Annotated in this window: 47 protein-coding genes (2 of these 47 running past the window's edge); 24 read left to right on the top strand and 23 right to left on the bottom strand. The window is 65.8% G+C overall.

What is annotated here, in order from left to right; genetic code table 11:
• Positions 1–306: the beginning of a TIGR00374 family protein gene (locus tag JLZ96_RS11365; RefSeq protein WP_057474411.1), read on the bottom strand. The gene continues 828 nt to the left of window position 1, outside the view; the window shows 306 of its 1134 coding nt (coding positions 1–306); the start codon lies at positions 304–306; the stop codon falls past the left edge of the window.
• Positions 307–315: 9 nt separating this feature from the next.
• Positions 316–1791, bottom strand: coding sequence for an adenylate/guanylate cyclase domain-containing protein (locus tag JLZ96_RS11360; RefSeq protein ID WP_032367437.1), 1476 nt, complete (start codon positions 1789–1791; stop codon positions 316–318).
• Positions 1792–1864: 73 nt separating this feature from the next.
• Here JLZ96_RS11360 and JLZ96_RS11355 point away from each other — a divergent pair, with 73 nt between their 5' ends.
• Genes JLZ96_RS11355 through JLZ96_RS11340 form a run of 4 tightly spaced genes read left to right on the top strand, consistent with a single transcriptional unit; the run spans position 1865 to position 5186 of the window.
• A complete protein-coding gene (locus JLZ96_RS11355; protein WP_374758031.1) occupies positions 1865–3112 on the top strand; it encodes an AI-2E family transporter in 1248 nt (415 codons plus the stop codon).
• Entirely contained in the window at positions 3099–4268 is a 1170-nt protein-coding gene (gene macS / locus JLZ96_RS11350; protein WP_032367106.1) for a MacS family sensor histidine kinase, read from the top strand. Before JLZ96_RS11355 ends, macS begins: the two co-directional genes overlap by 14 nt.
• 35 nt (positions 4269–4303) lie before the next feature.
• Positions 4304–4930 (top strand): response regulator transcription factor, encoded by a 627-nt coding sequence (locus JLZ96_RS11345; protein WP_027495360.1) that lies wholly within the window; start codon positions 4304–4306, stop codon positions 4928–4930.
• A gap of 37 nt (positions 4931–4967) precedes the next feature.
• Complete coding sequence (locus JLZ96_RS11340; protein ID WP_027495361.1) at positions 4968–5186, top strand: hypothetical protein; 219 nt, start codon at positions 4968–4970, stop codon at positions 5184–5186.
• 3 nt (positions 5187–5189) lie between these two features.
• Here the strand turns inward: JLZ96_RS11340 and JLZ96_RS11335 are convergent, their stop codons facing one another.
• Positions 5190–5579 (bottom strand): hypothetical protein, encoded by a 390-nt coding sequence (locus JLZ96_RS11335; RefSeq protein ID WP_027495362.1) that lies wholly within the window; start codon positions 5577–5579, stop codon positions 5190–5192.
• Between the two features lie 110 nt (positions 5580–5689).
• Here JLZ96_RS11335 and JLZ96_RS11330 point away from each other — a divergent pair, with 110 nt between their 5' ends.
• From JLZ96_RS11330 to JLZ96_RS11320, 3 genes are all read left to right on the top strand, one after another.
• Positions 5690–6802 (top strand): glycosyltransferase, encoded by a 1113-nt coding sequence (locus JLZ96_RS11330; RefSeq protein ID WP_027495363.1) that lies wholly within the window; start codon positions 5690–5692, stop codon positions 6800–6802.
• A gap of 21 nt (positions 6803–6823) precedes the next feature.
• A complete protein-coding gene (locus tag JLZ96_RS11325; protein WP_032367103.1) occupies positions 6824–7474 on the top strand; it encodes a DUF1707 domain-containing protein in 651 nt (216 codons plus the stop codon).
• Positions 7475–7549: 75 nt separating this feature from the next.
• Entirely contained in the window at positions 7550–9463 is a 1914-nt protein-coding gene (locus tag JLZ96_RS11320) for a DUF2339 domain-containing protein (RefSeq protein WP_201010129.1), read from the top strand.
• A gap of 118 nt (positions 9464–9581) precedes the next feature.
• Here JLZ96_RS11320 and JLZ96_RS11315 read toward each other — a convergent pair whose 3' ends face one another.
• Genes JLZ96_RS11315 through trmB form a run of 3 tightly spaced genes read right to left on the bottom strand, consistent with a single transcriptional unit; the run spans position 9582 to position 14416 of the window.
• Positions 9582–12938, bottom strand: coding sequence for an MMPL family transporter (locus JLZ96_RS11315; RefSeq protein ID WP_201010128.1), 3357 nt, complete (start codon positions 12936–12938; stop codon positions 9582–9584).
• Positions 12939–13625: an NYN domain-containing protein gene (locus JLZ96_RS11310; protein WP_228139387.1), complete on the bottom strand. Its 687-nt coding sequence runs from the start codon at positions 13623–13625 to the stop codon at positions 12939–12941. It abuts the gene before it with no gap.
• Between the two features lie 14 nt (positions 13626–13639).
• Positions 13640–14416, bottom strand: a complete 777-nt coding sequence (trmB, locus tag JLZ96_RS11305) for a tRNA (guanosine(46)-N7)-methyltransferase TrmB (RefSeq protein ID WP_370878763.1) — start codon at positions 14414–14416, stop codon at positions 13640–13642.
• 226 nt (positions 14417–14642) lie between these two features.
• Between trmB and JLZ96_RS11300 the strand changes: the two genes are divergently transcribed.
• From JLZ96_RS11300 to JLZ96_RS11285, 4 genes are all read left to right on the top strand, one after another.
• Positions 14643–15728 (top strand): hypothetical protein, encoded by a 1086-nt coding sequence (locus JLZ96_RS11300; RefSeq protein WP_201010127.1) that lies wholly within the window; start codon positions 14643–14645, stop codon positions 15726–15728.
• Positions 15725–17275 (top strand): hypothetical protein, encoded by a 1551-nt coding sequence (locus JLZ96_RS11295; protein ID WP_201010126.1) that lies wholly within the window; start codon positions 15725–15727, stop codon positions 17273–17275. Before JLZ96_RS11300 ends, JLZ96_RS11295 begins: the two co-directional genes overlap by 4 nt.
• Before the next feature lie 58 nt (positions 17276–17333).
• A complete protein-coding gene (locus JLZ96_RS11290; protein WP_032369497.1) occupies positions 17334–17636 on the top strand; it encodes a DUF6802 family protein in 303 nt (100 codons plus the stop codon).
• A 308-nt stretch (positions 17637–17944) separates the two neighbouring features.
• Positions 17945–19774, top strand: coding sequence for a phosphoenolpyruvate carboxykinase (GTP) (locus JLZ96_RS11285; RefSeq protein WP_032392102.1), 1830 nt, complete (start codon positions 17945–17947; stop codon positions 19772–19774).
• Positions 19775–19840: 66 nt separating this feature from the next.
• On the opposite strand, the gene JLZ96_RS11280 is transcribed toward JLZ96_RS11285, so the two are convergent.
• Positions 19841–20719, bottom strand: coding sequence for an ROK family protein (locus JLZ96_RS11280; protein WP_201010125.1), 879 nt, complete (start codon positions 20717–20719; stop codon positions 19841–19843).
• 9 nt (positions 20720–20728) lie between these two features.
• Positions 20729–21535, bottom strand: a complete 807-nt coding sequence (locus JLZ96_RS11275) for a class I SAM-dependent methyltransferase (RefSeq protein WP_230591706.1) — start codon at positions 21533–21535, stop codon at positions 20729–20731.
• Positions 21536–21618: 83 nt separating this feature from the next.
• Here JLZ96_RS11275 and JLZ96_RS11270 point away from each other — a divergent pair, with 83 nt between their 5' ends.
• Positions 21619–22851, top strand: a complete 1233-nt coding sequence (locus tag JLZ96_RS11270) for a glycosyltransferase family 4 protein (protein ID WP_201010710.1) — start codon at positions 21619–21621, stop codon at positions 22849–22851.
• Here the strand turns inward: JLZ96_RS11270 and JLZ96_RS11265 are convergent.
• Positions 22786–24513 (bottom strand): hypothetical protein, encoded by a 1728-nt coding sequence (locus JLZ96_RS11265; RefSeq protein WP_201010124.1) that lies wholly within the window; start codon positions 24511–24513, stop codon positions 22786–22788. The two genes, JLZ96_RS11270 and JLZ96_RS11265, sit on opposite strands and share 66 nt — an antisense overlap.
• A gap of 25 nt (positions 24514–24538) precedes the next feature.
• Between JLZ96_RS11265 and JLZ96_RS11260 the strand changes: the two genes are divergently transcribed.
• Positions 24539–25765, top strand: a complete 1227-nt coding sequence (locus JLZ96_RS11260; RefSeq protein ID WP_201010123.1) for a polysaccharide biosynthesis protein — start codon at positions 24539–24541, stop codon at positions 25763–25765.
• Here the strand turns inward: JLZ96_RS11260 and JLZ96_RS11255 are convergent.
• Positions 25734–26810 carry a substrate-binding domain-containing protein gene (locus JLZ96_RS11255; RefSeq protein WP_032406056.1) on the bottom strand — a complete coding sequence of 359 codons (1077 nt, stop codon included), beginning with the start codon at positions 26808–26810 and terminating at the stop codon, positions 25734–25736. The genes JLZ96_RS11260 and JLZ96_RS11255 overlap by 32 nt on opposite strands.
• 103 nt (positions 26811–26913) lie before the next feature.
• Here JLZ96_RS11255 and JLZ96_RS11250 point away from each other — a divergent pair, with 103 nt between their 5' ends.
• The 3 genes from JLZ96_RS11250 (at position 26914) to JLZ96_RS11240 (ending at position 30678) form a co-directional block, all read left to right on the top strand.
• On the top strand, positions 26914–27351 hold the full coding sequence (locus tag JLZ96_RS11250) for a MarR family winged helix-turn-helix transcriptional regulator (RefSeq protein ID WP_032367431.1): 438 nt from the start codon (positions 26914–26916) through the stop codon (positions 27349–27351).
• Positions 27352–27520: 169 nt separating this feature from the next.
• A complete protein-coding gene (locus JLZ96_RS11245) occupies positions 27521–28963 on the top strand; it encodes a cytosine permease (RefSeq protein WP_236253899.1) in 1443 nt (480 codons plus the stop codon).
• Positions 28960–30678, top strand: a complete 1719-nt coding sequence (locus JLZ96_RS11240) for a nitrilase-related carbon-nitrogen hydrolase (RefSeq protein WP_201010122.1) — start codon at positions 28960–28962, stop codon at positions 30676–30678. The genes JLZ96_RS11245 and JLZ96_RS11240 overlap by 4 nt, the downstream gene beginning before the upstream one ends.
• A gap of 101 nt (positions 30679–30779) precedes the next feature.
• On the opposite strand, the gene JLZ96_RS11235 is transcribed toward JLZ96_RS11240, so the two are convergent.
• Positions 30780–31904 carry a DUF3068 domain-containing protein gene (locus JLZ96_RS11235; RefSeq protein WP_201010121.1) on the bottom strand — a complete coding sequence of 375 codons (1125 nt, stop codon included), beginning with the start codon at positions 31902–31904 and terminating at the stop codon, positions 30780–30782.
• 167 nt (positions 31905–32071) lie between these two features.
• Between JLZ96_RS11235 and JLZ96_RS11230 the strand changes: the two genes are divergently transcribed.
• A complete protein-coding gene (locus JLZ96_RS11230; RefSeq protein ID WP_080966193.1) occupies positions 32072–33217 on the top strand; it encodes an acyltransferase in 1146 nt (381 codons plus the stop codon).
• Here the strand turns inward: JLZ96_RS11230 and JLZ96_RS11225 are convergent.
• The 3 genes from JLZ96_RS11225 to JLZ96_RS11215 form a co-directional block, all read right to left on the bottom strand.
• Entirely contained in the window at positions 33195–37442 is a 4248-nt protein-coding gene (locus JLZ96_RS11225) for an alpha-(1->3)-arabinofuranosyltransferase (protein WP_201010120.1), read from the bottom strand. The genes JLZ96_RS11230 and JLZ96_RS11225 overlap by 23 nt on opposite strands.
• Before the next feature lie 22 nt (positions 37443–37464).
• Positions 37465–37635: a DUF2613 domain-containing protein gene (locus tag JLZ96_RS11220; RefSeq protein ID WP_072692026.1), complete on the bottom strand. Its 171-nt coding sequence runs from the start codon at positions 37633–37635 to the stop codon at positions 37465–37467.
• A 103-nt stretch (positions 37636–37738) separates the two neighbouring features.
• Positions 37739–38206 (bottom strand): universal stress protein, encoded by a 468-nt coding sequence (locus JLZ96_RS11215; protein ID WP_027495380.1) that lies wholly within the window; start codon positions 38204–38206, stop codon positions 37739–37741.
• A 154-nt stretch (positions 38207–38360) separates the two neighbouring features.
• Between JLZ96_RS11215 and JLZ96_RS11210 the strand changes: the two genes are divergently transcribed.
• Together JLZ96_RS11210 and JLZ96_RS11205 are read left to right on the top strand one after the other, a co-directional pair.
• The gene (locus JLZ96_RS11210) at positions 38361–39536 is read left to right on the top strand and encodes a glycoside hydrolase family 3 N-terminal domain-containing protein (RefSeq protein ID WP_027495381.1); all 1176 of its coding nucleotides are present in this window, start codon (positions 38361–38363) and stop codon (positions 39534–39536) included.
• A gap of 62 nt (positions 39537–39598) precedes the next feature.
• Positions 39599–40201 (top strand): TetR/AcrR family transcriptional regulator, encoded by a 603-nt coding sequence (locus JLZ96_RS11205; RefSeq protein WP_027495382.1) that lies wholly within the window; start codon positions 39599–39601, stop codon positions 40199–40201.
• An 83-nt stretch (positions 40202–40284) separates the two neighbouring features.
• On the opposite strand, the gene JLZ96_RS11200 is transcribed toward JLZ96_RS11205, so the two are convergent.
• Positions 40285–41142 (bottom strand): MaoC/PaaZ C-terminal domain-containing protein, encoded by an 858-nt coding sequence (locus JLZ96_RS11200; RefSeq protein WP_032369490.1) that lies wholly within the window; start codon positions 41140–41142, stop codon positions 40285–40287.
• Positions 41139–42485, bottom strand: coding sequence for a 3-oxoacyl-ACP reductase (locus JLZ96_RS11195; RefSeq protein ID WP_201010119.1), 1347 nt, complete (start codon positions 42483–42485; stop codon positions 41139–41141). Before JLZ96_RS11195 ends, JLZ96_RS11200 begins: the two co-directional genes overlap by 4 nt.
• A 139-nt stretch (positions 42486–42624) precedes the next feature.
• On the opposite strand from JLZ96_RS11195, the gene JLZ96_RS11190 reads away from it, so the two are divergent.
• Entirely contained in the window at positions 42625–43923 is a 1299-nt protein-coding gene (locus tag JLZ96_RS11190) for an acetyl-CoA C-acetyltransferase (protein ID WP_032374814.1), read from the top strand.
• Between the two features lie 149 nt (positions 43924–44072).
• On the opposite strand, the gene JLZ96_RS11185 is transcribed toward JLZ96_RS11190, so the two are convergent.
• Genes JLZ96_RS11185 through JLZ96_RS11165 form a run of 5 tightly spaced genes read right to left on the bottom strand, consistent with a single transcriptional unit; the run spans position 44073 to position 48836 of the window.
• Positions 44073–45392, bottom strand: coding sequence for an ABC transporter substrate-binding protein (locus JLZ96_RS11185; protein WP_201010118.1), 1320 nt, complete (start codon positions 45390–45392; stop codon positions 44073–44075).
• Positions 45389–46432 carry a branched-chain amino acid ABC transporter permease gene (locus JLZ96_RS11180; protein WP_201010117.1) on the bottom strand — a complete coding sequence of 348 codons (1044 nt, stop codon included), beginning with the start codon at positions 46430–46432 and terminating at the stop codon, positions 45389–45391. The genes JLZ96_RS11185 and JLZ96_RS11180 overlap by 4 nt, the downstream gene beginning before the upstream one ends.
• A gap of 1 nt (position 46433) precedes the next feature.
• Entirely contained in the window at positions 46434–47312 is an 879-nt protein-coding gene (locus JLZ96_RS11175) for a branched-chain amino acid ABC transporter permease (protein ID WP_032374817.1), read from the bottom strand.
• Positions 47313–47338: 26 nt separating this feature from the next.
• The gene (locus JLZ96_RS11170) at positions 47339–48061 is read right to left on the bottom strand and encodes an ABC transporter ATP-binding protein (protein ID WP_027495389.1); all 723 of its coding nucleotides are present in this window, start codon (positions 48059–48061) and stop codon (positions 47339–47341) included.
• A complete protein-coding gene (locus JLZ96_RS11165) occupies positions 48051–48836 on the bottom strand; it encodes an ABC transporter ATP-binding protein (RefSeq protein ID WP_052073988.1) in 786 nt (261 codons plus the stop codon). The genes JLZ96_RS11170 and JLZ96_RS11165 overlap by 11 nt, the downstream gene beginning before the upstream one ends.
• 184 nt (positions 48837–49020) lie before the next feature.
• On the opposite strand from JLZ96_RS11165, the gene JLZ96_RS11160 reads away from it, so the two are divergent.
• The 4 genes from JLZ96_RS11160 (at position 49021) to JLZ96_RS11145 (ending at position 55122) form a co-directional block, all read left to right on the top strand.
• Positions 49021–50325 carry a CdaR family transcriptional regulator gene (locus tag JLZ96_RS11160; protein WP_052053499.1) on the top strand — a complete coding sequence of 435 codons (1305 nt, stop codon included), beginning with the start codon at positions 49021–49023 and terminating at the stop codon, positions 50323–50325.
• Positions 50326–50553: 228 nt separating this feature from the next.
• A complete protein-coding gene (locus JLZ96_RS11155; RefSeq protein WP_201010116.1) occupies positions 50554–52809 on the top strand; it encodes a VanW family protein in 2256 nt (751 codons plus the stop codon).
• Between the two features lie 170 nt (positions 52810–52979).
• Positions 52980–53471, top strand: a complete 492-nt coding sequence (locus JLZ96_RS11150) for a flavin reductase family protein (RefSeq protein WP_027495391.1) — start codon at positions 52980–52982, stop codon at positions 53469–53471.
• Between the two features lie 664 nt (positions 53472–54135).
• The gene (locus tag JLZ96_RS11145; RefSeq protein WP_201010115.1) at positions 54136–55122 is read left to right on the top strand and encodes a hypothetical protein; all 987 of its coding nucleotides are present in this window, start codon (positions 54136–54138) and stop codon (positions 55120–55122) included.
• Positions 55123–55263: 141 nt separating this feature from the next.
• Here JLZ96_RS11145 and JLZ96_RS11140 read toward each other — a convergent pair whose 3' ends face one another.
• Both JLZ96_RS11140 and JLZ96_RS11135 read right to left on the bottom strand, forming a co-directional pair.
• Complete coding sequence (locus JLZ96_RS11140) at positions 55264–57099, bottom strand: acyl-CoA dehydrogenase (protein WP_027495393.1); 1836 nt, start codon at positions 57097–57099, stop codon at positions 55264–55266.
• 79 nt (positions 57100–57178) lie between these two features.
• Positions 57179–57671, bottom strand: partial view of a bifunctional 2-polyprenyl-6-hydroxyphenol methylase/3-demethylubiquinol 3-O-methyltransferase UbiG gene (locus tag JLZ96_RS11135; RefSeq protein ID WP_201010114.1) — the 3' portion only. 131 nt of this gene lie beyond the right edge of the window; 493 of the gene's 624 nt are visible here — the last part of the coding sequence; its start codon lies beyond the right edge, outside the window; the stop codon is at positions 57179–57181.

Here is a 57671-nt window from a genome sequence, read left to right as displayed (position 1 = left end):
GGTGCTGCCGTAGATGACGGCCACGGACTTGCGTTGCCGCACCTGTACGCCGCCCGCGTCGAGCAGCTGCTTCTGGACTCGGCCGAACGCGCTGAGCGACACGGCTTGGGCAAATACGCACGCAGCCAGCCAGCCCCAATGGATTTCTCGTACTGCTGTCCAGGATTCGTGCAGCCGTGGCCACAGGTAGATCGCCTCGCCCACCAGCAGAGCGACCAGGGCAATTGCGGCGATCCACTTGACCCATCTCAGCCGGTTTCGCGGGCGCCGCACTGCGGGTCCGCTGGTCGAGCTGGGGTCGGGCATCCTGTCAGACTAACCGTCACTCGAGGAGGAGTCGGGATACTCCACCGGCCAGGCCAGGTGGGTTGCCCGTCGTCGGCCACGCAGTTGCACCTGGTCGCCCAACTCCCACTGTTCCTGCTCCTCGTCGTCGGCGAAGTACAGGGCCGAGGTGGATGCCAGAACGCGTCCGGGCCGCAGTTTCGCCAGTTCGGTGAGCCGCGACGCCTCGTTGACCGGGTCTCCGATGACCGTGTACTCGAAGCGCTCGGACGCGCCGATGTTGCCGGCGACGGCCAGTCCCGCCGACACCCCGATGCCGATGTCGAGTCCGGTGATCTCGTCCAGAGCGAAACGCAGTTCACGCGCCGCGGCCAAGGCCGCAGTGGGAGCGTCGGGACGGTCGAGCGGTGCCCCGAAGATCGCCAGCGCCGCGTCGCCCATGAATTTGTTGACGAAGCCGTGGTGGCGTCCGACGACGTCGACGACCACCCGGAAGAACTCGTTGAGCAACACCACGACCTCACTCGGCGGGCGTTCCGACGCGGTGGCGGTGGATCCGACCATGTCGACGAACAGCACGGCGACGAATCGTGTCTCGCCGCCCAGTTCGGTACCGAACTGCAGTGCTCGACGCGCCACGTCCTCGCCGACGTGCTGGCCGAACAGCTGACGCAGGACGCGTCGCTCGGCGGATTCCTCCATCATGCGGTTGAAGCCGACCTGGAGGCGACCGATCTCGCTGCCGTCGAACACGTCGACCTCGACGTCGGTCTCGCCGCGCTGCACGCGTTCGATGGCGTTGTGCAGTTGGCTGATCGGGTCGGAGATCTGGCTCGCCGTGAGCATCGACAGGACGAAGGCCTGCACGATGGCCAGCACGCTGAGCAGGATGATGGCCACGGCCAGTGCGTTCGGCGAGAACACCAGGTCGGTCGTCAACTGGGTGGCACACAGCAAGATGATGCCGATGACGGGCATCAACGTGCCCAGTCCCCACGTCATGGCCATGCGGGTACCGACGCCGGGCGTCATCGTGCGGTCGAAGCGGCCTTCGCTCAGTGCCAGTGCTGCGACCGGGCGCAGGATGCGTTCGCCGAGCATGTAGGTGAAACCGAAGGTGACGGTGGCGGCCATGCCGACGGTGACGATGACGGCGATGGACAGCGACGGCATCTCCGCGATGGTCAGCAGCACGAAGATGATGCCGCCGATGATCCACAGAATCAGGTGCACGATGGCCTGACGCAGCGGCGCGTGCAGCGTCGTCATCTGTTCCTTGCGGGTGGGCGGGCCGCCGCGGAGCTGCCACCTGATGACCGAGCGCAGCAGTGTGTACGCGTAGATCAGGCTGACCACCAGGGCAACGCCCAGATACGCACCGAAGATGTACACGTTGCGGACGCGGTCGGCGACGATCGATTGCGACTCCGGAATGGGCAGACCGTAGCGAACGAAGGCGAAGACCAGAACTGCGCCGAAGACGTTGGCGATGAGCATCGAGAGCATATAGAGCGGCCAGCGACTCTTCAGGGTGAGCGAGACCGCTCGGAAAGATGCCAGCACAGGTTAAATTTAGCGGGTGAGCACCGACGAGTTGCGGGCGCAAGGTACGGGGGCGTCCCCGCGCCTCACTTCGGCCGCAGATTCGGTACACCCGCTGGTACGGGTTGGGGCGGAATGGACGTGGCGACTGCTTGTCCTGTTTGCCGGATTCATCACTTTTGCCTATGCGATTGCGAAATTGAGCACGGTGGTCATCCCGCTGGGTCTGGCGCTGCTGGCGGCCGCTCTGCTGGTGCCGATCGTCGACTGGATGCAGCGCCGAGGAGTGCCGCGTGTCGCCGCGGTGATCATCGTGATCATCGCCAGCATCGGCGTCGTCGCCGGAATCATGACGTTCATCGTCGAGCAGTTCATCGAGGGGCTGCCGCAGGTGGGCGATCAGTTCACCCAATCGATCAACAGCGTCGAGGAGTGGCTCAGCAACGGGCCGCTGCACATCAGCGAAGACCAGATTCGGCAAGCGACCGACAATCTGGTCAAGGTCATCCAGGACAACCAGGAGGCCGTCACCAGTGGGGCGTTGACCACGGCGACGGTCATCGGCGAAATTCTGACCGGGGCGCTGCTGACGCTGTTCACGCTGATCTTCTTCCTGTACGGCGGTGATCAGATCTGGCAGTTCGTCACCCGGCTCGCACCGACGAAGGCGCGCAAGAAGATTCGCACAGCCGGCATCCAAGGTTTCGGGTCGCTCGTGGGATACGTCCGCGCGACGGTGGCCGTCGCCGCAGCCGACGCGGTGGGCATCGGAGCCGGACTAGCCATTCTCGGTGTACCGCTGGCACTTCCGTTGGCCTCGCTGGTGTTCATCGGCGCATTCATTCCGATCATCGGTGCCGTGCTGACCGGATTCGTCGCAGTGTTCATCGCCCTGGTGACGAAGGGGCTCATCACCGCCGTCATCACCCTGGGCATCGTGATAGCGGTCATGCAGCTCGAAGGCCATGTGTTGCAGCCACTTCTGCTCGGCCGCGCCGTTCGGCTGCACCCACTGGCCGTCGTGCTGTCCATCACCGTCGGCATTCTGCTCGCGGGCATCGTGGGCGGCTTGCTGGCGGTCCCGATCGTCGCGGTGCTCAACACCGCCGTCCGGTCGCTGCTCGCCGACGACCCCGACGAGGTGTACGAGGAACTCGATGTCAGCGACACGCTGTACTCGGCCGAACCCAGCGACCCGGACACCCCTCCCGGTTCGTCCGAGCCCGATCGACTTGCCAAGGGGGAGCTGAACACTGCAGACCCGAAGACCGATGCGGACGACTGACCGAGTGCGGCCGACGCTGAATTCGGCCGATCCCGACAGCCCGCTGTGGCGGGCCTCGCAGGCCTTCCGTCTGGTCACTCTCGTGTACGCCGTCAGTTATCAGGCCGCGACCGTCGACAACTACACCAACCCGCGGCTGAGTTGGGCGTTGGTCGCCCTGATGGCCGTATGGTCCGGGGCTTCGGCACTCCTGCTCTCGCGGGCCACCCTGCCGCGCTGGCAGGTGGTGCTCGCAGATCAGATCATCGTGATCGCCCTGATGGCGTCGACGCGGTTGGTGGCCGACTACGACTGGTACAGCACCCGCCAGACCCTGCCCACCACCCTGTGGGCCACCAACGCCGTCATCTCCGCCGCAATTCTGTTGGGGCCCAAGGGCGGTATCGCCTCGGGTGTGGTGATGTCGTTGGTCAGTGCCCTGGTACGAGACCGGTTCGACACCGACCTGTGGTCGGACGCCACCGCCCCGGTGCTGCTGTCGGCCGGGCTCGCGTTGGGATTGGCGTCGAACACAGCCCGGCGCGCCCACGAGGAATTGCGCAGTGCGGCACGGTTGGCCGCGATCACCGAGGAGCGTGAGCGACTGGCCCGACAGGTGCACGACGGGGTTCTGCAGGTGCTGGCCCTCGTCCGCCGTCGAGGTCTCGAAATAGGCGGGCCGGCAGCCGAACTCGCCGAGCTCGCCGGCGAGCAGGAAGTCGCTCTGCGCGTGCTGATCTCCGAACAGTCGGCTCCGCGCGACGATCACACCGGATCGATCGTCGACGTGCGCGCCCTGCTTCGTACTCAGGCCGGCACGTCGATCTCGGTGTCGACTCCCGCCGACCCGGTGCTCGTCGAATCCGACGTCGCCGAGGAACTCGCTGCCGTCGTGACCACTGCCCTGTCCAACGTCGAGCTTCACGCAGGTGCCGATGCGAAGGCCTACGTACTGCTCGAAGACGTCGACGGAGAGCTGATCCTGAGCATTCGTGACGACGGCCGCGGAATACCCGCCGGACGGCTCGCCGCCGCCGAGGCCGAGGGCCGGATGGGCGTCTCGAAGTCCATCCTCGGCCGGGTCGAATCTCTCGGCGGTACTGCGATACTCGACACCGGAGAGGGCGAGGGCACCGAATGGGAAATTCGGGTTCCGCGAACGAGAGGAGCGAGATGACCGGCGACGAGAATCCGAACGCCGAGATCGCGGTGATGGTCGTCGACGATCACCCCATGTGGCGTGACGGCGTCGCCCGGGATCTCGAGGCCGCCGGATTTCGGGTGGTCGCCACCGCGGACGGAGTAGCCGCGGCCGGACGCCGCGCCCGAGCGACCACTCCCGACGTCGTCCTCATGGACATGCATCTGCCCGACGGGAACGGTGCCGATGCCACCGTCGCAGTGCTGGACGCGTCCCCGAAATCCACGATTCTGGTGCTTTCGGCGTCGGCGGAACGCAGCGACGTGCTCGACGCGATCAAGGCTGGTGCGACGGGTTACCTGGTCAAGAGCGCATCGGCGGAGGAGCTGTTCGACGCCGTCCGCGCCACCGCAGCCGGACAAGCGGTGTTCACCCCGGGTCTGGCCGGTTTGGTTCTCGGCGAATTCCGGCGGATGTCGTCGTCACCGGAGCCGGAGTCCGATACCCGCCCCACGTTGACCGAGCGCGAGACCGAGGTGCTCAGACTGGTCGCAAAAGGGCTCAGCGCCAAGCAGATTGCGACCCGTTTGACGCTCAGCCACCGGACGGTCGAGAACCACGTGCAGGCGACACTGCGAAAACTGCAGCTGGCCAACCGCGTCGAATTGACCCGGTACGCCATCGAAAAGGGTCTGTAGGGGTTTGCGACCCGGCCCGACGGGCACTCTTGACCCCATGACCGACAACGAAGCAGTGGACACGACAGTCGATCCGACCGAGCACACGAAGGGCGTCGACGCCGACCAGGATCAGACCGGTGACGAGCGCGCCGAGGCCATCGACGAATTCGACGGCCATCTGGACGGGTCGGGCGAGGAGTCCGAGCTTCCGACGCCCGAGCCGACCGAAGTGGCCGACAAGAGCGACGAGAAGACCGTCACCCGGTCCGAGTAGCCCCTACTGGGCACACAGCCTGCCGAGCGCGAACTTGGCGATCGGCAGGTAGGGCAGCACCAGCGGCAGCGGGCCGTCGATGGTGATCCACGCCCTGGTTCCACTGGGTCGTGAGACGACTCCGTGTGTCAGATCCACGCCGATGGCCCTGTTCTGGAACCACGCCGACCACGCCCACGTCCACGAGTGTTCGTCCACCGAGTGCACCTCGAAGTCGATCGGCACCCCCAACGGCCCCAGCACTCGGCCGGAGGTATCGGAGTCGAGGCGTTCACCGCGGTATTCGACGCCCATGATCTGCGGAGCCCAGGTCTTCCAGACCGTCGGGTCCATGTAACGCTCCCAGACCTCGGGTGCCGGGGCGTCGCCGGTGGATTGCAGTGTCACTCGCATAGCTCTCACCTACCCGCTGGTAGCCGTCTCCACACGGATATTCGCCGAACGTTCGGTCACCATCCACCACCGTGGCATCGGGTGGACGTCCGGCTGGAGAGACTGAGCAGGTGCGCATCGTTCAACTGGCGAACTTCTACGGGCCGCGGTCCGGCGGTTTGCGGACGGCCGTCGATCAGCTGGGATCGGGCTACGTGGCCGCTGGTCACGACGTCACGTTGATCGTGCCGGGTGCCCGGTGGAGTGAGACGACGCTGCAGTCGGGAGTGACGCGCGTCGAGGTGCCGGCGCCGAAAGTTCCGTTCACCGGCGGCTACCGTGTGGCCGATCCGCGACGAGTGGCCTCGATCGCGTCGGGTCTACGTCCGGACGTGATCGAAGTGTCGGACCGGCTGACCCTGCGCGGAATGGGCAGGTGGGCGTCGCGGCGCGACATCCGCAGCGTCATGATCTCCCACGAGCGCCTCGACCGGCTGCTGGCTCAGACGATGCCGATGCGATACGCCCGGCCCCTCGCCGACGCGGCCAACCGACGCACTGCCGAGTCGTACGACGCCGTCGTCTGCACCACCGAGTTCGCACAGCAGGAATTCGATCGAATCGGAACACCCAACGTCCATCGAGTCCCGCTCGGCGTCGATCTCGAGCTGTTCCATCCCCGACGACGCCGAGCCGGCGCGCGCTCGGCATGGCTGGGTAGCGCCGACCGGCTGCTGGTCCACTGCGGCCGACTGTCGGTGGAAAAGCATGTCGAGACCAGCATCGATTCGCTTGCCGCGCTCTGCGATTCGGGTATGCGGGCTCGGTTGGTCATCGCCGGCGACGGCCCCCGACGAGCGGGCCTCGAACGACGCGCCCGCGGGCTGCCTGTCGACTTCCTCGGCTTCGTCGACGGCAGGTCGGCCGTCGCCGAGCTGCTCGCCTCGGCAGACATCGCTCTCGCGCCGGGGCCGCACGAGACATTCGGCCTCGCGGCATTGGAATCGCTCGCCGCGGGCACGCCCGTCGTCGTCTCCGAAACCTCGGCACTGGCCCAGATCGTCACCCCGCAATGCGGTGGATCCTCGATCAACACCGCCGACGGCTTCGCAGCGGAAATCCAACGGCTGCTTCGACTTCCGGCCGACGGACGCCGGATCGCGGCGAGGGTACGCGCCGAAGAGTTCGGCTGGCCTGCATCGGTACACGGAATGTTGTCGGTTCTCCGGGGGCACGCCGCCTGAGAACTTCGCTACCCTGGGCCCATGGAGGCAAGGGATCTGCGAGTGTCCGATGCCGAACGCGAGCACGTCGGGCAGCTGCTGCAACGAGCAGTCGGCCAAGGCATGTTGTCGCTCGGTGAGTTCACCGAAAGAATGGACACCGCTCTGGCGTCGAAGACCCGGGGCGAACTGAACTCGGTACTCGCCGATCTACCGGGCATGCAGATCGCCGGCGAGCACCTCCCGTCGCCGAAACCCTTCGCCGATCCCACCCCACAACCGACGCCGCGCCGCGTCGTGCAGGAGCACTGGGGACACGGTGGCGGTACCCCGGACACGGTGCGCGGCAGCATGTCCACCATCACCCGCAAAGGCCCGTGGAACGTGCCGCGCCGATTGAACGTGGTGACGCGGCTGTCGTCGGTGACACTCGACTTCACGCAGGCCGTCATGGTCAGCCAGGTCGTCGACATCCACGTCGACGACTACTGCAGCTCGGTCACCGTGATCCTCCCGACCGAAGCCACCGCCGACGTCAACGGTGCCGAGGCCGTCGCAGGTACCGTCACCAACAAGGTGCGCACCGGCCCGCCGTACGGACCGCTGCACGTGGTGCTCACCGGGAAGGTCCGCTTCGGTTCCCTCACCGTCAAGCACCCCTTCGGTAGCTCGTTCCGTAAAATTTTCGGATAGTCGGGCTGGACTACTCGAGGGATCCGAGTAGCACTACTCAGGCTATCGAGCCGCGCGGCCCGCAGGATCTATCCCATGACTTCTTCCCAGAACTCCGGGCTGGACCCGCAACTCGTCGCGCGCCTGTCCAGCCGCTTCGATTCCCTGGGCGACCACATGCGTCAGGTGGCCGTCGACCTGCAAACATTGCAGTCGCAGCTCGGTACTGCACCCACTTCCGTGACCGTTTCGGCTCCCGCCAGGCCACAGCCGGTGCCGCGGTCGTATGTGCCGACCGTCCCTCCGCAGACGTTCTCGGCGCCCCAGATGCCTGCACCGCAGCAGCCCTATGCCGCGCGCGGCCCGGTGTCGGCACCTCCGGTCACGCCGCCTCCTGCGGTCGGCCGGTCCATGGCAGCCCCGCCGTTGCGAGGGCCGGTGGTCGCGCCGCGGCCACCCGCTCCGCCCCGTGAGCCGTGGTGGCAACGAGACGGCGTCATCAGTCGCCTGCTCGCCGTCGCAGGCGCGGGTGTCACGCTCGTCGGCGTCGTGATGCTGCTGGTTCTGGCCGCACAGGCCGGCTGGTTCGGGCCGCCCCTGCGCGTCGCCGCAGGCGGGGTGTTCTCCCTCGCCCTGATCGGTGCCGGTGTGCGGGTGTTCGGCCGGTCCGGAGGACGCGTCGGCGGAATTTCGCTGGCCGCCACAGGTATTGCGGGTCTGTACCTCGACGTTCTGGCAACGTCCGTCCTGTACGGCTGGCTCGATCCGGTGATCGGCCTGATCGCTGCATTCGGAATCGCCGCTGCGGGAACAGCTCTCGCAGTGCAGTGGAAGTCGCAGCCGATGGCGGTATTGATTCTCGCCGGAGTCGCGGCGTGTGGCCCCATCCTGACCGACGGTCCGACCCTGGCCCTGATCGCGTTCTTCATCGCCACGTACATTGCGAGCTTCCCGGCCCAGATCGGCCGTGATTGGCCGCTGCTGCAGATCGTCCGAACCCTTCCCCTCGTCGGCACGGTCCTGATAGCGCTGGTCGGCACCGACCTGTCCGAACCGACCGACTATCGACTGCTTCTCGTCGTCCTGCTGGTGGCTGCGTCCGGGATGAGCATGTCTCTGGAACTGCTGCGCCGCAACGTCTCCGACGTGGTGGCCACCGTCATGACGGCTCTGGCTGCGCTGCCGCTGTTGATCTCGGCGAGCGTGTTCGATCGGTGGACCACCGTGACCGTGCAGTTGGTTCTGGTGGCCGCGGCACTGGTGATCGTGTTGCTGGTGCACTGGCTACCGGCGCATGCCCGCATCACGGTCTCGATCATCGGTGCCGTGGCAATGCTGCAGGCCGCAGTCGAATCGACGACGGTCGACGTGCGTCCGGTAGTGCTGTTCGCGGTTGCCCTGGCGCTGTTCGCCGCGGCCCACCGCACCCGCTCGTCGTTGGCGTACCTGATCGGAAGCGCGTTCGGTGTGATCGGTGCGTTGACCTTCGTCTCGATCTCCCCGCCGGAGGCTCTCCTGGATTCCGATCACGCTGCCGGGAATGCGGGCATCGTTATCGGCGGAATACTGCTCGCTGCAACAGCATTCGCGTTCGCCTATGTCCTGACCGAACTGAAACTCATCGACGACGGAATGCAGACCCTGGCCATCGTCTCCGGAGTGCTCGCCCTGTACGGCCTCACCTCGGCCACCGTGAGCCTGGGAACCTCGATCGGCGGCAACACCACCGGATTCACCGCCGGGCACACCGCCGCCACGATCGAGTGGATGATCGCAGCATTCGCCCTGCTGGCCTTCGGGTTACGGAGTATTGCCCACGCTCACCTGGCACTGCTGGCCGGACTGTCTCTGACCGCCGCCTCCATCGCCAAACTGTTCCTGTTCGACCTCGTCGCCCTGGACGGCCTGTTCCGCGTCATCGCCTTCATCGCAGTCGGCTTGTTGCTGCTGATCGCGGGGACCCGATACGCCAAGGTATTCGCGGACCGAGAGGGAGCGGTCACCTCCTGACCCCCGCTGCCTCCTGATCCCCACTGCGTGAATGGACCACTGCACACGTCTCGACGGTGTGCAGTGGTCCATTCACGCGTTGCGGGGGAGGGGTGCCTCCCGGCTGTGACTACTCGCGTCAGCGTGAGCGGTTGCGCTCCCGAGCCAACAGTTCGCTGACACTGAGCACCTGGCCGTTGTCGCCGCCGCGATGGCGGCCACTGTCGCCGCCTTCGGTGGACGGAGCGGCACGACGACCGGACGGCTTCTCCTCGCGATGCGATTCCGAACTGGCCCCGACACCGTTGCCGTTGCTTTCGGTGTCATGTCGTTCCGAGGTGCGGTGGTCGGTACCACTGCTGACGGAACCACTGCTGTCCGAACCGTTGCGATCGATACCGTTTGCGTTCGAGCCACGGCGTTCGGACCCGTTGTCGGCGTTGCCATTTCGCCCGGAACCGTTGCGTCCGGCAGCAGTGCCGCCGTGGGTGCCCGTACTCGAGCCGTTGGTGCCGTGCTTGTCGGCCCCGTTCGTAGCAGCCCCGTTGGTAGCGGCTCCGTTGGTGGTCGAGCCGTTGGACGATGACCCGTTGGCACCGGTGCTGTGACCGTTCGAGCCGTGACCATTCGAGGCGTGGCTGTCAGAGCCGTGGGAGCCGTTGGTGGGCGACTCGCTTCGCGGAGTGCTCGGCCGTGGTGCCTGCGATGCGCTCGGGGCTCGCAGATCGGCCAGCCAACTTTCGATGGATCGCGAATCCGGTTCCTCGACCCGTCCCGCTCGCGTGCTGCGGGTGCGGCTCGGGGGTGCGCTCGGCGGTTGAGGCGACTGTGCTGGTGCCGGTGCGGGTGCGGCACTCGGGGGAGCGGGTCGAACGACGTCCGCTGCCTGAGTCGGTTCGGCTTCGACGTGCGGACGCGGCGGAATCTGCTGAGCCCGAGTCGGCCCGGATACGGGTGGGCGCGGTTCGGCAGGACGCGGCGGAGTGGGACGCGCCGCGGGTGCCTGCGGCGAGTAAGCCTGCGACGGGCGAGCCTGGGGCGAGTAGGCCTGCGACGAGTACGGCTGCACCGAATCGGGCTGGGGCTCGGCCTGCTTCGGGGGAGTGGTCGGTGCCGCGCGGGTCGGCTCGGGTGGCGTCGCCGGCCGGCCGGTCACGCTCCGACGCGATTCCTCCTTCGCGGCGTGCGTGGCACGGATCGGTCCGCCTCCGTGCGGTGCCACCACCGGGATGGGTTCGGTGAGGGGCTCACCGCGGCGCGGTGTCGGACGCATCGGGGGTGCCACGGTCGACGAGGGCGCGCCGCCCGCGAGGGCGAGTTCGGGCACGTCTCCGGTGGGCAGCAGCTCGTCTTCGAGGATGGTCTCGCCGAGGCCGAGCTTGCGCTGAATGCGCTTCATCCACTGCGGAGCCCACCAGCAGTCGTCGCCGAGCAGCTTCATCGTGGCGGGCACGAGGAACATGCGAATCAGCGTCGCGTCGATGATGAGAGCGGCGATCATGCCGTAGGCGATGTACTTCATCATCACCAGATCGGAGAACGCGAACGCGCCGGTGACGACGATGAGGATCAGTGCCGCCGCGGTGATGATGCGTCCGGTATGCGAGGTTCCGATGCGGATGGCTTCGCTTGTGCTGGCACCCTTTTCGCGTGCCTCGACCATTCTGGAAAGTAGGAACACCTCGTAGTCCGTGGACAGGCCGAACACAATCGAGATGATCAGCACCAGCACCGGAGCCATGATCGGCCCCGGGGTGAAGTTCATCAGCCCCGCCCCGTGACCTTCGATGAAGATCCACGTCAGGATGCCCATGGTGGCACCGAGGCCGAGGACGGTCATCAGCACCGCCTTGATCGGCAGCACCAGCGATCCGAACGTCAGGAACATCAGCATCGTCACGATGAACACCACCAGCACGGCCATCAGTGGCAACTTGTCGATGAGTGCGCTGATCGAGTCCTGCTCGATTGCCGGGGTACCTCCGATCATGACCGTCGCGCCGTCCGGCACGTCGATGCTGCGGAGGAAGTCGATGGCCGGTTTCGAGTCGTTGCGATCGGTCAACCCGGCCTTGAAGACGATGACGCCGTCCTTGCTGGCACCGACGGGGGTGAACTTCTCGATCAATCCGGGAGCGTTGTTCGCCTGCGTGGTGATCGCGCCGAGCGTCGGACCCTGCGCGCCCTCGATGACCATCTTGATGGGTTCGGTGCGCTGGCCGGGGAACAGGCTGTCGAACTCTCCCTGCGCGACGCGGGTGACGTTGTCCGGCGGTAGGTACGTCTCGTTGATGCCACCGAATTTGATGTTGCCGACGGGCAGCGTCAGAAGGACCAATCCGAGCACGATGGGCACGGTGACCTTGACGGGGTTGCGCATCACCCAGCGGGTGAGCTTGCCCCACATGCCGTTCTCGATCTCTTCGCTCGACTTGGTCTTGCGCATGAACTTCAGACCGAGGGCGTCGACGCGTGGGCCGAGGATGGCCAGCATCGCGGGCAGGATCGTAATGGCCGTCAGCGCTGCGAGCGCGACGGTGGCGATGGATCCGTATGCGACGGATTTCAGGAAGCCCTGCGGAAACAGCAGCAGGCCACCGAGGGAGGCGACGATCATCGTCGCGGAGAACACGACGGTGCGACCCGCCGTCATGACGGTGCGGCGCACGGCCTGTGGCGTCGTATGTCCGTCACCGAGTTCCTCGCGGAATCTCGAGACGATGAAGAGTCCGTAGTCGATGGCCAACCCGAGTCCGACGAGCGAGACCACGGGCGCGACGAACGAGTTGACCTCGGTGAAGTTGGTGAACACCTTGACGATGCCGTTGGCTCCGACGACCGTCAGACCGCCAATGATCAGCGGGAGTGCCGCGGCGACGACGCCGCCGAAGATGAAGAACAGCAGGACTGCGACGGCCGGAATCGCCAGCAGTTCCATGCGGTGGATGTCGCCGGCCATCGTCGACTGCAGTGCGCCGGCCACGGCCTGAAGCCCGGTCACCTGGACGTCGACGCCGTCGATGTAGAAGGCGTCCTTGACGGCCTGGAAATTGTTGGTCAGTTCGGTGTCGTCGGCACCCTTCATCGCGATGCTGGCGATGGCATGTTGCTTGTCGTTGGTCCCGAGAGCTGCGAGGTTGGGTGCGCCGGGCACCTTGAAGTAGGTGCCGTTGACCTTCTCGATCTGGTCGGGATGGTCGACGGGGAGCGATTCGAGGCTCGAGACGACCTTCGACTGGAATTCCGGATCGTCGATCGACGAACCTTCGGGCGCGGTGTAGAGGACGATGACGTCACCCTGCTTGTCGCGTCCGAACGTCGTGTCCGCCAGACGGGCAGCCTGGGCCGATTCCGAGGTCGGATCGTCCCAACCGCTCTGACTGAGATGGCTGTTGAGATCGAGACCGTAGGCAGCGAAGCCCAACAGCCCGGCCACCATGACACCGATAACGGTGTACCGCAGGCGGTAGACGATGTCTCCCCATCTGGCGAACACTTAAGAAACTCCTTGGCGCCCGACGAGCAGGGCGGACAGCGGTCGGAAGGGCTGCAGCCACGCGCCCTCGTCGGGGAGCGAATCGAGACTCACCCGAGGCAGTGGCTCACGGAAGACGCCGGGAATGTCCTCGAGGTCGAGGAATTCCAGGATGTCCGACGTGACAGCCCAGCTTGCGTGCTCCCGGAATCCCAGTACCTGAACGGGTACTCCGGTTGCTGCGATGGCCTCCAACGGCCCCTTGAACGCCTGACCGTCGGCGGACGCGACCATGACACCGGCGAGGCCGCCGTCACGGTTGCGGAAGTCGATGTGGTCGAGCATGTCGGCGTCGACATCACTGTCTTCGTCGACCTTGGGCTTGGCGAACACCGCGAAGCCCACGTTACGCAATGCTTCGACCCAGGGGCGGACGACGTCGGCGCTGCCGGGTGCAATGTTGGTGAACACCGTTGCCTCGGGCTCGAGCGTCGCGGTGCCCGAGGTGGACAGTTCGGCGGTGCGGCTGAGCAGCCATCGGCCCAGCGCATCGAATCGTGGGCGGTAGGCAGCGGTGGGCCGGCCACCCAGGATCGCGCCGAGACCCATGTCCAGGTTGGGTGCATCCCACACGAGCAGGACTCGCTTGCTGTGGCGGGACTCACCGATCGCCCCGAGCTCGGCGGGATCGATCACGGTGTCGGGCATGTCCGTACTGACGCTCATGCTGTCTTCTTTCCCCAGATCAATTCCGTCACCGAGCTGCCCACCTGCTGGGCCTTGCCCTCGAACTTGGTCACCGGCCGCTCGTGCGTCATGGGCGACTCCCAATCGAGAACGGTCAGGCCGGGCTCGGCGTTCCCGGCCTCGGCAATCCACTCAGCGTATTCGGCGTGATCGGTGGCCACGTGCAGAACGCCGCCCGGCTTCAGGCGATCCGCGATCATCGCGAACGTTGGGCCCTGCAGGAGACGACGCTTGTGGTGGCGCACCTTGGGCCACGGGTCCGGGAAGAAGACGCGAACGCCGGTCAAGGACTCCGAGGTCAGCATGTTCTCGAGGACGTCCATCGCGTCGCCGCGGAACAACCTGACGTTCTCGATGTTCTCCCGCTCGATCTGCTGCAGAGTCTGCGCGAGCCCGGGTCGGTAGACCTCAACGGCCATGAGGTTGACGTGCGGCTCGGCCATCGCCATCGCCGTGGTGGCCGTGCCCGTGCCCGACCCGATCTCGAGAATCGCCGGACCGCTCCGCCCGAACCAGGCGTCGATGTCGATCTGCTCGTCGGCGACATCGCGGCCGATGCGCGGCCACAGGTTGTCCCAGGTGCTCTGCTGAGCGTCGGTCAGCGCTCCGCGGCGGGAGCGGAAACTGGTCACTCTGGGGTACAGCCGCGAGCCTCGTTCCTGGGTCTGCACCGAGTTGTCTCCGGTGTCGGCAGAGGTGTCCTGTGGCTCGTTCACCGGTCCATTGTCGCGCATCGGCGGAGTGTGTGACAGGTGGGTCTCGAGTTGAAGTTGAGACTTACCGTTCCATCGCTGATCAGCGGTAGGACCGCGTCCTATAACTACAACGGTGTAATTCTCGACGGCCCGTCCGGAACGGCCGTCGTGTGCCAGAATCGGTGCCGCAGCAGGGGGCTGCGGGCCACATGGCCGATCGTGCTCGACGAGCCGATCGCACATCTCGATGTGGCCGTTCGGTGGGTCGTTTCCGGGGGGATCGATGATGGACGGTGCCGAGGCAGGTCTGGGTCGATTGCGTGTGCGCTCGGAAGAGGTGGACGCGGCCGGGGCCGGCGCAGGCCGGAAGGCTGTCGAGAATGCTGTCGAGCGGCGTCTGCGGCCGCTGGAGGTGCACGTTTCCGGCCGCGTCGGAGTCGGGAAGTCCGTGATCGTCTCGGTGCTCGATGCCGCGCGACTGCATACCGACGGGTTCGAGGTCCGGTTGCACGAGAGCGGATGGGCCGATATCCCGCGTGCAGCGAAGGTGCAGCAGAGCCGCACCGCATCCGATATCGACGTTCTCGTCCACGTGCTGGCCGGTGCCGTGTCCCCGGACGACATCACCTTCCTGTCCGCTCGACCCGGCGGACCGCCGGCACACACCGTGATCCTGCTGAACAAGGCCGACACTCTCGACGAACCCGCGGCGACAGCCGCAGCGGCATCCGAGCAACTGGGGCGACGAGTGCTGCCGGTGATGGGATCTGTTGCAGCGGGCCTGGGCGGCGCGGACCGAGGCTCCGCTGTGGACATGGCCGATGTGCGGGCCGTCGCGGCCGGTGCGCTGCGTACTGGGGATCTGATGACGGTCGATCGGTTTCGGAGTGCTGATATTCCGCTCTCGACGCCGCGCCGAGAGGCACTGCTGGACCGGGTGGAATTACGCGGTCTCGCCCTACTCGTCGATGCGCTCCGGCGGCGTAGCGAAGTGTCCGACGCGGATGTATTGCGTGAGCTGTGGGAGGCCACCGGGGTCGACGCCGTGACGACGGTCGTGTCCGATGCTGTCTCGGCTGCTGCGACGGCCCGCGACGACGACCTGCACGAACAACTGCTGCAGATATCCGCCCGTCACCGAGACGTTCGAGGTGCCGTCGAATCGTATCTGGCTTCGGACGAGGCGGTGGCTGCCGATATGCGCTGTGCTGCAGCGCGATTGGGGGTACCGATCGAGACGGGCTCGGAGCGGGCCCTGCTGGAGCAGGCATTGGTGTGGAAGCGGTGTGCCGCCACCTCGGAGGACGACGCCGTCCGGCGCTCCGCCCTGGCCCTGTGCCGCGGCTATGTGCGGATGCTCCGACCGTGACCGATCCGAACCGGTTCCCGCTGCCGGACGATCTGAAAGGCGTTCTGCGTCGACGGAACTCGGAATCCCTCGTACGCATCGACCGTGCACGCAGCAGCCGACCTGCAGGCATTCACGTCACCGGCACCGCAGCATCCGGCAAGACCGAGATATGCCATCTGCTCACCCGGCGCGACGGCGCGGAGATCGGGTTCGCCGACTCGGTCGAGGAGGCCGCGGTGGTCGTGATCGTCGTCGACGCGTCGGCTCCGGTCGGCCGTGCCGACGTCGAGCGCTGGCGTCCTGCCTTCGAGTCGACACCGGTTGTGTTGGTGGTCAACAAGATCGATGTGCATCGCCGGTGGCGCGAGGTGGTCGACGCCGATATCGAGATCGTCGCCGAGCGTGTTCCGCGTGCGGTGGAACACTCCGTTCATCCGGTCTCGGCACGGTTGGCACGAGCCGGTAGGGAGATTGGCGATGCTGCCGTGTTCGCGGAGTCGGGTTTCGGGGCGGTCGCCGACAGAATCGACGCGTTGCTGATGCAGGCCGCGGCGGTAGGGGCACAGCGCAAATACGTTGCTGCAGTGCAGGAATCTGCAGCAGAGGCGAAGGCCGCCATCGTGGCCGAAGCTCGCGCAGTGACCGGAGGTGGTGACACCGCCCCTCTGCGTGCCCGGCGGGCGCGGCTGCTCGATGAACGAGAACATCTCGGTGGTGACCGACGAGCATTGCTGCACAACCGTATTCAACGGGTTCGGGTCGACTGTATTCACGCTGCGGTCGAGGACGTTCGGATGCTCGGCGCGCAGGTACGGCAGACGATAGAGGGATCGCGGCGGGCCGAACTCGGCCATCTGCCCGGGCACCTCGCCGAGTCCGTACAGGCAGTTCGATCTCGCGCCGACGCTGCATTGTCCACCGGTCTCCGCGCCGTGGAAGTCGAACTCGGGCTCGCCGACACGGTGCCTGAATCCGGTACTGCATGCGGTGAGATCGACATCGGCGAACCGACCAGGCGACGCGGGATCGAGGACGTCCTGATGGTCGCACTGGGGGCCTCGGCAGGGGTGGGACTGGGTCGGCTCGTCGTTTCGCCCCTGGCTCTGATTCCTACCTTGGCCGTCGCCAACACGATCGTCTCACTGGCCATCGGTGCCGCGATCGCGTGGTGGTTGACCCGCTCACGCGCACTCGTCGCCGACCGTGCGCACCTTCGCGGCTGGACCCAGGAAAGTCTGGCTCGCGTGAAATCGGACGTGGAACAGCGGCTGCTCTCTCGCATTCTCGACGCCGAGTCCGCACTCGCGTCGGCGTTGACCTCGGCGGACCGGGAGGCGGCGGCACGTATCGATCTGTCGCTGGCCGAGATCGACGCCGAACTTCGCACGCTCGCCGATCACAGATCGGCGCTGCTCTCGGCCTGCGATCGGGATCTGGCTGCACTCGAGCGCGGGCTGGAGCGATTTCGCGGGTCCGGGCGCGACTCGGTCGCGCCGTCGAAGCCCGTCGAATTCTCTCCCGGCGATCCGGAACCGATCGGCGCGTCGATGCGTCGAAGCGGGTAGGTGCACGTCCGAACAGGTTCGCAGGCGGCGAACAGGCACCCGACAGTGAGGAGCGTCGATGATCGCGGTGGATGGCTTCGCAGTGGGCGGTTTCGAGACGAACGAGCCGGCCGAGGACGCGTCGGACGACGGTGGCGGATACGTCTCGACGGACTGGTTCGATCTCGACGGCGACGGTCGTCACGAGACTTCCGTTCGGACGACGGAGGCCGGAACGACGGTGGGAACGGATGTCGATGGAGATGGTGTGACAGACAAGTTCACCGCCTTCGACCGTGACGGGCACTACGAATCCTGGGAGATTTTTCGGGAAGCGAACGGTTTCGGGCAGGGCAGATCGTCCGAATCCGGCCGACTGTAGGCCATTCGGTCTGATTTACATCGGCGCTGGTGGATGGCTTCTTGCGTCGGTCTTTCCCTATCTGAATCGGTCTTGTGACCAATCGGACAACACCCTGTTTCTGGAATCACGTCGCTCGGCGTTAACCTGATGAACAGGACATCCGGCGCTCGGTCCTCAGCTTGCTGTATCCAGTAACATGGTGTACTGCAGCTCGAACGGCCGAGCAGCGCCCCGCCGAGAGGGGAAAACCGAGATCTACTCGTGCGTGCTTGCCCACAGCGATCGTGCGAATTCTTCCCGGTTCCGGCTAACCCCAGGAGAGTTAGATGACCTCAGCGACCATTCCCGGTTTGAGCGGCACCGACAGCGTGCCGACTCGACACAAAGAACTGCTTGCCTGGGTTGCTCAGGTAGCCGAACTGACCGAACCGGACTCCGTGGTGTTCGCTGACGGATCCGACGCCGAATGGGAGCGCCTGACCGACAAGCTGGTCGAGGCAGGAACCTTCACCCGTCTCAACGACGAGAAGAAGCCCAACTCGTTCCTCGGCAACTCCGATCCGTCGGACGTGGCCCGCGTCGAGTCGCGCACGTACATCTGTTCCAAGGAAGAGATCGACGCCGGTCCCACCAACAACTGGATGGACCCGTCGGAGATGCGGTCGTTGATGACCGAGCTGTACCGCGGTTGCATGCGCGGACGGACCATGTACGTCGTTCCGTTCTGCATGGGACCGTTGGACGCTGCCGATCCCAAGTTGGGCGTCGAGCTCACCGATTCGGAGTACGTCGTCATCTCCATGCGTGTGATGACCCGCATGGGTCAGGCCGCTCTGGACAAGATCGGCGACGACGGGTTCTACGTGAAGGCGCTGCACTCGCTCGGTGCTCCGCTGGCCGAGGGTCAGGCCGACGTGCCGTGGCCGTGCAACGACACCAAATACATCACCCACTTCCCCGAGGACCGCGAGATCTGGAGCTACGGATCCGGTTACGGCGGCAACGCGCTGCTGGGCAAGAAGTGCTACTCGCTGCGTATCGCGTCGGCCATGGCCCACGACGAGGGCTGGCTCGCCGAGCACATGCTGATCCTCAAGCTGATCTCCCCCGAGGACAAGGCGTACTACATCGCGGCGGCATTCCCGTCCGCGTGCGGTAAGACCAACCTCGCGATGATTCAGCCGACCATTCCGGGCTGGCGTGCCGAGACCATCGGTGACGACATCGCGTGGATGCGCTTCGGTGAGGACGGTCGTCTCTACGCCGTCAACCCGGAGTTCGGTTTCTTCGGTGTCGCTCCGGGCACCAACTGGGATTCCAACCCGAACGCGATGAAGACCATCGATCAGGGCAACTCGGTGTTCACCAACGTCGGCCTGACCGACGACGGCGACGTGTGGTGGGAAGGCCTCGAAGGCAAGCCCGATCACCTGATCGACTGGAAGGGCAACGACTGGACGCCCGAGTCCGGAACCGATGCCGCACATCCGAACTCGCGGTACTGCGTGCCGATGGCTCAGTGCCCGTCGATGGCTCCCGAGTGGGACGACCCGCAGGGTGTGCCGATCTCCGCAATCCTGTTCGGCGGACGACGCAAGACCACCGTTCCGTTGGTGACCGAGGCCCGCGACTGGCAGCACGGAGTGTTCATGGGAGCCACCGTCGGCTCCGAGCAGACCGCTGCCGCCGAGGGCACCGTCGGTACCGTCCGACGCGACCCGATGGCCATGCTGCCGTTCCTCGGCTACAACGTGGGCGACTACTTCCAGCACTGGATCGACCTCGGCAAGAACGCTGACGAGTCCAAGCTGCCGAAGGTGTTCTACGTCAACTGGTTCCGTCGCGGCGACGACAAGCGCTTCCTGTGGCCCGGATTCGGTGAGAACTCGCGCGTGCTCAAGTGGATCGTCGAGCGGATCGAGCACAAGGCCGCGGGCGTCGAGACCCCGATCGGTGTCGTCCCCACGGCCGAGGCACTCGACATCGACGGCCTCGACACCACCGTCGACGACGTCGCCGAGGCACTCGCGGTGAACACCGACGAGTGGAAGGCCGAGATCCCGCTGATCCAGGAGTGGTTCGACTTCGTCGGCGAGAAACTGCCCACCGGAATTCAGGACGAATTCGACGCCCTCAAGCAGCGTCTGGGCGCGTAGTATTCACGAGACAGAACGGGGCTCACCGAGGGGTGGGCCCCGTTCTGGCTTTCGAAGTATGCGAGATCAGGCAGTGAGAGCGGCCGCGCCGTGCAGGGTGCCGAGTCCGCTCAACGCAGCCGGCACCACCTGCAGGCCGTCGAGGAACTTCAGGCGCGCGTGCAAGGCGATCGACTCCCGGATCGGATCCCACAGCGGCGGGCCGGCCTGAGCGAAGCCGCCGCCGATCACCACCATCCGGACGTCCACCAGTGCGACCGCCGATGCGATGGCCTGACCGAGCGCCACTCCGGCGCGTTGCAATGCGGTGACGGCAAGCGGTTCGCCCGCGGCGGCATCCGTAGCCAGTTCGACACCGGTGTTCCCCGGCCAGCCCTGCTCCCGAGCCCACCGCACCGCCGAGGGGCCGCTGGAGACGGTCTCGACGCATCCGATCCCGCCGCACGCGCAGGGCGTCGTCGAACCGGGGACGACGATGTGGCCGATGTGCCCGGCATTGCCACTGGCTCCGGCGACGATCTTCCCGCCCAGCACCAGGCCCCCGCCGATGCCGGTGGACACCACGAGGCTGAGCACGTCCGGTATCCCGACAGCGGCACCGAATCGATGCTCACCCAATGCCGCTGCGCTGCCGTCCATGGCCAGAAGTACCTCGGCGCCGGGCAGCGCGGCGGAGATGTGCTCGCGCAGACCGAATCCGTTCTTCCACTCGTCGACATTGATCGGCGCGACCGACCCGGTGACGAGGTCGACCGGACCGGAACACGCGACCCCGACCCGCGTCACGTCGACGCTTCCGACGACCCGGTGCAGCAGTTCGGCACAGGCCTCCCACACGCCGGTGGCCGGTGTCGGAACTGTCTCCGGGTGCTGCGGACGTCCGTCGTCGCCGACGAGTGCCGCTGTCATCTTGGTGCCGCCGATGTCGAGCGCGAGTGCCGTCATCGATCCAGGTTATGCGGGAGTGGAGCCTGCGGAATGACCCATTGGGTATGCGTTCGGTTTCAGGACCAGGACGAGGTTGCTGCCGAGGAACTCGCGGAGTATCGGAACGCGCATCATCCACCATGCCCAGCGCGGGTGATAGCGCGGAAACGCGGCCAGTAGCGTTGCGTTGGGAGTGCTTCGCGCCCAACGCAATCCGTCTGCCGCGCTGATGTCGAACAGAGATTCGCCGAATCGGTTCTTGGGTTCGTGTCCGGTGGTGCGGGCGTAGCGTCGGGCCGCGTATTCACCGCCGAGGTAATGCCACGGCCGGGTCTCGTGGCCGCCGAACGGGCCGAACCAGATGGTGTACGAGAGCACCGTGAGGCCGCCGGGTTTGGTGACACGCAACATTTCCTCGGCCATGGTCCACGGCTCGCGGACGTGCTCGGCGACGTTCGACGAGAAGCAGATGTCGACGCTGTCGTCGCGGAAGGGTAACGCCATGCCGGAGCCGCGCACCGAACCGGGGATCTGCAGTCCGGCGGCGTGCATTTCCGAGGCGTCGGGTTCGACGGGCAGATAGCGCGCGCAACTCGCGCCGAAGACGTCGGCGAAGTATCCCGGTCCGCCGCCGACGTCGAGCACCGTGGCCGCCGACATGTCGGTGCCGGTCAGGCCGCGGTAGAGGTCTCCGATCAGTTCGACCGAATCACGGGCCAGGGCACCGTAGAAGATGTCCGGAGAACTCTGCTCGTGCCCGAAGTCCTTCAGGAGTTTCACCGAGCGACGCAGTGTCGCGCGAGAGGCGAACAGTCGTGTCACGGCGGAAGTCACGAAAACGAACCCTAGCGGTTAGTGTGGCAGCGGTATTCGACGACGGTCGAGAAGCGAGCACGGTGGATGGGGTGAAGCGAGCGGTGCGCGAGGTTCTGTTGCTGTGCTGGCGCGATACCGGGCATCCGCAGGGCGGCGGCAGCGAGCGCTACCTCGAGCAAGTAGGCGCGGGCCTGGCTCGACGCGGTGTCCGTGTCACGCTGCGGACGGCGTCCTATCCCGGTGCTCCGGCCGAGGAGATCGTCGACGGCATCCGGATCAGTCGGGGTGGTGGTCGCCTGTCGGTGTATCCCCGCGCTCTGGCCGCCATCGCCGCCGGTCGGCTCGGTTTCGGGCCTCTCAAGGGGATCTCCCCGGATGCCGTGATCGACACCCAGAACGGCATTCCGTTCTTCTCCCGCGCAGTACTCGGTGTGCCGGTGACACTGCTGGTGCATCACTGTCACCGCGAGCAGTGGCCGGTGGCGGGCCCGATGATGGCCAAGCTCGGCTGGTGGCTCGAGTCGACGATCTCACCGAAGGTGCACCGCCGCAATCAGTACCTGACGGTGTCGTTGCCTTCTGCAGACGAGCTGATCGCTCTCGGTGTCGACCGGGAGCGCATCGCCGTGGTCCGCAACGGTGCCGACGACATCCCACTGTCTGTACCGGAAGGCGGCGAGGACACCCGCACGCCCCACCCGTCCTTGTCCGTGCTGTCGAGGCTGGTTCCGCACAAGCAGATCGAGGACGCGATCGACGTCGTGGCTGCACTGCGCGGCAGCATTCCCGACATCCATCTCGACGTCATCGGCGGCGGGTGGTGGGAACGGAATCTTCGCGAGTACGTCACGAGCCTGGGCGTCGATCGATACGTCACCTTCCACGGTCACGTCGACGAGGAGCGCAAGCATGCACTGCTCGGTCGGTCGTGGGTGCATGTGATGCCCTCCCGAAAGGAGGGCTGGGGCCTCGCCGTCGTCGAAGCTGCCCAGCACGGTGTTCCCACGGTGGGCTATCGCAGCTCCAAGGGACTCACCGATTCGATCATCGACGGCGTCACCGGTGTTCTCGTGGGTGGTTCGACATCCGGAGCCGAGGACCGCGATGTGTCCGCGCTGACCGGTGCCGTTGCCGAACTGCTGCAGGACGCAGAGGCCCGCACCCGCCTCGGTGAGAAGGCACGAGTCCGCGCGGGTGAGTTCTCCTGGGGCCAGTGCGCCGACGGCGTGTTCTCGGTGCTCGACGGGACGACGCGCGGCACCTGGTCGTCAGGCCTGGTGGGGGCGGCCGGCGCGCACACGCCTGCCGAATCGGCTCAGGAGTCCTACCGCTAGTCCGCCGAGCAACAGCAGTGCCCACGCCAGATGTGCGAGCACAACGGTTGTCGCCGAACGACGTTCGAGCATCGCCGGATCCGGCACCCGATAGAGGCTCAGTTCCTCGTCGGAGTACACGGCGTCGAGTCGGTCCAACGTCTGCTGCGCATTGCCGAGCTCGCCCGGAGTCGTGTTCTCCACCAGTACCCAGCCGACACCCAGGGCCGCGAGAGTGTCCGCGGAGTCGCCTGCGAGCAGAGCGTTCTGCACGTCCGTCGCCCGTTTCCCTTCCCCGCGGACCGTGCCGCCTGCGACGAGGAGCTCACCGGTCTGCAGTACGTCGACCGGCAGCATGCGGGGTGCGGGATCGAGAACGGGTGCTGAGCCGCTGTAGGGAAAGCGGCGAAACATTCCGGCGGGAAGGACGGCCACGTCGCCGTCCTGGTCGGCGAGTTCCGCCGAGACGGCCCGCCACGACTGCGGGTACGTCACAGGCTTCAGTGCGCTGCCGACGCCCCAGCCGAGGTCGGGGAGCGCAACGAGCAACGCCAGCACGGCCACGCCCCCCGGCAGCCATGCATTGCCGGATCGGGTGCGCCGGGACGCCAACCAGCTGACACCGGCCGCAGCGGCGAGAGCGTACATCGGCATGGCCAGCGCGACCCACTTCTGCGAATCGCGGAGCAGACCGGCCCCGGGGACGGTGTCGCCCAGTACACGAGCCGCCGCCAACCCCGGTCCGGTTGCTGCCAGCGCAGGAAGCACGATGGCAGCGAGCGCAACGACACCCAGGCCCACGATCACCGGATTGCGTCGACGCCGATACAGCGGCCGTATCCCGAGAGCGACGACGGTCAGCAACAGGACCGTCCCCACGACAGCGAAAAGTCCTGTCCGAGAACCGGGTACGGCATCGGAGTTCCAGATGCCGCCGAGACCGGCCAGACTACCCACCGTGCCCAGACCCGGTTCGGCGCGTGCTGCGAACGCGGCCCAACCCGCCGGATCCGCCGGTTCGACGCCACCGCCCGACACCATCGTCGCCGCCAGCCACGGCATCGACGCGCCGGCTGCGATCGCGAGGGTGGCGACCACGCGCAGGCCGCGTCGGGCACCCCCGGGGAGGGCGACGACGAGTAGCGCGACGGTTGCCGCCAGCAACGCACCGGTGGGAGTGAACCCGGCCGCGGCCAGGCAGACGGCGAGGGCCCACCAGGAGCGACCGGACCTGACCGCGAGTGCGGCGACCACCGTCCACGGGAGGGCGGCGTAGCCGACGAGCAGACTCCAATGTCCCTGCAGCAGGCGTTCGGCGACGTAGGGGTTCCACACGGCCACCGTCGACGCGACGAGCAGGGCAGGCAGTGGCGCGGTGGGCAGCATCCTCTGCGCCATCACCGCCGCGCCCCAGCCGGCCATCCACAACGCCAGCAGCAGAACGGCCTTGACCACAAGGCCACCGTCGAACACCGTGGTCAGGGCCGCGATCGCGGCATCCTGCGGCACTGCCCGCGCGGCCGCGTCGGCGATTCCCCAGGCGGAGTCGGTGAAGTAGGAACGGGGGGTGCTGACGGCGTCGCGAAGCAGGAGATACCCAGGGCCGAGCAGTGGCCCGAGAACGACGAGCGAGAGCAGCAGGCTGTAGAGCGGCGGCGTCCACCTCGACCTCGACCACGCCATGATCGGCACCCTATACCGTGGACGCATGTCGTTTCGCGCCTCGTCCGAGGCAGACCACCCGGCGGGTGCGTCCGTCGCCGGGATGGGGATGGTGACGGCCGGCTCGATGTTCGCCAATGTCGTGGCGTATCTGCTGCAGGTGCTCGCGAGTCGCATGCTCGGTGTCGAGGGTTACGGCGAGTTCGCGAGTCTTCTTGCGGTGCAATTGGTTCTGGCGGTCCCGGCGTTGGCGTTGCAGTCCGTCGTCGCGCGCGAGGTGGTGCGCGGCCGCAGTTCTCGCGAGCTGCGCGGTGTCGGCTACCGCTGTGCGGCGGTCGTGGGTGTGCTGGCTCTCGCTGTGTCCCCGGCGTTGTCGGCGGCCATGGACGTCTCCGCAGCGGCGACGGTGTCGGCCGTGATCGCTGCGCCGGTGCTGGTGTTGTTGGCCGCGGAGCAAGGGCTGCTGCAAGGACGCGGCCGGTTCGGCGCACTGAGCGTGGTGTTGGCGGCGGCCGGTTTCGGCAAGGTGGCGCCGGCGGTGGTCGTGTTGCTGCTCGGCGGCGGCCCGGGTTCGGTGCTACTGGCCACGGCGGCCGGTATCGGCGTGGTGGCCGTCGGCGCGCGGTCGGCCGCCGGAGCGCCGGTGAACGCGGTGTCGGAAACCAGGGTGACCGTTCTGACGGTGCTGCAGGCCTCGCAGGTGCAGTTGGTGCTGATCGCGATGTCCGCATTGGATCTGGTGCTGGCTCGGTCGTTGCTCAGCAGTACCGAGGCCGGGCTGTACGCGGTCGGTGCCGTCGCGTCCAAAGCGGCGTTCTGGCTGCCGCAGGCGGTCGGAGTGGTGTTGTATCCGCGCATGGCGAACCCGCTGCACTCCGCTGCCGCAGTGCGATCGGCGCTGACCGTCGTCGCCGGACTCGGCACGGTACTGGTACTCGGGGGCGCGCTGGCGTCGCCGCTACTTCCTTTGGTTGTCGGTGGCACGTATTCCGGTGTGCAGCAATACGTGTGGCTCTTCGTGCTGCAGGGGGCGTGCCTGGCGGTACTGCAGAGTGCGCTGCTGTGGGCGATCGCGGGGGAGCGCACCCGCCTGGCCCTCGTCGCCTGGTTCGCCCTCGCGGCCGAGGTGCTGCTGTTGCTGTTCGTGGCCTCCACCCTGGCCCAGTTCGTCACCGTCGCAGCCGTTACCGCCGCGGTCACGATGGCCGTCGTGTGCGGCGTTGTCCTGTTCGGCGACAGAATCAGTCGCGCGCGGGCCGGATCTCGCCGATGATCTCGAAGTCGACAGCACCGGCCAACGCCAGATAGATCGGTTGCGAGACGTGGCCGTCGGACAGAAACAGGTGCCCACGGGCACCGGTGAACGACACCGAATCGGATACGGATTCGATGATGCGAACATCTGCTGTGCCTGCCCTGTTCACCAGCGCGCCCAGCAGTTTGATGCCCTCGTAGCACGACTGTCCCAGTGCGCCGACGATCGGCGCATCGACCCCGAATGAACGAGCGAAACGAGCCGAGAATCCCAAACTTGCTTCGGTGGCGAGGGTTTCGAAATAGCCGGACGCGACGTACAGCCCGTGGGTGTTCTCGCCGCCGGCCGCCAGCAACATGTTCTCGTCCATCAGTGGACTGAGACGGATGCAGTGCCCGTCCAGCCCGGCCCCGGCGAATTGCTGGTGGAAATGGACTGCGTCGTCGCCGATGAGGAGGACCACGGTCGCGTCGGCACCCGACCGCTCGATCGCGGTGACGGTCCTTGCGAAGTCGCTCGTGCCGACCGGTGCGAACTCCGCGTGCACCACCGATGCGCCCAGCCCACGGAGCCGAGTTGCCGTGATGGAAGCGCTCTTTCGGGGCCAGACGTAGTCGTTTCCGACGATTGCCCAGCGGCGTCGTCCGAATTCACGAACGAGGAACTCCAGCGCCGGCACCAGTTGGTTGGCAGGGGTCTCACCGGTGATGAACAGTCCCGGGTAGCGGTCGCCGCCCTCGTACATGGAGGTGTACACGTACGGAATCCGTCCGAGCGTCACCGGAATGACGGCTCGCCGTACCGCCGAGGTGTGCATCCCCGCCACCGCATCGAGGGCACCGGCATCGAGCAGCGTCGCGACCTCGTGGGCCACCGTCACCGGATCGCGGCCGCCGTCGATGGACATCAACTCGACGCGGCGGCCCAACACACCGGCCGAGGCGTTGAGTTCGTCCCTGGCCAGCTGGGCCGACAGCTCGCTCGACGGTCCGATGATGCCGAACGGTCCGGACATCGGAAAGATCAGGCCGACGCGAAACGTGTCGAACCGATCGCTGTTCATCGTGCCGTCCGTCCGCTCGGTGTCTCTTCGCGGTTCGCTTCACCATAGAATCGCTGAGAGAGACTGTAGCGCCGACGCAGGAACCGAGCAGGGGGACGATCACGTGGATCACCAGGATGCTGCGTCGGCAGCGCGTTTGCTCACCGTGGTCGAGCGGGCCGTGTCGGATCGATTGCGCGCCACCCTCGTGCCGTGGGAATTGGACCTCGAAGAATGGCGAGTGCTGTCGCTGTTGTCCGACGGTGAGGGACACACGATGGCCGAGACGGCGGAGTTCGCATTGCTCTCGCCGCCGACGTTGACCAAGGCGGTCAACCGGCTGGTCTCCAACAATCTGGTGCACCGCCGTACCGGCACCGTCGATCGTCGGCAGGTGCTGATCCGCTTGACGGCCCGTGGGAAAGCGAAGCACGACGCGGCCGCCCCGATGATGAACGACGCCGCGGCGATGGTCTTCCCGTCGGAGTCGGATCGTGAGCTGTTGCAGTCTCTGCTCCGGGCCCTCGAGACCAACGCGAAGACGGCCTCGATCACCCACTGACCTTTCTCGGCGTCCGGTCTCGGACGCGGTCTCCGCCGTAACCTGCCAGGTCGGCCGCTTTCGTGATCTCTTTTTAACATGTTTCACATTGCAATAGTGTCCACGGAAAGTATTGTTCCGATGCAGCGCAGCCAGCGCTCTCGCCGCGAACCGAAGTGGACACCCGTTCATGAACATGAAGAAATACTTCGAGGGGCCAGCGACCAGCCTCGACGATCAGATCGAAAGCTACGCAACCTCCCGAGTGCCCGACGACCAACGCTGGCGGCGGCCGGCGATCCTGCTGGTCCTCACCGGCAACGTGACCGCGATGTTCTGGTTCGCCCTCGGCGGCCAGATCGGGTTTCTGGTGGGATGGCCGATGTTCCTGATCCCCGTGGCGTACATGGTGATCGGTGCGACGCTCGTCGGCAGCCTCATCATGCGTATCGCCAGCCAAGAGGGTCTGTCGCTGCCACTGCTCACCCGCGGGCTCGGGTTCGGAACCAAGGGTTCTGCCGTCGCCTCGCTCGTCTACGCGGTCAACTACGTGTTCTACTTCATCTTCGAGGGCAGCATCGTCTCGCACGGGCTCAGTGAGCTCGCGGGGATCGAGATCGACTCCGCCTGGGCCACAGTGGTATTCGCGCTGGTCGCACTCGTGGCGCTGTTCTTCTCCTGGCGCGGTATGCACTCGATGAACATTCTGCAGCGCTTCGGGATGCCGATCTTCCTGATCCTGTTCGCCGTCGGTATGTACATGCTCGCCAGCGGTTACGTACTCGTCGGGCCCGGCGAATGGGAAGCGACCGGTGGATTCACCGCCACCGCACTGTGGCAGGCGTTCAGCCTCGCGAACGGGCAGGTCGTGTTCCAAGCACTCATCGGCACCGACTACGGACGGTTCGTCAAGAAGAGCGTCAGCTATGTCGGAACGGCCGGACTGATGCTGGCAGAACTGCTGATGATCGTCGTCGTGATGATTCTCGGTGTGTTCCTCGGTTTCACGATGCTGCGTCATTTCACCGGAACCACTGCAACACCGGAACTCTCGGCCACCGACCCGGGACTGTACTTCGCCATCGTCATGGGTCTGCTCGGCGTGATCTTCGCGGTGGTCACCCAGGTGCGCATCAACGTCATGAACCTGTATTCAGGATCCCTCGCCCTGTCCAACGCGTGGGATGTGCTCTCGCCCAAGAAGGTCGGGCGTCAATGGTGGATGGTGGCGCTACTGGTGGTGGGCGTGCTGTGCTACCCCGTCAACATTCTGCAGTACACCGACAAGTTCCTGGCCGTCACCGGCATCATGACCAACACCTGGATCTTCATTCTGCTCGCGGACTACTTCGTGTGCAGAAGACTGCTCGGCCTGGCTCCCCGCGACAACATCGAGTTCCGCGAAGGGCGAGTGCGCAATTGGAACCCCTGCGGCATCATCGCCATGGCAGCGGGCGTCGCGGTGGGCGGACTCGGCGTGTTCGGCCTCTACCCGTCGTATTACGCGTCGTTCATCGCCATGCTTCTCGGTCCTCTTCTCTACGTTCCGCTCACGATGGCAACCCGCGGACAGTTCTACGAACCACCGAAATCGAACGATACCCTCATCGCCGAAAGGATTGTGGCGTCATGACATTCACTGCAGCAGCCGTACAATTCGAGCCCACGCTGTTCGCGAAGGAATCGAACGTCGCCGCTCTGAGCGATCTCGTGGAGAAGGCGGCGTCGGACGGAGCGCGCCTGATCACGACACCCGAGATGGCAACCACCGGCTACTGCTTCCACGACACCGAGGAAGCGGCAACCGTCGTCGAACAGATCCCCGGCCCCACCACCGAGACGTTCGCCGAGATCGCGTCCCGTCGTAACTGCTACATCGTCGTGGGCATGCCCGAAGTCGATGCGACGAGCGGATTGTTCTACAACAGTGCAGTTCTCATCGGTCCCGAGGGAATCGTCGGCACACACCGCAAGACGCATCCGTACATCGCCGAGCCCAAATGGGCGGCCCCGGGCGATCTCGGGCACCAGGTGTTCGAGACCCCGCTCGGTCGCATCGCACTGCTCATCTGCATGGATCTGCACTTTCTGGAGACGGCGCGTGTGGCTGCGCTTCAGGGTGCCGACGTGATCTGCCACATCAGCAACTGGCTCGCCGAACGCACTCCTGCCCCCTACTGGATCAGTCGGGCCTTCGAGAACAACTGCTACGTCATCGAGAGCAACCGCTGGGGTCTCGAACGAACCGTTCAGTTCAGCGGCGGCACCTGCATCATCGATCCCGACGGAAACGTGGCCGGCCGCCTCGACGTCGGTGACGGTATTGTCCTCGGCGACATCGATATTCGTCGCACACGAGAGGCCGGGCCCGTGCGCAGGCCGAATCTGTACCGTGAACTGCAGACCAACACGTACGCGTGGAACCCGCTCGATTTCTTCACCCTCTACGGCCACTCGCCCTTACCGGCCGGGCGGACTTCGTCGGTGAGCGTCGTGCAATGCACTCCGGGGACGTCGATCGACGGCAATCTCGACGACATCGAGCAGTGGGCCGCCGGCCTCGCGGGCGCGAGCGATCTCATCGTGTTTCCCGAACTGTCCGTCACCGGGCCGGTCTCCGCGGATCGCCCGCCGCGCGAGGTCGGGGAGTCGATCGACGGGACGTCGCTCTCACGCGTCGTCGCTATCGCTGCCCGGCATGGTGTTTCGATGGTCGTCGGTGTGGCCGAGCGCGACATCGGATCCGATCGGGTGTACAACTCCGCAGTGCTGGTTCAGCCGGACGGAACCTGCACGGCGTACCGCCAGATCCATCTGTCCGTCGAACACACCTCGCTGTTCGACGCGGGCGACCGCTGGACCGTCGTCGACCTTCCCGTCGGGAGAGTGGGAATGCTCGTCGGTCACGATGCACTGTTGCCGGAGGCCGGCCGAATTCTGGCGCTGCGTGGCTGTGATCTGATCGTTTGCCCGGCCGCACTCGCCGGCACTTTCGTCGGCTCCCACCCGGGAACCGACATCCCTCATGCAGCAGAGATTCCCACCGGAGCCGATCCCACGCACTGGCATCACATGCGCGTCCGGGCAGGCGAGAACAACGTGTACTTCGCCTTCGCCAACACGATCGACACCGACCGCGGAATTGCCGGGCACAGCGGGGTATTCGGGCCCGACACCTTCGCCTTCCCCAGAACCGAAGCCCTCGTCGACAGTGACGCACCGGGCCACGCGACCTGCGTCGTGGACACCACGAGCCTGGGTGGGGCGTACCCCACCAACGTCGTGCGCCGCAAAGACCTCGTACTGATGCGGCAACCACACCAGTACGGAATCCTCTCGACGGCCTGAGTGGCCGAAAACGCCAGTGGCGTGGTCATGTGCCCGCTGGGGCACACAACCACGCCACTGGCTATCTGGTCGTTCCGCAGGCTCCACTCCTGCATAGGCACTTACTCCTTGGAGAGGTTCGTCCTCGGAATCTCTTCCGTGCGATCGGTCGTCCAGTCGCGGTTCGGTGCGGTGCCGCCACTGGGGGTCGGGCGGGGACCGGCGTCGGTGCGGGCCGGCTGACGGTGTCCACCGTTGCCGCCGCCGCGCAGCAGCAGAACGACTCCGGCGATCAGCGAGATGACACCGAGGATGCCGGCGACGATCGGAACGGTGCGGCCGAAGAGCGACAGCTTGTCCTGTCCGTCCTTGGCCTGCTGGATCTGGTACTCGACGGTGTTCTCGTCGAACGTGATCGGGGCCTTCAGTACGTCGACCTCGGGACGGCCTGCCTCACGGCCGTAGTACTGGTGGATCTGCTCTTCGCCCTTGACGACGACGCCGGTCTCGGGCTCGACCCACAGGGTGCGGGTGTTCTCGTACCAGCGGGTCATCGTCACCGGTGCGGTTCCACCTTCGACGCCCCAGGTGTCGGCGGGCAGCGTGACCTTGTTGGTCGGCAGGTTCACCACGGTCGACAGGTCGACCGGTCCGACGGTCTGCTGGTACTGGTACACCGGCGTGCCGTTGATCTCGGTTTCCGCGACGAAGTCGATGTCCTTCGAGGCGCGCGCGTTGACGTCGAAGTACGGGTAGCTTCTCTGCTCGGCATTGAACGGGAACTTGTACTGCAGACCGGTGTGGGCCACTTCCTCGGCCGGCTTGTCGCCTGCCACCTGAATGGTGCCGATCGGGCTCTCGACGGGCATCGAGGTCTTGCGGTCGATGCTCACGCGGTCGACCGTGGCGGTCAGCAGTCCGGTGTCGGCCTGCTTGTCGGTGCGGCGCAACGTCTGTCCGGCCTGAAGAGTCATGATGTCGGCGTCGGAGGGATCCTCGACGGTGACGAATCGCTGTGAGGTCAGCGGAACGTTCTGATCGACCACGGCGCGACCGGCTGCCAGCGACCGCGCGTCGAGGACGCTTCCGGTGCCGGTGGAGACTGTGGTGACCTCGAGGTCGAGTGGAGTCTTCTCGAGCGCCGAGACGGTGTAGGTGGGGATGAGGATGGCGGCAACCACCAGAAATGCGCCCAAGCCGATGAGGAAAAGGGCCAATATCCGGCTCGGCCCTGAGCGCTCCGCCATGCTGAATCTCCTTAGTCGACCGCTTCACTGGAAGACACCGCAGGCGGGATCGTACGAATTCCCCGATGCGCTGCCCGATTTCTTACGACACGTCGCAGGTGACAGTAACAGTCGACAGTGGCACCGGTCTCGTCCATGCCGGTTCGACACGGCACACTTGAGCCACCATGAGCACTCGAGTCCACTCGGCGTCCGTCGTACCGTTGCGTGCCTTCGTGCCCGCTCTGGAGGGGATGCGGGCAGTTGCCGCGCTCGGCATCGTCGTCACCCACGTCGCATTCCAGACCGGGGCCGCCAATTCCCCGCTGATGGGCCGAGTCTGGGGCCGGTTCGATCTGACGGTGGCGATCTTCTTCGCGCTGTCGGGATTTCTGCTGTGGCGCCCGCATGCCGCGCAGGCCCGCGGACTCACGCAGGCGCAGCCCACTCGCCGCTACTTCTGGTCACGCGCAGTGCGCATCCTGCCCGCCTACTGGGTGGTCACGGTGCTCGTCCTGCTGTTTCTGCCGCACGCAGGCGGGGACTATCGGGTGTGGCTGGCCAACCTGTCGCTGACCCAGGTGTTCGTACCGTTGACACTGACCGAGGGCATGACGCAGATGTGGTCGTTGTCGGTCGAAGTGGCGTTCTATCTGTTGCTGCCGCTGTTCGCCTGGCTGATGATCCGGCTTCGGGGATCGTCGGCGAGGTACCGGGTGTGGGTTCTGCTCGCTGCGTCCGCGGTGACGCTCTCCTGGGCGTTCATTCCGATCGCGACACCGGAAGCCATCCATCACGACAACTGGTTGCCCGGCTACTTCCCGTGGTTCGCCGCCGGCATGGTGCTCGCCGAAGTATCGGTCGGTCCGCAGATGTGGGTGCATCGTTGGGCGCGTCGCACATGGGTGATGCCCGCGATCGCGGTGACGGCATTCGTTCTGTCGGCGACGCCGCTGGCGGGCCCACAAGGATTGGTGCGGCCCGAGCCGTGGCAGTTCGAGCTCAAGATCGTCTTCGGTGCCGTGCTGGCGTTCGCGATGCTTTCGCCGTTGGTGCTGGCCGATTCCGGCCGCAGGCATCGGGTGTTCGAGCATCCGGTGATGCTGACCCTCGGACGCTGGTCGTACGGGATCTTCATCTGGCACCTGGCCGTGCTCGCCGTCGTGTTCCCGGTGTTCGGCATCGTCCCCTTCTCCGGCGGCATGTGGTTCGTGCTGACGGTGACCCTGGCACTGTCGATTCCGGTCGCTGCCGCCAGCTATGCGCTGGTGGAAGAGCCGGCCCGGCGCAGGTTCGCGCCGAAGAAGGCGGTCACGGCTTCCGCATCGCGCTGACGGCCAACGCGACGATGCCGATCAACGATGCCAGCTGCACCGCGTAGGACCCGCCCACATATCCGTCGGCCGACCGCCACGGCCCGAGCGAGAGCAACGCTGCCCCCAGCATAGCGAATCCACCTGCTGCGCAGACCGATACGCGAGACGTGAGCTCGGACCCGTAACGGCGGTTCAGCAGCGCCGAGCCGACACCGAGAACCAGCACCGAGATCGCTCCGACGACGCCTGCCAGCACGATCGCCGCGCCGAGCAGCGCCGCGAACGCAACCGGAGTGCTACGCCAGGGCCTGGGCGCGGGGCCTGGATCGACGACGCCGCGAGGCCGTCGCAGCGCCGCGATCAGCAGCGGAATCAACAGCAGTAGTCCGCCGAAGATCCCGAGTCGATACCAGCGGTCGGTGGTGAAATCCAACGACACCGTGCCCGACGCCCCGGCCGGGACGATCCAGGCCTGCTGCCAGCCGTCGACGACCACCGGGGTCAGTTCGGTCCCTCCGGGTGTCGTTGCCCGCCAGCCGCTGTTGTTGCTTTCGGGGATGACGAGCAGGCGATCCGAGGTGCTCGAGGTGAGGGTCACTTCGCGGTGATCGGGGCTCCATGCTGTGGTGCGCGCCGCCTGCGGTGCAGACGTGTCCGGCCACAACGCCGGAATGGGCATGGTGCGCAGTCGAAGCCCGTCGACGAAGAACGACGCTCCGGGTTCGACGACGATGTCCTGGCGTCCCTCGGGGAGCGACACGGGATTGACGAAGTTTTCGTTCACCGGGATGTCCGCGTCGCAGACCGATGCGGGTAGAGCTGCGCCGGAACGGAATTGGTCTGCGGTGGCCGTCACCGAGGTGCGCACCGTCTGACCCGCGATGGACACCAGGGGCCCGTCGAAGCAGTCGACCGTGATCTGCCGGTCACCGTCGTACGGCGGCCCGATCGGCTCGCCGGCGGACAGCGGTGTGACCTCGGCAAATCCGGGCGGTTGAGATTGGATGAAGCCCAACGAGTTTCGGTCGAGTACGCCGTCCCAGTCCACGATGGACAGCACGATCCTGTCGGTCACGTACGGTGCCAACGCGAGCGTCGTCGAACCGTCGGTATCCACATCGCGCACCATCGGACCGTTGCCCAGATTCACTGCCACCCGCGTGGGGTGGGCAGGCAGCGCGCCGAGGCTGGGGCTCAGCTCGAGCCCGTCCACCAGTGTCGGAGCGGGCAATTGGATGGTGAGAGTGGGGTCGGTGCCGGCTCGATCGGTGATCGACTTCTCCGGTGCCGTCCACGACGTACGCGGGTCGCCGTCGGTGGCGGCGAAGGCAGAGCCGTCGAGGTCCGCGACGTCGGACGCCCCACTCGCCAACGGCCGGCCGGGCTGGGCCAGTAGGGCCTCGAGCTCGGGGGACTGCCGCGTGCGTACCGTCAGCTCGGGGATCACCGCGGTGCCCATCGGGACGTCGATCGTGCGCGAGAAGCGGCCCAGTTCCTCCGGCGACTTGGACAGTCCACTGCTGCAGCGGATTCGGTCGTCGGTGTCCAGGCAACCGGAGCGGCCGGGAAATTCTTGGCCCAGCTCCCACGCGTCGACGCTCGCGCCCGCAGGAGTGGGTGGCAATACCGCGCGATGCACGATGGAGACCGGCTTGGGGTTGTCTCGATCGGAGTAGTCGTCCACCGACACCTCGCTGATGCCGAACTGACTGCCCCGGGTGCCGTCGACCGTCGACTTCGCGGTGATGCGCAGCCACGGAGTTTCCCCACCGGGCAGCGACACCGTCATCGGGTCTCCCGGCTTGTCCACCCGGGCTGCCGTCGAGCCGTTCGGAGTGGTGACCTCGACCCACTTGACCGGGTCTCCGATCGTTCCCGGGCTGGTACGCATGTGCAGCAGCCCGCCGCGCACCGGAGTATCGAAATCAAGTTGAAGCCATTGCCCCACAGCGCGTTCGATGCCGTTGCTGATCCAACCGGTGGCCAGGTCACCGTCCACTGCGGCCGCGACCCCGCTGCCGGGCACACTGCCCCCGATCTGAGTCGCGTCCGACGCCGAACTCGACGCGGTCAACGTCGCGCCTTCCCACTCCGCGTCCACGGTCTGCGCCCCGTACACCGGATAGTCGGGCACCTCGTTGAGCGAACGGCGGGGCTCGTCGGCGGCCCGCAACGCGGAGTTGTGATTGTCCACCTGACCGAAGTCGGTCTCGCGATTCATCGGTGTGTCGGTCACCGTCACCGAATCGACGGGCAGGCCCGCAGCAGCTGCATCCGACGCCAACAGCGTCGGCCCGGCCGGAACCGGCAGGCGAACACCGTTGTTGCGCAACTCGTTCGATCGAAGAATCGACTCGGGCCCGCCCTGTACCACCGGCACCCGATCCACATCGACCGTGTACGGACCGGAGGCAGGTACGTCCGCTGCGGCATCGACCGCGTAGATCTCTACGGCCGGATACGGAGGCCGTAGATCGCCGTCCAGAACCACCCCGTCCACCTGACCCGGTGCCACGTCCTCGCCGAACTCTGCCACCTTCTCGAGCCCCGGCGCACCGTCGAGCACGCGGTGGACGGACGCCGGTCGGGTGGACCGCGAATCCTCCGGGTCCAGGTCGTTGCGCACGACGACGTAGTTGATGCCCTGTCCCACAAGGGTGTCGGCCAAGCCGGTCGACGGCCTGCCGTCGGCGAAGAGTCGTTGCACCGAGTCGAGGGCGCGAATGGCACCGGGCGGCGTGAGCGGCACCGCATCTCGGACGGCCCAGGGCGTGGTCGCGAGAGCCTGCAACGGCTCGTCGCGCGTCAGGCCCCAGGTCTGCAGAGCGAACGGTGCGCCGGGCACGATCAGTGCACGCTGCGCGTCGGAACCGTCGGGACTCGAGCCGGAGGCATGGTCGGTGAGCCAGTCCGCGGCGTCGTGCCAGTACTGCGGCACGGCCTCGTACGCACCGCGCGGCGCGAGCTTGCCCGTCCATGCCAGCGCTGTCGAGAGCGTCAGCGCCACCAGGATCAGCGCGGTCACCGCCATCATCGGGTGCTTCTCGGGATGCGCGACGGCCGCTCGCCACGTCGGCCGTGGAACCGAACCCGGCAGTGGAACCCGGGCCAGCAGATGAGCGAGGCCGAGTACCAACGGGATTCGGATGACCGGCTCTAGTTTGTGAATGTTGCGCAGAGGTGCGCCCGCGGAATCGAGGAACACTCGCACGGTTGCCGCGAACGGACCGTCGAGATCGCCGACGAACCCTGCGCCCAGGCCAACGAGGCCGACGAACAACATGACCGTCAATCGGCCGCGGGCCGGCATCGAGCGCATCGCCAGACCCGCAATGCCTGCGGCCGCGATCAAGCCGGTCGCGATCACGGCAGCAGGCTGAGTCACCAGCACGGCGCCCGCCACCCGCTCGGGAGAGACGAACGGGGTCCAGCTGCCGGTACCGCGCAGCACCTCGGTCAGCGACGTCCACTGGGTCGTCGTGCCGGACGATTCGATGTAGTCGAGAAACGGCGGAGAGACCTTGCCCAGCAACAGCAGTGGGACGATCCACCACAGTGTCGCCAGCACCAGAAAGCCGGTCCACCAGGCCGCGAACACCAGCCAGCGGCGGTTCGGTCGATGGCACAGCAGCCAGATGACGGCCACCAGAACGGCGGCGGCCGTCGCGACGGCATTGACCGCGCCCATCAACGCCACGGCCAGCGCCGATTGTGCCGCCGCACGCCGAACCGTATTTGTTGCGGACCGACTGTTCAGGCAACGAACGATGGGAACGAGCACCCACGGCGCGAGCATCATCGGCATCGTCTCCGAGGAGATCGACGCCAGAGTGGTGATCACCCTGGGGGACAGCACGAATGCTGTCGCTGCGATCAGACGGGAAGTGCGACTGCCGACACCGAGTGCCTCGGCGAGCCGGACGATTCCCCAGAAGCCGGCGACGAGCAGCAGCGCCCACCAGATGCGTTGGGTGATCCACGGTGGGATCGACAGCAGATCACCGCCGGCGAAGAACGCCCCGTGCGGGAAGAAGTAGCCGTAGGCCTGATTCTGCACCTGGCCCAGCGGAGCGGCGCTGTTCCACTGATGCGAGGCGCGTTCGAGAAATCCGACAGGGTTCTGCGCCAGGTCGTACTTGGTATCGGCGACGGTGAAGCCCGGGACCTGCAGAAAAGTGAGCAGGAATGCGAGAGCGGAGACTCCGAAGAGCCAAATCCGACCGAGCGGCTCGGCCGAGATCAACGATCCACGTGAGCGACCAGCGTCAGCGGCTGCCGTACTCAACCTGGTTCAGCAAGGACGAGTCGGCGTTTCCGGTGCGATCGATGTCCGGCCGAGAGTTGTCTGCTGCACCGGCGGTGACTCCGAATACGACCCCGGCACCCAGTACGGCTCCGACGACGGCGGCAATGACACCCGGGACAGCGAACTTCATCTCGGTTCTCCAGTCAGTCGGCTCAGTGAAGCAGTGGGCGAGGTTGTCCCCCACGCGGGCATCACGGTATCACCTGCACCCTGTGAACCGGCCGGTGGACGCGTTACTTTCCGGGAGGAACGATCAGCACGGGTCGATGGCTGTGCCGCAGCACGTGCTCGGCCACCGAGCTCTGCAGTAGGGCCCGCAGCCCCGTGGTGCCTCTGGTGCCGGTGACGATGATGTCGACGTTCATCTCGTCGGCCTTCTCCACGATCGCGCTCCAGATGGCGGTGGTGCATTCGGTGCACTGGCCTTCCACCTTCAGGCCTGCGGCCTCGGCCAGGGCGACGCCCTCGCTGTTGGTCACCTTCGCATCGGTGAGAGCGACGTCCTCGGCCTCGTCGTCCGGCACCCATTCGGGCTGCATGACACCCGACAGACCTGACATCCGCGCTGCTTGACGCACCATCGGTTCCCAGGCCGTGACGACGATCGCGCGAGAGGTGGTGAGAAACCGTCCCGCATAGTCGATGGCTCGTTTGGCGTTGTCGGAACCGTCGTAGGCAATGAGTATGAGGTCAGCAGTCATGGTGGTGATTCTCCTCATGTCGCTTTCGTCCAGATTACCCCGCCCCCGCCCCGGATCAATGTGGGTTTCAGTCGCTCGGAGTGCAACAAAGTCGCATTGATCCCAACCGGAGGGCGGTCAGCAACACGCAACTTCTCGGCTACCGTCGTATTCCATGCGACTTCGGTTTTCGGTTCGGTCCGCTGCAGCACTGACGGTCGGGGTGGGGTTGCTCGTCTCGTGTTCCAGTGAATCGTCGCAGGTGGCCTCGACGCAATCGGCCCCGTCCTCGACGACGACCGCACCGCAGACGACGGTCCCGCAGTCGACGCCTCCGCCGGCCGACGCGTGTGTCACCTTCGTCGACGGTCTGACCGAGCGGCAACGTCTCGCTCAATTGCTCACCGTGGGCGTCACCGGAACGCAGGACGCGATTCGGATCATGTCCACCGAGCAGGTGGGCGGGATCTTCGTCGGCAGCTGGACCGACGAGTCGATGCTCGGCAACCGTGAGGTTCCGCAGGTGCTCGACGCGTCCGCGGTGGCACCGATGGTGACGATCGACGAAGAAGGCGGACGCGTGTCGCGGGTTGCCGATCTGTTGGGTGCGGCACCGTCGGCGCGGGAACTGGCGCAGACGATGTCGGTGGACGAGGCGTATCAGGAGGCCTTGACGCGAGGCCGGGGACTGAAGGATCTCGGCGTCACCGTCGACTTCGCGCCGGTCGTCGACGTCAGTGCTCAGCCCGATGATTCCGTCATCGGCGACCGCTCGTTCTCCGACGATCCGCAGGTCGTCATCGAGTACGCGGGGGCGTACGCGAAGGGGTTGAAGGACGCGGGTGTCGAGCCGGTCATCAAGCACTTTCCCGGGCACGGCTCGGGTTCGGGTGACTCGCACACCGGGGCCGTCACCACGCCGCCGCTCGACGAGCTGAAAGCCAAGGATCTGCTGCCGTTCGCCGCGCTCGACACCACCGGAGTGGGCGTCATGGTCGGCCACCTCGACGTGCCAGGACTGACCGACCCCGGTGTTCCCGCCAGCATCAGCCCCGCGGCCATGGCGTTGCTGCGCGACGGCGTCGGATACGGAGCGAAGCCCTTCGACGGTCCGATCTTCACCGACGACCTCAGCGGCATGGCGGCGATCACGGCCCGGCTCGGGATCGTCGACGCGGTCGAGTCGGCGTTGGTGGCCGGAGCCGACGTGGCGTTGTGGCTGACCACCGATCAGGTGCCGGCGGTGTTGGACAATCTGGAGGACGCAGTGGCGACGGGACGCCTTCCCGCAGCCCAGGTGGACGAGGCAGCGGCGACGGTTGCGCGGTTCAAAGGGGCGTGCGGAGCCTGATCGGTCGTCGCTCGACCTTACTGTGGAGTAACGTCTAGTGCTTCGTACGTATTGGAGGATCCATGGCTGGCGGCACCAAGAGACTGCCCCGCGCCGTCCGCGAGCAGCAGATGCTCGACGCGGCAGTGGATGTGTTCTCCGACAACGGGTTTCACGAGACATCGATGGATTCGATCGCCAAGAAGGCGGCCATCTCCAAGCCGATGCTCTATCTGTACTACGGCTCGAAGGACGAGCTGTTCGCTGCGTGCATCCATCGTGAGGGCCTCAAGTTCGTCGAGGCCCTGACGCCCGCTGCAGACCCGACCCTGACGCCGCGCGAACAACTGCGCCGCGCGCTGGTCGGTTTCCTCGGCTTCGTCGGCGAGAACCGAAAGTCGTGGATGGTGCTCTACCGCCAAGCGATCGGTCAGCAGGCGTTCGCCTCGCAAGTGCAGAGCAGCCGAGACCGGTTGATCGAGCTGACAGCAGGTCTGCTGGCGATGAGCACCAGAGACCCGGAACAGTCACAGAACTTCGGGCTGATGGCCGTGGCGCTGGTCGGTGCCGGTGAGGCTGTGGCCGACCGAGTGGCAGGCGGCGAAATCGAGGTCGACGCCGCAGCGGACCTCCTGGAAAACCTGGCGTGGCGCGGCCTCGCCGGCAAGAAAACTGCCACTACCTAGCTGGCCGCCACCTACACAGCCGAACTCGAAGTTATGGACGGAAATCCGAGGAAATCCGTCCATAACTTCGAGTTCGAGCCAACTCAGCGCAGGGTGCCCGTCAGATGCGGGTAGCCCTTCTTCGGGTTCTTCAGTGACAGGTCCCAGCCGGTACCGACGGCATCGGCGTAGGCGTTGATCGTCGCGGGCAGGATGATCGGCTTGCCGAATCGGATGCTGTACTTCACGGCCTCCGGGATGCGGCCTTCGACCGTTTGCAGTACCGCTGCAGCACTCCACATTCCGTGTGCGATGGTCTTCGGGAAGCCGAAAGCCTTTGCGCCGAGCGAGGATACGTGGATCGGGTTGCGGTCTCCGGAGATGGCCGCGTACCGGCTGATGATCCGCTGATCGACGCGCAGGGTGCGGGTCGGGGGCGGCGGTACCTCGTCTGCAGGCGGTGTTTCACGGGGTCCACCCGAGAGCGAGGTCTTCTGCAGGCTCAGGAAGCTCGAGGTCTGCTTCCAGACCAGTTCGCGTCCCACCTTGACCTCGCTGATCAGGTCGACCAGCAAGCCCTTGCGGTGCTCGCGCAGATTCTCCGCGTGCACTCGAATATCCAGCGGCTCCGATGCCGAGATGCCGCGGAACTGCTCGATGACGTTCTCGGCGTGCACCGAACCGATGGCGGCGAACGGAAAGCCCTTGGACACCATCAGTTTCATGACTGTCGGGAACACGAGCGTGAACGGGTAGGTGATCGGGAGTTGATCGCCGAATCGCAGCCCCGTCGCGCGGCAGTAGCCGGCCAGGTTGTCCTGGTCCACTCGCAGGCCCTTGAGCTCGAACACGGTGCTGGGCACGGTCTTCGACTTGGACCCGAGGAAGGGCAAGGCACCCAGTGCAGCCGAGGTGTAGATCTGGGACGTCTTCGGCTGCTCGGTGAGCGTGACGGTGCTCATGCGCCGAGGAGGCTCTGGCCGCACACGCGCACGACCTGCCCGGTGACGGCGTTGGATGCGGGAGAAGCGAAGTAGGAGACCAACTCCGCGACGTCGACGGTCTCGCCGCCCTGCAGCAGCGAGCTCATGCGCCGTCCGGCCTCGCGGGTGGCGAATGGGATGGCCGCCGTCATCGCGGTTTCGATGAAGCCGGGAGCAACCGCGTTGATGGTGATGTTCTTCTTCGCGAGCACCGGTGCGGATGCGTGCACCAGGCCGATGACGCCGGCCTTGGAGGTGCCGTAGTTGGTCTGGCCGCGGTTGCCCGCGATACCGGCGATGGACGAGACGTCGACGACGCGTCCGCCGTCCTTGAGCGCGCCCGAGGCCACCAGCTCGTCGGTGATGCGCTGCGGCGCCGCTAGATTGACGCCGATGACCGAGTTCCAGCGGGCTTCGTCCATGTTCGCGAGGGTCTTGTCGCGGGTGATGCCGGCGTTGTGCACGATGATGTCGGCACCGCCGTGGCGCTCGAGCAGGTGCTTCGAGAGGACCTGGCCGGCGTCGGGCGAGGTGACGTCGAGGGCCAGCGAGGTACCACCGACCTTGTTGGCCGTCTGCGAGAGTGCTTCTCCCGCTGCGGGAATGTCCGCGGCGATGACGGTGGCTCCGTCACGGGCGAGAACCTCGGCGATGGTGGCACCGATGCCGCGGGCAGCGCCGGTGACGACGGCGACCTTGCCGGCGAGCGGCTTGTCCCACGAGGCCGGTGCCTGTGAGTCTGCGTCACCGACGGCGATGACCTGGCCGTCGACGAAGGCGGACTTGGCCGACAGCAGGAAGCGCAGGGTGGATTCGAGGCCGGAGAGTCCAGTCGACGCGTTGGGGGAGATGTAGACGAGCTGAGCCGTCGCGCCGCGCTTGACCTCTTTGCCCACGCTGCGGGTGAAGCCTTCGAGGGCGCGCTGCGCGATGTGCTCGTCGACGCTCGACGTTTCTTCGGGGGTGGTGCCGATGACGACGACGCGAGCCGAGGGTGCCAGGTTGCGGATGACCGGCTGGAAGAACCTAAAGAGCTGCTCGAGCTCGGCGACGTTGCCGATGCCGGTGGCGTCGAACACCAGTCCGCCGTGCTTGTCGTCGTGGGGCTGCGACTGCGGGTAGTCCGAGAGCAGCTCACGCAGCGGCTCGACGAGGCGGCCGCTGCCGCCGATCAGGACCGGTCCGGCCAGTGGCGGCTCGCCTGCCTTGTAGCGGCGCAGCTTCTCGGGCTGCGGCAGGCCGGCCTGCTTGGCGATGAAGGCTCCCGGCGCGGACGCGAGGAACGTTGAGTAGAGATCTGGGGCTCCCTTGGAGGCTGCCACTGTCGTACCTTTCATTCAGCGCTGCTCGCTTTGAGGGCGAGGCGCACGACCGGGTGTCGACAACCAACTTACTCGCCAGTAAGATGAAACTCCACCAGGGCCATTCCCCACATGCTGGGGACGATGTTTGGAGACGTCAGTGACAAGCAAGCAGCTACGACCGGTCGCAATCGTCGGTGGCAACCGCATTCCGTTCGCGCGTTCGGACAAGAAGTACGCGCTGGCGTCCAACCAGGACATGCTCACCGCCACCATCGACGGTCTCGTCGCCCGTTTCGGTCTGCAGGGCGAGCGTCTCGGCCTCGTCGCAGCCGGTGCCGTGCTCAAGCACTCCCGGGACTTCAACCTCACCCGTGAGGTCGTGCTCGGCAGCGCGCTGAGCCCGTACACCCCGGCGTTCGACATCCAGCAGGCCTGCGGTACCGGTCTGCAGTCGATCATCGCCGTCGGCGACGCCATCGCCTCGGGCCGGATCGACGCCGGTATCGGCGGCGGCGTGGACACGACGTCCGACGCTCCGATCGGTGTCAACGACGAACTGCGGGAGTTCCTGCTCTCGCTCAACCGGGCGAAGAGCACCACCGCTCGCCTCAAGCTGCTCGGCAACGTCCGTCCCGGCATGCTCGGCATCGAGATCCCCCGCAACGGTGAGCCGCGTACCGGCCTGTCGATGGGTGATCATGCCGCCATCACCGCGAAGGAATTCGGTATCCGCCGCGAGGACCAGGACGAACTGGCCGCAGCGAGCCACCACAACATGGCAGCCGCGTACGACCGCGGATTCTTCGACGACCTGGTGACGCCGTTCCTCGGCCTGACCCGCGACGACAACCTGCGTCCGGGGTCGACCGTCGAGAAGCTGGCCACCCTCAAGCCGGTCTTCGGAACCAAGCTGGGCGACGCCACCATGACGGCCGGCAACTCGACTCCGCTCACCGACGGTGCGTCGGCTGCGCTGCTGTCGAGCGACGAATGGGCTGCCGAGCGCAACCTGCCGGTGCTGGCGCACCTCGTCGATTCCGAGACCGCCGCGGTCGATTACATCCACGGCAACGGATCGTTCAAGGACGGCCTGCTGATGGCCCCGACGTACGCGATTCCGCGTCTGCTCGCTCGTAATGGCTTGACGCTGCAGGACTTCGACTACTACGAGATCCACGAAGCCTTCGCCTCGGTGGTGCTCGCGACGCTGCAGGCGTTCGAGAGCGACGCGTACTGCAAGGAGCGTCTGGGACTCGACGGTGCGCTCGGTTCCATCGACCGCAGCAAGCTCAACGTCAACGGATCCTCGCTCGCCGCGGGCCACCCGTTCGCCGCGACCGGTGGACGCATCGTGGCATCGCTGGCGAAGATGCTGGCCGAAAAGGGTTCGGGCCGCGGCCTGATCTCGATCTGCGCGGCCGGTGGCCAGGGCGTCACCGCCATCATCGAGCGCTGATCACCGCAGCTACGGCTGCTCCCCGATACGGGGACACGATCTGGGGGTCACAGGGTCGGCGGATCCGGCAAACGAGGGGTTTTCGGATCTGCTGATCACAACGTCGAAAAGGCACGCAGAGCTCGCTCTGCGTGCCTTTTCGTATCCGATCAGCCGGGTATACCGCTTTCCGGCGGAGTCGATTCGTCCCCGGTGTATTCCTCCACTGCCGAGTCTCCGATGTCGGTCTGCAGCACCGGAGTCAGGTACTCGGGTACACCCCCGCGGATCTGGAAGACACTGGCTCCGGAGATTCCGAGGTGGCTTTCTTCGGAGTATCGGAACGGGGCGAGCTGCGGGCCTTGGAAGTCCATTCCGCCGTCCTGGATCGCGGAGACGATGCCCTCACGGGTGGGGTTCTCGCCGGCCGCCTGAAGAGCCTGCACGAACGCGTACGCCTGGCTGAGTCCGTAGATGCGGTAGTTGGTCAGTGGGTCACCTGTTCCGTTCTGAGCCCAGACCTTCTGCCACAGTTGCGTCCACGGATTCTCGGGGGAGTCGACGCCGGGGATGTATTCGAGCGAAATCATGCCTTCGAGGGACCGGGCACCGTTGGTGACCGCGCCCTGGGAGAAGCGTCCGAGCAGAGAACCGACCAGGTCGACGTCGGAGCCGATCGAACTGTAGAACCACTCGGGATCGTAGTTGAGCCGCATCGCGGTCAGTTGGCTCAGTGCGGTGTACGACGGGACGTTGAAGCCGAGCACGAGGTCGGCTCCGGCACCCTGTAGAGCGGCGATCTGTGGTGCGACATCGGTGTTGCCGGAGGTGTAGCGCACGACCTCGACGATCTGGTCGTCGAGATACTGGCGTACCGCGGCTTCGCTGTCCCTGCCGAGATCGTCGTCCTGGAGGAACAGCCCGACCTTGGCGTCGGGCCGGTTCTTCGTCACCCAGTCGCCGATAATCTTGCCCTCGACCTGGTAGTCGGGCTGCCAGCCGAAGGTATTCGGGTACTTCTCGGGGTCGTTGCCCCACATGATCGCGCCGGAGGAGACGAAGAGATCCGGCACACCCTCCTCGTTCAGGAAGTCGATGACTGCGCTGTGCGTCGCTGTGCCGAGTCCACCGACGACGGCGAACACTTCGTCCTGGAGGACGAGTTCGTTGACGACCTGGGTGGTGGTCGTCGGATCGTAGGAGTCGTCACGAACGACGTACTCGATCTGCCTGCCATTGACGCCGCCCGCGGCATTGACGTAGTCGAAGTAAGCCTTTGCGCCCGTGGGTATTTCGCTGTAGCCCGGTGCTGCGACCCCGGTCAGGGGGAAGTGGGCTCCGATCTTCACCGAGGTGTCGGTGATGCCGATCGTCGAGCCTTCCGAGGATTCTGTTGCCTCGTCTCTGCCGCCTGCACCGCACGCTGCGGCCAACGAGACGACGGCGACGAGTGCGGTCGTTCTGACCGCCACCGATCCGAACTTCTTCATTTCATCTCTTTTCTGGTTGAACGCAACCTTCTAAACGTGCCCACCAGACCCAGTGGGGCGAACAGGATGACCAGGACGGTGAAGATGCCGGTCACCAGTGGTGCGAGTTCGGCGGATTGCAGACTGCTCAGCCCCAGGTCGAGTCCGAGGTTGGTGACCACCGGTGGGATGTAGGTGAGCAGCAGCGCCCCGATCAGTGCCCCGGACAGGGTGCCGAGCCCGCCGATGACGACGGCGGAGAGCAATGTCAGGGAGAGCGTCAGAGTGAACCCGCTCGGGGCCGCGATCCGCGCCGACATCGCGAGGACGGCACCTCCGGCACCCGCACATGCGGCGCTGACGACGAACGCCAGGATGCGTGCCCGCCCGAGATCGATCCCGGACAGCTCGGCGGCTACTTCGTCGTCCCGAACGGCCCGCCAGCGACGGCCGATCCGGCTCGACGAGACGTTCGCCAACAGGAAGAACACGACGACGAGCAGCACCCAGCTGACGTAGGCGACGAATTTGGTTCCGCTGAGCTCGTTTCCGGTGACGAAGAACATCATGTCGTCGATCAGGTCCGGCACTTTCGGAGCCGGGACGACGAGACCCTGTTCACCGCCGAGGTAGTCCGAGAAGTACAGGGCCAGTCCCGGTACGGCGACGGCCAGCGCCAGCGTCGCGCCGGCCAGGTACGGGCCGTGCAGTCGGGCGGCGGCCACTCCCACGACCACGCCCACCACGGCAGAGATCACGGTGGCGGCCAGCAGTACGAGGGGCACCGACCATCCGGAATCGTTGGCCCGCAGCATCAATGCCGCGGTGTACGCACCGACGGCCATGAACGCACCGTGCCCGAGTGAGAGCTGCCCGCTCAGACCGGTCAGCACGGTCAATCCGCCTGCTGCGATCGCCAGGTACGCGACCGACGTCAGCTGACTCTGACGGAAGGTGCTCAGTGATTCGAGCGCCAGCACGATGACGACGAGTCCGATGACAGCGCAGAGGAAGTGGCGGCGTACCGGGGTGGCCGTGATTCGAGTGAGAGTTGCGTTCACGTCATACCCTCCTGGCCGCTGCGCTGGCGAACAACCCGCTCGGGCGGACGAGGAGAACGACGATCAGAATGATCAACGCCGCGCTCGACACGAGGTCCTGGCCGAGGTAGCCGCTGACGAAACTGAGCCCGACGCCCATCAGCAGGCCTCCGACCACTGCGCCTGCCGGGCTGTCGAGACCGCCGAGAACGGCTGCGACGAAACCGAAGACGACGATCGAGTCCATGTACCCGGGGTGCACCAGCGAGCCACCCGCAATGAGCAGCCCGGCCAGCGATCCGACGACTGCGGCCAAAGCCCAACCGAGCGTGAGCATTCGACTCACCCGGACTCCGAGCAGCTTGGCCACCTCCTGCTCGAATGCGCTGGCGCGCATCTTCAGTCCCAGATCGGTGAACCGGAACAGCAGAATCAGCAAGCCCAGGACCACGAGAACGGCGACGATCTTGAACACGTCGTATCCGGTCAGGGCCACGTTGATCTCCCCGACCTTCTGGCCGGTGAGACCGAACGGTGCTGGGAACGAACGGAATTGGTTCCCGAAGATGATGGCCGCAACCGCGTGGATGATGATGAACAACCCGAGCGTCAGAATTACCGGGTTGATGTGCGAGGAGCTGTCGACGAACCGAATGACGAGTCGTTCGATCAACGCTCCCAACAGCAGTCCGCTGAGCAGCGCGACTCCGAAGCCCAACCAGTACGAGTAACCGGCGTCGATGACGACCAGTGCGACGTACGTGGTGATCATGGCCATCGGTGCCTGGGCGAAGTTGACGATGCGGGTCGATCGCCAGATGAGGACGAGAGCGAGGGCGAACGCGGCATAGACCATGCCTGTCGTCACGCCGTTGATGAGGATGGTGAGCAGTTGTTGCACTGTGGCTGGCGTCCTTTCGGCTTGCTCTAGAACCCGAGATAGGCGTGTCGGAGGGCGTCGTCCCCGGCCAAGGTGTCGGCCGGGCCTTCCACCGCGACCTTGCCCAGGTCGAGGACGACGGCATGTTCGGCGATGGACAGTGCACTTCGCGCGTTCTGTTCGACGAGCACGACGGTCATCGATTCGGAATCGACGAGTGCGCGCAGCGTTTCGAAAATCTGAGCGGCGACTTTCGGAGCCAACCCGAGCGACGGTTCGTCGAGGAGAAGAACCGACGGTGTTGCCATCAGTGCTCGACCGATCACCAGCATCTGCCGTTCTCCGCCCGACAGCGTGTGCGCCGACGAGGTTCGGCGTCCGGTCAGCGGCGGGAACATGTCGTAGATCCGATCGAGGGTCACGGCGTCGTGACTTCTGTTGCGTCCCAACGCACCGAGGCGAAGATTCTCGTCGACGGTCAATTCGGCTATCACGCCCCGGCCTTCGGGCACGTGTGCAAGCCCTTTGCGGGACATGCGATCCGGAGGTATGCCGACGATGTCGACGCCGGCGAGCTCGATACGTCCTGACGTCGGTTTCAGGAGTCCGGAGACAGTGCGCAGCAGCGTGGTCTTTCCGGCACCGTTCGCTCCGAGTACGGCGGTGATCGTGCCCGCGGTGACGGTCATCGACACCGAATCGAGGGCGGTGACCGGCCCGTAGTGCACGGTGAGGTCGGTGATCTTCAGGTGTGTCGCGTCAGTTGTCATGTGCCACCTCGTTTCCGAGATATGCGGCCAGTACGGCCGGATCCTCGCGAATCCGATCCGGTGTGCCCTGGGCGATGACCTTGCCGAAGTCGAGGACGTAGATCCGGTCGCACACGGTCATGACGAGGTCCATGTGGTGTTCGACGAGCATGACCGATGTTGCCGGTCGGTCCGGCTGGGAATCCTTGTTTGCTGATGTGAGAGAGCGGATTTCGTCACCGAGTTCGCTCATTTCGTCGTTGGACAGGCCCGAGGCGGGTTCGTCGAGCAGGATCAACGACGGTTCGCTCACCAGCGCGCGCGCGAGGGCCACGCGCTTGCGCACCGCGTAGGGCAGGCTCGGTGGCAGCCGGTGCGCGTAGCCGTCGATGCGCAGTCGTTCCAGGGTGTTCATCGCGGTCGAGCGGACCGCCGCGTCGTCGGCCGCGCTCGAGGGAAGGCCCAGGAGGCCGCTGAGGATTCCGGTGCGTGCCGTTCGGTCGGCCCCGACCATGACGTTGTCCAGCACGGTCATTCGATCGAACAGTCCCAGTCCCTGCAGCGTTCGGCTCATGCCGAGCCGGGGCAGGTCGTGTGGGCGCAGGCGGCTCAAGGTTTCGCCGTGTCGGCCGAGGGTTCCCGATTGGGGTCGAACGAGACCGCACGCAACGTTGAACAGTGTGGTTTTGCCTGCCCCATTGGGTCCGATGACGCCGAGGACTTCGCCGGGTCGTACCTCGATGGTCACTCCGGAGAGCGCGACGATGCCGCCGAAGGACACGTCGACGTCCGTCATGGTGAGGACCGGATCCATCGTGTCGAGAGAGTTCAAGTGATGCACCTCACAATCTGTTGGGTCCACTATGGGGCGTCCAGCACAACGCGCGGTATGGGCGCTCCGCACAGAATGTTTGGGTGTCTGGGCACCAGTAACGGTCAAATCACCCTGTGATGTGGGCTCTGTGCGCAAAAATGGGCGGATGGCTTCTCCCGGGGTGCGTCGCGCTACGTCGCGATCCGCTGCGCGCGGCGCTGTGAAGCCCTCCGACCAGGAGAAGATTCGCGGTGCGTGGGCCGCGCTGTTACCGCGGGCGGATGCGATTGCCGACTCGATCACGCTGGCGCTGATAGAGCAGGAACCCGCGTACCTGGCAAGCACCACTCCTGACATCGCCGGCGAAATTCGTCGCAGTACTCGCGCGCACATCAGCCAGGGCCTACGCACGCTGTCCGGTCTTGCGGCCGCGGGCGACAACGCCCGAGAGGTATGGCGTCGCACCGGGAGAGAGCGTGCGCGCCAAGGCATTCCGATGGAGTTGGTGCTGAAGGCGTACACGCTCGGGAGTCGGACGCTGTGGGAAGAGTTGATGCTCGAGCGTGAACAATGCAGGTCCGTGATCGACGAGCATCTCCTGCTCGTCGCCGGCCAGCAGTTGTGGAGAGCGCTGGACAGTCAGTACGAAACTCTCGTCGAGGCGTACCGCCAGGAGAGCGCGCGTATGCAGCAGCGTGATCTCGCCAATGTGCTGGTGATCTTGGACGGTCTCCGGTCGGGCCGAGGCGGCGATCCGGCTTTCGTGATCGAGGCCCGCGCGACCCTCGGCCTGTCGGCCTCACAGCAGATCGCCTGCGTGGTCGGCCCGCTCGACGATCAGGGGTCGCCTCCGCTCCCCGCACCCGAGGACGCGATGGACCAGATCGGCGCAGTGTCCCACTGGAACACTCGGGACGGGCACCAATTCGCGCTCGTGGCACTCGGGACCGGATCGTGGAGATCGGTCATAGACGCCCTAGCCGCGCGGGCGGTCGGCCCGGTCGGTGTCGCGCATTCGCCCGAGGGCGTGGCGTCGTTCGCTGCGGCGTATCGCCTGGCGGCACTGACGGCCGAGACCATCACCGAAGACAGTGGCGTCGCGTTGGCGACGGACCGACTGCCGAGGGTGATCATGGCCGCCGACGATCAGTCGTCGGAACTGTTGGTTCGCCATGCGCTCGGCGCTCTGTTCACGCATCCGGAGCCGCACCGAGAAACGTTGCTCGACACGTTGGCGCACATGCTCGCTTCGGACGGTTCGCCCACCAACGCTGCGAAGGCGCTCTACTGCCATCGCAACACCGTCATCTACAGGGTGCGTCGAATCGAGGAGTTGACCGGGCGTGACTTGACCGATGCCCGCGACCGGCTTCTGCTCACTCTTGCGCTGGTCAGGACGGGACATTGGGCGCGGGCCGTGGAGCAGGACGACGGTTCGACGACCCACGGTTCATTCAATCGAATGAAATGACGATGGCAATTCCGAACTCGCTGTAACGAGTGGTTGAAGTCTGCATATATTCCGTGTGGCTCCGTACTGCTGCCTGACCCCCGACCCGGCAGCAGTGCGGGGCCTTTTGCGTGCGGCGCGTGCGAGGGTCTCAGAACGAGCGGTGCTGTGCGGTTTGCGTAAGCTCGTCCGCGGGGTACGCCGCGCAGCAGGCCGGAATATGAATCGACGGTCCTGGAAGGGTCGAATGTGAGCGAGGGCAACAGTAGGTCGGGTGACGCGCCGAAGGGTGCCGAGCCCCGCCCCGACGTACCGCCGTACGACACGCCGACCGAGGTGTTCGGGGCCATTCGCGACGACGCCGAGGAGCCGAAGCACGCAGAGCAGCCGGTACCCGAGGGCCAGGACGCCACGGAATCCGACGCGAACGAATCCGATGCGAACGAATCCGATGCGAACGAAGCAGACGCGAACGATGCCGAGCTGACGCAGGCCGAGGGAACCGAAGCCGATGGCACCGCCGAGGTCGACCGATCCGAGTCGGTTGCCGACCTCGATACCGCCAGTGATCCGGACGGCGAGCAGTTCGAAGAAGGCGAATCTGCTGTACCCGGCGCGGACGCGCAGCCCGCACCGGTGGCAGACGAATCGCCGACGGTGGCGCAGCCCTTTGTTCTACCGTCCTCTTCTGACGCCGGGCAACCTCAGCCACCGGCCGAACCCCCCTTTACTCCCCCTGAGAACGGCTCGGCGGAGCACGACGGAGCCGGGTCCACGCCGCCGTGGAAGAAGATTGCCATCGGTACCGGCGCGGTGGTTGCCGTCCTCGGGTTGCTGTACGCGGCGGACTGGATTGCCTCCAGCGATCGGGTTCCGCGCGGTGTGACCGTTGCCGGTATCGAGGTAGGCGGCAAGAGTCATTCCGACGCCGAGGCCGTACTGCGTGCCGAATTGGGACCTCGGGCGGAGGAGCCGATTCAGGTGGGCATCGACGACCGGCAGGTCGAGGTGTTGCCTGCCGCGGCCGGGCTGGGAGTCGATTGGAACGCGACGCTCGATCGCGCGGGTACGCAGCCCATCAACCCGATCACGCGTCTGACATCGCTGTTCGGAAGCCGGGAGATCGGCGTCGTCTCGACCACCGACGAGCAGGCACTCTCGGTCGCCATCGACGGCCTGCGAGCGGAGACGGACCGTGCGCCCGTCGAAGGCGACGTCGTCTTCGAAGGTGCCACCCCGGTAGCCGTCGAACCGCTGGCCGGGCGAGTTCTGGACGCCGACGGGACGCGTCGAAACCTGCAGACCGAGTGGTCGACGGGTGCGACCGAGGTCGTCTACGAATCCACGCCTGTCACCGTGACGCAGGATGCGGTCGATCAGGCTCTGTCCAACGTCGCGGTCCCCGCAGTGTCGGCACCGGTGGTCATCGAAGGCCGACAGAACGTGGATGCGACGTTGCCGGTGGACCGTGTGGGTGAGGTCCTGCGCTTCGATCCGGACGGGCAGGGCGGCCTCACGCCGATCTACGACACCGGTATCGCCACCGGCATTCTCGCTCCGCAACTGGTCCGCACCGAAGTTCCGCCCAAGGACGCGTCGTTCACGTTCTCCGGCGGAGCTCCCACCGTCGTTCCCGGGGTGATGGGTGAGCTGGTCGAGTGGAACAAGACCCTCGAGCAGCTTCCCGCCCTGCTGGCTGCGGACGGTCCGCGCTCGACCGAGGCCGTCTACGAACCGGCGCCGCCTGCCCTCACCACTGAGGCGGCTGAGAATCTCGGCGTGCGAGAGGTGGTCGCGGAGTACACGACCGGAGGTTTCGAGTACGCGTCGGGCGTGAACATCGGGCTCACCGCGCAGATCGTCAACGGCGCGCTGGTCAAGCCGAAGGAGACGTTCTCGCTCAACGGGTACACCGGTCCGCGCGGGACCGCTCAGGGCTTCGTCGAATCGGGAATCATCGACAACGGTCGACCCGATCGTGCCGTCGGCGGCGGCATCAGCCAATTCGCGACGACTCTGTACAACGCGTCGTACTTCGCGGGCATGGAAGACACCGATCACACCGAGCACAGCTACTACATCAGTCGATACCCCGAGGCCCGGGAGGCGACGGTCTTCGAAGGTGCCATCGACCTGAAGTTCACCAACCCCAACGACACCGGCGTGGTGATCGAGTCGTTCGCGGATTCGTCCAGCGTCACCGTCCGGCTGTGGGGCACCAAAACCGTCGACGTCGAATCGATCACCGGGCCCCGGACGCGGCCCACCTCGCCCAATACCGTGACATTGCCGGCCGGTGCCGGCTGCGTCGCATCCGGCGGGGGACCGGGATTCACCGCCAGCGACACCCGGGTGATCAGCGACGCCGCGTCGGGCAGGGAGATCTCGCGCAACACCAGAACCGTGAAATACGACCCCATCCCGATCGTCAAATGCGTCCAGCCCGATCGTCCGGCTCCGACCCCCGAACCCGACGACCCCCCGCGCCCGAACGACGACGAGTGACGTCCTGTGCTCGACGTGTCACTTCGAATCACGCGGATTCGGACTGTGGCGTCGACGCTCGATCGGGTGTTTGCTGGATGTAGACGTATGCCCGGAACGAATGCCGCCGCGACGAGGTTGCAACAGTAGAGGTGCGCTCGGCACCGCACGATCGAAAGGGAGCATCCTCCATGACGCTCACACGCACCGTCCTCGATCAACAGACACTTCGTGAGGCGTACGCGCAGTTCCCCAGTGGCGTCGTGGCAATCGCTGCGAAAATCGACGGTGTCCTGGTGGGCTTGGCGGCCAGTAGCTTCGTGTCGGTGTCGATCGATCCGCCGTTGGTAGCGGTGTGCATCCAGAACACGTCGACCACGTGGCCGAAGCTGGAAGTTGCGCCGAACATCGGCGTCAGCGTGCTCGGGGAAGCACACAACGATGCCGTCCGCACTCTGGCTGCGAAGACCGGTGACCGCTTCGCCGGTCTCGACCTCACCGTCACCGACGGAGGCGCGGCCTTCATCGTCGGTGCCACCGCCTGGCTCGACACCACCGTCGAGCAACAAATCCCAGCGGGCGATCACGCAATAGTGTTGCTACGCATCCATTCCCTCGAAGTACAGAGTGAAGTGAATCCAATCGTGTTCCACGGCAGCAAGTTCCGCAAACTTCAGCAGTAACCGCTGTTCGACTTGGTTCGGCCCCCTTCAGCCTGTTCGGCCCGCCCACCGGTTCGGCCCTGTCCGCCCACCTTCGGCCTGTTCGGTTCGCCCACCGGTTCGGCCCTGTCCGCCCACCTTCGGCCTGTTCGGCCCGCCCACCGGTTCGGCCCTGTCCGCCCACCTTCGGCCTGTTCGGTTCGCCCTCCGGTTCGGCCCTGTCCGCCCACCTTCGGCCTGTTCGGTTCGCCCTCCGGTTTTCGCAAACGCGCGCGCACTTGCTGAACGCGCGCGAAATAGTGGCCCAATCGTGGGCAATTCTGCGCGCATCTGACAAATGCGCGCGCGTTTGTCGGATCGGTCTCGTGAAGTCGGCCGGCGACGCTTTGCCGAGCCGGTTCTCCTGGTGGTGCAGCTGCGCTTCGCTCGGTGCGGCCTCGTTTGCTCGTCCACCTGTTTCGGCTCCGTCTGCTTCGCAAACGCGCGCGCACGTGCTGAACGCGCGCGAAATAGTGGCCGAATAGTCGACAATTCTGCGCGCACCTGACAAATACGCGCGCGTTTGCGGGACTGACAGTTAGGCGAACTGGTACGCCGGTACCGGTATTCATCCACAAGCCCGGAGTTGTGCACAGTCGTCAACTTTCGAGCTCGACTCCGTCGACGCATGGCCGAGACTCGGAGCATGAAGGACGACCGAATGATTCGACGCTCCGAGGCGCTGGCAGACGGGAGCGCCGATCACGAGTTGCGCGCAATGTATGAGCGGGGTGGCTGGGAGCGTTTTGTGAATGGCGTCTACGTTCCGTCGTCGAGATTGGCCGGGCTGACAGAACAGGAGCGGCACAGACTGTTGATCGATGCGATTTTGCCGATCTTGTCCGGTGGTTACGTCGTCAGTCACCGTTCGGCTGCACTACTGCACGGATTACCCTTACCTACTGGCGGATTGGGCAAGGTTCACATCACCCGACACCGCCGCGGCGGCGGTCGTACGGATACGACTGTGACCGTGCACTGTGCACCGTCCTTATCGAGCGTAACGGTCGACGGTGTCTCGGTGACCTCGCTGGCTCGGACAGTGGTCGACCTTGCTCGAACCGAGACGCTGCTGTCTGCGGTAATCGCAGGTGACGTGGCGTTGAAGTGCTGTGACGAGAGTGAGCTCGACGCGGAGTTGCAGCGGGCTCGGGGCTGGAAAGGTGTGGCGCAGGCGCGACGAGCCGTGAACCTCATGGACGGGCGCAGTGAAAACCCCGGGGAATCGCAGAGTCGAATCATATTGCGCGAGGCTGGATTCGACGTCGAGTCTCAGGTGGAGATCCTGGATCCAAGTGGGCGATCGGTGGCACGGATCGATTGGATGGTCAATGGCCTCGTCGTGTGCGAGTTCGACGGTAAAGCCAAGTACACCAAGTACTTACGACAGGATGAGAACCCCGGCGACGTGGTGTTCAGGGAGAAGATACGGGAGGACGCGGTGCGCGATCTCGGCTATCCGGTGGTGCGCTGGACCTGGGCGGACCTGGCGAATCCAGCAGAGTTGGTGGCGCGCGTTGCCCGAGCTGTAGAACGGGCCGCTGCCCTGCCGGCACCGCGAGGGAGCGTGCGAATTACATCGAGTGGCGAGCAAACGCGCGCGCATTTGCCGAACGCGCGCGAAATCGCCTAACTATTCGGCAGAATCCGCGCGCATCTGACAAACGCGCGCGCGTTTGCGCCGCTACGCAGGCCGTCAACCAACCCACACCCGGCGCACAAACAACAACGGCCGCACCCGTGAACAGGTGCGGCCGTCGAAGGTTTCAGGGAATCAGAATGCTGCTTCGTCCAGTTCCATGATGTCGTTGTCGATGTTGGTGAGGATGGCGCGCGTGGCGGTGAGCTGCGGCAGGATGTTCTTGGCGAAGAACGAGGCCACTGCGATCTTGCCCTCGTAGAACGCCTTGTCCTTACCCTCTGCGCCGTTGTCCAGTGCGGCGATGGCGATTTCGGACTGACGCAGCAGCAGCCAGCCGATGAGCAGGTCGCCGAAGCCCATGAGGAAACGCACCGATGCCAGGCCGACCTTGTACAGCTCGGTGGGCTGGTCCTGTGCGCCCATGAGGTGCTGGGTCATCGAGGTGACGATGGCCTGGACGTCCTCGAGGGCGGTGGCGAGCAGTGCGCGCTCGGCCTTGAGGCGTCCGTTGCCTGCTTCGCTGTCGATGAACGACTTGATCTGTCCGGCAACGTGAGCCAGGGCTACGCCGCGGTCGCGGGCGATCTTGCGGAAGAAGAAGTCCTGCGCCTGGATGGCGGTGGTGCCCTCGTACAGCGAGTCGATCTTGGCGTCGCGGATGTACTGCTCGACGGGGTAGTCCTGCAGGAAGCCGGAGCCACCGAAGGTCTGCAGCGATTCGGCGAGCACCTGGTAGGCGATCTCCGAGCCGACGCCCTTGACGATGGGCAGCAGCAGATCGTTGACGCGGTAGGCGATGTCTTCGTCGGCGTCCGAGACCTGCTTGGCGGTGATCGGGTCCTGGTGTGCGGCGGTGTAGAGGTACACCGCGCGCAGGCCCTCCGAGTACGCCTTCTGCATCATGAGGCTGCGGCGCACGTCGGGGTGGTGCGTGATGGTGACGCGCGGTGCGGTCTTGTCGGTCATCTGCGTCAGGTCGGCGCCCTGGACGCGTTCCTTGGCGTACTCGAGTGCGTTGAGGTAGCCGGTGGAGAGGGTACCGATTGCCTTGGTGCCCACCATCATTCGAGCGTGCTCGATGACGTCGAACATCTGCGCGATGCCCTTGTGGACCTCGCCGACGAGCCAGCCCTTGGCAGGGACGCCGTGGCCACCGAAGGTGAGCTCACAGGTGGCGGAGGCCTTGAGGCCCATCTTGTGCTCGACGCCGGTGACGAAGGCGCCGTTGCGCTCTCCCAGTTCACCCTTCTCGAAGTCGAAGAGGATGGACGGAACGAAGAACAGGCTCAGACCCTTGGTGCCCGGTCCGGCACCTTCGGGGCGTGCGAGCACGAGGTGGAAGATGTTCTCGAAGAGGTCGTCGGAGACGGCCGAGGTGATGAAGCGCTTGACGCCCTCGATGTGCCAGGAGCCGTCGTCCTGCTTGATCGCCTTGGTGCGTCCTGCGCCGACGTCGGATCCGGCGTCGGGCTCGGTGAGGACCATGGTGGCACCCCACTGGCGCTCGACGGCGACCTTGGCCCATTCCTTCTGCTCGTCGGTTCCGTTGTGGTACAGGATGTTTGCGAAGCCGGGGCCTGCGGAGTACATGAAGGCGGCGGGCTGCGAGCCGAGGAGCATCTCGTTGATGCCCCACAGGAGGTTACGAGGCGCTGCCATGCCGCCGACCTCTTCGTCGAGGCCGACGCGCCACCACTCACCGTCGGCGAGGGCCTTGTAGGACTTCTTGAAGGATTCGGGCAGCTTCAGGCTGTGGGTCTCGGGATCGAAGACCGGGGGGTTGCGGTCGGCGTCCGCGAAGGATTCCGCCAGGGGGCCCTCGGCCAGGCGTACTACCTCGCGCAGCATGTCACGGGCTACTTCACCGTCCATGTCGCCGAAGTTGTCGCCCTCGAGGGTCTCGTCGAGTCCGAACAGCTCGAAGAGATTGAATTCGAGGTCCCGGAGGTTGCTCTTGTAATGGCCCATTGCTCGTTCGCTCTCCAGTCGGTGGTGCGGTCTCGTGAGTACCGCCCAAGTTAGCTACTCGTCGGTAACTTAACGGATATTACCCCCGATCGGTTCCGCTGCCAAGGGCGGACCTACTCGCCAGTAATAGAGCGTCGATCGCTGTGCCGCCGGTCACGTCTCGATACCGGTTCTCGGCCGTGGTGACAGTGAGTCGGTCCCCGACGTCCGACGCCAGATCCTCTGGCGTGTACAGGATCTCGGGCTCCTGTGGACCGCCGACACCGTCGGTGATGTTCGACGAGTGATGGCCGAGAATCATGAGGATTCCATCAGGTTTCAACGCGGACATCGCAGCCGACACGGCTCGGCGTCGCTCGTCCGGGGGCAAATGGAGGTAGAACATGAGCACCAGGTCATAGTTGGGCTCGGTTGCCAGCTTCGTCACATCGGCGTGTATCCAGGTCAGGCGCTCGCGCACCGACCGCGGGGCCGACTCGGCCACTCGACTCGCCCGCGTCAATGCCACCGACGAGAAGTCGACGGCGTCCACGGTCCAGCCGCGCGTCGCGAGCCAGATGGCGTTGCGCCCT

Origin of the sequence: Rhodococcus sp. NKCM2511, assembly GCF_014905595.1 — a bacterium.
In the GTDB taxonomy this organism is placed as follows: Bacteria; Actinomycetota; Actinomycetes; order Mycobacteriales; family Mycobacteriaceae; genus Rhodococcoides; species Rhodococcoides fascians.
This window is presented reverse-complemented; position numbering and strand designations above follow the sequence as displayed.

What these genes read in the sequence shown, in the direction of transcription:
- JLZ96_RS11200 (WP_032369490.1), bottom strand. Translation starts at nt 41,142, where the DNA reads ATGAGCACCGTCACGCTCACCGAGCAGCCGAAGACGTCCCAGATCTAC.
- JLZ96_RS11210 (WP_027495381.1), top strand. Translation starts at nt 38,361, where the DNA reads ATGCGACTTCGGTTTTCGGTTCGGTCCGCTGCAGCACTGACGGTCGGG.
- JLZ96_RS11230 (WP_080966193.1), top strand. Translation starts at nt 32,072, where the DNA reads ATGAGCACTCGAGTCCACTCGGCGTCCGTCGTACCGTTGCGTGCCTTC.
- JLZ96_RS11215 (WP_027495380.1), bottom strand. Translation starts at nt 38,206, where the DNA reads ATGACTGCTGACCTCATACTCATTGCCTACGACGGTTCCGACAACGCC.
- JLZ96_RS11170 (WP_027495389.1), bottom strand. Translation starts at nt 48,061, where the DNA reads ATGACAACTGACGCGACACACCTGAAGATCACCGACCTCACCGTGCAC.
- JLZ96_RS11260 (WP_201010123.1), top strand. Translation starts at nt 24,539, where the DNA reads ATGTCGTTTCGCGCCTCGTCCGAGGCAGACCACCCGGCGGGTGCGTCC.
- JLZ96_RS11310 (WP_228139387.1), bottom strand. Translation starts at nt 13,625, where the DNA reads ATGCCCGACACCGTGATCGATCCCGCCGAGCTCGGGGCGATCGGTGAG.
- JLZ96_RS11290 (WP_032369497.1), top strand. Translation starts at nt 17,334, where the DNA reads ATGATCGCGGTGGATGGCTTCGCAGTGGGCGGTTTCGAGACGAACGAG.
- JLZ96_RS11235 (WP_201010121.1), bottom strand. Translation starts at nt 31,904, where the DNA reads ATGGCGGAGCGCTCAGGGCCGAGCCGGATATTGGCCCTTTTCCTCATC.
- JLZ96_RS11245 (WP_236253899.1), top strand. Translation starts at nt 27,521, where the DNA reads ATGAACATGAAGAAATACTTCGAGGGGCCAGCGACCAGCCTCGACGAT.
- JLZ96_RS11150 (WP_027495391.1), top strand. Translation starts at nt 52,980, where the DNA reads ATGACGCTCACACGCACCGTCCTCGATCAACAGACACTTCGTGAGGCG.
- JLZ96_RS11265 (WP_201010124.1), bottom strand. Translation starts at nt 24,513, where the DNA reads ATGGCGTGGTCGAGGTCGAGGTGGACGCCGCCGCTCTACAGCCTGCTG.
- JLZ96_RS11185 (WP_201010118.1), bottom strand. Translation starts at nt 45,392, where the DNA reads ATGAAGAAGTTCGGATCGGTGGCGGTCAGAACGACCGCACTCGTCGCC.
- JLZ96_RS11285 (WP_032392102.1), top strand. Translation starts at nt 17,945, where the DNA reads ATGACCTCAGCGACCATTCCCGGTTTGAGCGGCACCGACAGCGTGCCG.
- JLZ96_RS11335 (WP_027495362.1), bottom strand. Translation starts at nt 5,579, where the DNA reads ATGCGAGTGACACTGCAATCCACCGGCGACGCCCCGGCACCCGAGGTC.
- JLZ96_RS11220 (WP_072692026.1), bottom strand. Translation starts at nt 37,635, where the DNA reads ATGAAGTTCGCTGTCCCGGGTGTCATTGCCGCCGTCGTCGGAGCCGTA.
- JLZ96_RS11165 (WP_052073988.1), bottom strand. Translation starts at nt 48,836, where the DNA reads ATGACGGACGTCGACGTGTCCTTCGGCGGCATCGTCGCGCTCTCCGGA.
- JLZ96_RS11205 (WP_027495382.1), top strand. Translation starts at nt 39,599, where the DNA reads ATGGCTGGCGGCACCAAGAGACTGCCCCGCGCCGTCCGCGAGCAGCAG.
- JLZ96_RS11340 (WP_027495361.1), top strand. Translation starts at nt 4,968, where the DNA reads ATGACCGACAACGAAGCAGTGGACACGACAGTCGATCCGACCGAGCAC.
- macS (WP_032367106.1), top strand. Translation starts at nt 3,099, where the DNA reads ATGCGGACGACTGACCGAGTGCGGCCGACGCTGAATTCGGCCGATCCC.
- JLZ96_RS11160 (WP_052053499.1), top strand. Translation starts at nt 49,021, where the DNA reads ATGGCTTCTCCCGGGGTGCGTCGCGCTACGTCGCGATCCGCTGCGCGC.
- JLZ96_RS11345 (WP_027495360.1), top strand. Translation starts at nt 4,304, where the DNA reads ATGGTCGTCGACGATCACCCCATGTGGCGTGACGGCGTCGCCCGGGAT.
- JLZ96_RS11140 (WP_027495393.1), bottom strand. Translation starts at nt 57,099, where the DNA reads ATGGGCCATTACAAGAGCAACCTCCGGGACCTCGAATTCAATCTCTTC.
- JLZ96_RS11300 (WP_201010127.1), top strand. Translation starts at nt 14,643, where the DNA reads ATGATGGACGGTGCCGAGGCAGGTCTGGGTCGATTGCGTGTGCGCTCG.
- JLZ96_RS11360 (WP_032367437.1), bottom strand. Translation starts at nt 1,791, where the DNA reads ATGCTCTCGATGCTCATCGCCAACGTCTTCGGCGCAGTTCTGGTCTTC.
- JLZ96_RS11240 (WP_201010122.1), top strand. Translation starts at nt 28,960, where the DNA reads ATGACATTCACTGCAGCAGCCGTACAATTCGAGCCCACGCTGTTCGCG.
- JLZ96_RS11280 (WP_201010125.1), bottom strand. Translation starts at nt 20,719, where the DNA reads ATGACGGCACTCGCGCTCGACATCGGCGGCACCAAGATGACAGCGGCA.
- JLZ96_RS11325 (WP_032367103.1), top strand. Translation starts at nt 6,824, where the DNA reads ATGGAGGCAAGGGATCTGCGAGTGTCCGATGCCGAACGCGAGCACGTC.
- JLZ96_RS11320 (WP_201010129.1), top strand. Translation starts at nt 7,550, where the DNA reads ATGACTTCTTCCCAGAACTCCGGGCTGGACCCGCAACTCGTCGCGCGC.
- JLZ96_RS11255 (WP_032406056.1), bottom strand. Translation starts at nt 26,810, where the DNA reads ATGAACAGCGATCGGTTCGACACGTTTCGCGTCGGCCTGATCTTTCCG.
- JLZ96_RS11145 (WP_201010115.1), top strand. Translation starts at nt 54,136, where the DNA reads ATGAAGGACGACCGAATGATTCGACGCTCCGAGGCGCTGGCAGACGGG.